52 protein-coding genes and 1 riboswitch (1 of these 53 running past the window's edge) are annotated in these 57,017 nt (G+C 68.6%); of the genes, 28 read left to right on the forward strand and 24 right to left on the reverse strand.

Annotated features, from left to right (window positions below; translation table 11 throughout):
- The coding region (locus E3T49_RS10080; protein WP_241972761.1) for an ABC transporter ATP-binding protein at positions 1-1,431 on the reverse strand (1,431 nt) is incomplete at its 3' end.
- Positions 1,432-1,588: 157 nt separating this feature from the next.
- Here E3T49_RS10080 and E3T49_RS10085 point away from each other — a divergent pair.
- From E3T49_RS10085 to E3T49_RS10095, 3 genes are read left to right on the forward strand one after another with little or no spacing between them, the layout of a single operon-like run.
- Positions 1,589-2,515, forward strand: coding sequence for an ABC transporter ATP-binding protein (locus tag E3T49_RS10085; RefSeq protein ID WP_134424784.1), 927 nt, complete (start codon positions 1,589-1,591; stop codon positions 2,513-2,515).
- 56 nt (positions 2,516-2,571) lie between these two features.
- Positions 2,572-3,417, forward strand: a complete 846-nt coding sequence (locus E3T49_RS10090) for an ABC transporter permease (protein WP_134424873.1) — start codon at positions 2,572-2,574, stop codon at positions 3,415-3,417.
- A complete protein-coding gene (locus tag E3T49_RS10095; RefSeq protein WP_134424785.1) occupies positions 3,414-4,238 on the forward strand; it encodes an ABC transporter permease in 825 nt (274 codons plus the stop codon). Before E3T49_RS10090 ends, E3T49_RS10095 begins: the two co-directional genes overlap by 4 nt.
- A 72-nt stretch (positions 4,239-4,310) precedes the next feature.
- Here E3T49_RS10095 and E3T49_RS10100 read toward each other — a convergent pair whose 3' ends face one another.
- From E3T49_RS10100 to ribD, 5 genes are all read right to left on the reverse strand, one after another.
- Positions 4,311-5,666: an MFS transporter gene (locus tag E3T49_RS10100; RefSeq protein WP_134424786.1), complete on the reverse strand. Its 1,356-nt coding sequence runs from the start codon at positions 5,664-5,666 to the stop codon at positions 4,311-4,313.
- A 257-nt stretch (positions 5,667-5,923) separates the two neighbouring features.
- A complete protein-coding gene (ribH, locus tag E3T49_RS10105) occupies positions 5,924-6,406 on the reverse strand; it encodes a 6,7-dimethyl-8-ribityllumazine synthase (protein WP_134424787.1) in 483 nt (160 codons plus the stop codon).
- A complete protein-coding gene (gene ribA, locus E3T49_RS10110; protein WP_134424788.1) occupies positions 6,403-7,665 on the reverse strand; it encodes a GTP cyclohydrolase II in 1,263 nt (420 codons plus the stop codon). The genes ribH and ribA overlap by 4 nt, the downstream gene beginning before the upstream one ends.
- Positions 7,662-8,294 carry a riboflavin synthase gene (locus E3T49_RS10115; protein WP_134424789.1) on the reverse strand — a complete coding sequence of 211 codons (633 nt, stop codon included), beginning with the start codon at positions 8,292-8,294 and terminating at the stop codon, positions 7,662-7,664. Before E3T49_RS10115 ends, ribA begins: the two co-directional genes overlap by 4 nt.
- 9 nt (positions 8,295-8,303) lie before the next feature.
- The gene (gene ribD / locus E3T49_RS10120) at positions 8,304-9,320 is read right to left on the reverse strand and encodes a bifunctional diaminohydroxyphosphoribosylaminopyrimidine deaminase/5-amino-6-(5-phosphoribosylamino)uracil reductase RibD (RefSeq protein WP_134424790.1); all 1,017 of its coding nucleotides are present in this window, start codon (positions 9,318-9,320) and stop codon (positions 8,304-8,306) included.
- A gap of 108 nt (positions 9,321-9,428) precedes the next feature.
- Positions 9,429-9,560, reverse strand: a riboswitch (FMN riboswitch).
- A 140-nt stretch (positions 9,561-9,700) separates the two neighbouring features.
- On the opposite strand from ribD, the gene E3T49_RS10125 reads away from it, so the two are divergent.
- Complete coding sequence (locus E3T49_RS10125) at positions 9,701-10,846, forward strand: glycerol dehydrogenase (RefSeq protein WP_134424791.1); 1,146 nt, start codon at positions 9,701-9,703, stop codon at positions 10,844-10,846.
- 19 nt (positions 10,847-10,865) lie between these two features.
- On the opposite strand, the gene E3T49_RS10130 is transcribed toward E3T49_RS10125, so the two are convergent.
- Entirely contained in the window at positions 10,866-11,834 is a 969-nt protein-coding gene (locus tag E3T49_RS10130) for a sugar-binding transcriptional regulator (RefSeq protein ID WP_134424792.1), read from the reverse strand.
- A gap of 151 nt (positions 11,835-11,985) precedes the next feature.
- Between E3T49_RS10130 and E3T49_RS10135 the strand changes: the two genes are divergently transcribed.
- The 4 genes from E3T49_RS10135 (at position 11,986) to E3T49_RS10150 (ending at position 17,500) form a co-directional block, all read left to right on the forward strand.
- Positions 11,986-13,743: a glycerol-3-phosphate dehydrogenase/oxidase gene (locus tag E3T49_RS10135; RefSeq protein ID WP_420898542.1), complete on the forward strand. Its 1,758-nt coding sequence runs from the start codon at positions 11,986-11,988 to the stop codon at positions 13,741-13,743.
- 57 nt (positions 13,744-13,800) lie between these two features.
- The gene (locus tag E3T49_RS10140) at positions 13,801-14,565 is read left to right on the forward strand and encodes an MIP/aquaporin family protein (RefSeq protein ID WP_134424793.1); all 765 of its coding nucleotides are present in this window, start codon (positions 13,801-13,803) and stop codon (positions 14,563-14,565) included.
- An 86-nt stretch (positions 14,566-14,651) separates the two neighbouring features.
- Positions 14,652-16,166, forward strand: a complete 1,515-nt coding sequence (glpK, locus tag E3T49_RS10145) for a glycerol kinase GlpK (RefSeq protein WP_134424794.1) — start codon at positions 14,652-14,654, stop codon at positions 16,164-16,166.
- Between the two features lie 446 nt (positions 16,167-16,612).
- On the forward strand, positions 16,613-17,500 hold the full coding sequence (locus E3T49_RS10150) for an endonuclease domain-containing protein (RefSeq protein ID WP_134424795.1): 888 nt from the start codon (positions 16,613-16,615) through the stop codon (positions 17,498-17,500).
- A 271-nt stretch (positions 17,501-17,771) separates the two neighbouring features.
- Here the strand turns inward: E3T49_RS10150 and E3T49_RS10155 are convergent, their stop codons facing one another.
- From E3T49_RS10155 to E3T49_RS10195, 9 genes are all read right to left on the reverse strand, one after another.
- Positions 17,772-18,506 carry an HAD family hydrolase gene (locus E3T49_RS10155; RefSeq protein WP_241972757.1) on the reverse strand — a complete coding sequence of 245 codons (735 nt, stop codon included), beginning with the start codon at positions 18,504-18,506 and terminating at the stop codon, positions 17,772-17,774.
- Between the two features lie 112 nt (positions 18,507-18,618).
- Positions 18,619-19,623, reverse strand: a complete 1,005-nt coding sequence (trpS, locus tag E3T49_RS10160; protein WP_134424797.1) for a tryptophan--tRNA ligase — start codon at positions 19,621-19,623, stop codon at positions 18,619-18,621.
- A 64-nt stretch (positions 19,624-19,687) separates the two neighbouring features.
- The gene (locus tag E3T49_RS10165) at positions 19,688-20,572 is read right to left on the reverse strand and encodes an exodeoxyribonuclease III (RefSeq protein ID WP_134424798.1); all 885 of its coding nucleotides are present in this window, start codon (positions 20,570-20,572) and stop codon (positions 19,688-19,690) included.
- A gap of 20 nt (positions 20,573-20,592) precedes the next feature.
- Complete coding sequence (locus tag E3T49_RS10170) at positions 20,593-21,681, reverse strand: YihY/virulence factor BrkB family protein (RefSeq protein ID WP_134424799.1); 1,089 nt, start codon at positions 21,679-21,681, stop codon at positions 20,593-20,595.
- Positions 21,682-21,778: 97 nt separating this feature from the next.
- Entirely contained in the window at positions 21,779-22,522 is a 744-nt protein-coding gene (locus E3T49_RS10175; RefSeq protein ID WP_134424875.1) for a succinate dehydrogenase iron-sulfur subunit, read from the reverse strand.
- 16 nt (positions 22,523-22,538) lie between these two features.
- A complete protein-coding gene (sdhA, locus tag E3T49_RS10180; RefSeq protein WP_134424800.1) occupies positions 22,539-24,353 on the reverse strand; it encodes a succinate dehydrogenase flavoprotein subunit in 1,815 nt (604 codons plus the stop codon).
- Between the two features lie 17 nt (positions 24,354-24,370).
- On the reverse strand, positions 24,371-24,823 hold the full coding sequence (locus E3T49_RS10185; RefSeq protein ID WP_134362637.1) for a succinate dehydrogenase hydrophobic membrane anchor subunit: 453 nt from the start codon (positions 24,821-24,823) through the stop codon (positions 24,371-24,373).
- Positions 24,824-24,835: 12 nt separating this feature from the next.
- The gene (gene sdhC / locus E3T49_RS10190; protein WP_134424801.1) at positions 24,836-25,249 is read right to left on the reverse strand and encodes a succinate dehydrogenase, cytochrome b556 subunit; all 414 of its coding nucleotides are present in this window, start codon (positions 25,247-25,249) and stop codon (positions 24,836-24,838) included.
- Positions 25,250-25,360: 111 nt separating this feature from the next.
- A complete protein-coding gene (locus E3T49_RS10195; RefSeq protein ID WP_134424802.1) occupies positions 25,361-26,515 on the reverse strand; it encodes a glycosyltransferase family 4 protein in 1,155 nt (384 codons plus the stop codon).
- A gap of 78 nt (positions 26,516-26,593) precedes the next feature.
- Here E3T49_RS10195 and E3T49_RS10200 point away from each other — a divergent pair, with 78 nt between their 5' ends.
- The 10 genes from E3T49_RS10200 (at position 26,594) to E3T49_RS10245 (ending at position 36,969) form a co-directional block, all read left to right on the forward strand.
- Positions 26,594-27,715 carry a mannose-1-phosphate guanylyltransferase gene (locus E3T49_RS10200; protein ID WP_134424803.1) on the forward strand — a complete coding sequence of 374 codons (1,122 nt, stop codon included), beginning with the start codon at positions 26,594-26,596 and terminating at the stop codon, positions 27,713-27,715.
- Between the two features lie 210 nt (positions 27,716-27,925).
- Entirely contained in the window at positions 27,926-29,017 is a 1,092-nt protein-coding gene (locus E3T49_RS10205) for a BMP family lipoprotein (RefSeq protein ID WP_134424876.1), read from the forward strand.
- A 125-nt stretch (positions 29,018-29,142) separates the two neighbouring features.
- Positions 29,143-30,663, forward strand: a complete 1,521-nt coding sequence (locus E3T49_RS10210; protein WP_134424804.1) for an ABC transporter ATP-binding protein — start codon at positions 29,143-29,145, stop codon at positions 30,661-30,663.
- A complete protein-coding gene (locus tag E3T49_RS10215; protein ID WP_174722414.1) occupies positions 30,660-31,928 on the forward strand; it encodes an ABC transporter permease in 1,269 nt (422 codons plus the stop codon). Before E3T49_RS10210 ends, E3T49_RS10215 begins: the two co-directional genes overlap by 4 nt.
- Entirely contained in the window at positions 31,925-33,220 is a 1,296-nt protein-coding gene (locus E3T49_RS10220; protein ID WP_134424805.1) for an ABC transporter permease, read from the forward strand. The genes E3T49_RS10215 and E3T49_RS10220 overlap by 4 nt, the downstream gene beginning before the upstream one ends.
- A gap of 5 nt (positions 33,221-33,225) precedes the next feature.
- Positions 33,226-33,654, forward strand: a complete 429-nt coding sequence (locus E3T49_RS10225; protein WP_134424806.1) for a cytidine deaminase — start codon at positions 33,226-33,228, stop codon at positions 33,652-33,654.
- A gap of 2 nt (positions 33,655-33,656) precedes the next feature.
- Entirely contained in the window at positions 33,657-34,970 is a 1,314-nt protein-coding gene (locus tag E3T49_RS10230) for a thymidine phosphorylase (protein WP_134424807.1), read from the forward strand.
- A gap of 103 nt (positions 34,971-35,073) precedes the next feature.
- A complete protein-coding gene (locus tag E3T49_RS10235) occupies positions 35,074-36,189 on the forward strand; it encodes an adenosine deaminase (RefSeq protein ID WP_134424878.1) in 1,116 nt (371 codons plus the stop codon).
- 43 nt (positions 36,190-36,232) lie between these two features.
- Complete coding sequence (locus E3T49_RS10240; protein ID WP_134424808.1) at positions 36,233-36,700, forward strand: PTS sugar transporter subunit IIA; 468 nt, start codon at positions 36,233-36,235, stop codon at positions 36,698-36,700.
- On the forward strand, positions 36,697-36,969 hold the full coding sequence (locus tag E3T49_RS10245) for a PTS sugar transporter subunit IIB (protein ID WP_134424809.1): 273 nt from the start codon (positions 36,697-36,699) through the stop codon (positions 36,967-36,969). Before E3T49_RS10240 ends, E3T49_RS10245 begins: the two co-directional genes overlap by 4 nt.
- Before the next feature lie 165 nt (positions 36,970-37,134).
- On the opposite strand, the gene E3T49_RS10250 is transcribed toward E3T49_RS10245, so the two are convergent.
- Together E3T49_RS10250 and E3T49_RS10255 are read right to left on the reverse strand one after the other, a co-directional pair.
- On the reverse strand, positions 37,135-39,078 hold the full coding sequence (locus E3T49_RS10250; protein ID WP_134424810.1) for a phospho-sugar mutase: 1,944 nt from the start codon (positions 39,076-39,078) through the stop codon (positions 37,135-37,137).
- Positions 39,075-39,908, reverse strand: coding sequence for a purine-nucleoside phosphorylase (locus E3T49_RS10255; RefSeq protein WP_134424811.1), 834 nt, complete (start codon positions 39,906-39,908; stop codon positions 39,075-39,077). Before E3T49_RS10255 ends, E3T49_RS10250 begins: the two co-directional genes overlap by 4 nt.
- A gap of 190 nt (positions 39,909-40,098) precedes the next feature.
- Here E3T49_RS10255 and E3T49_RS10260 point away from each other — a divergent pair, with 190 nt between their 5' ends.
- Positions 40,099-41,535: an NAD(P)H-quinone dehydrogenase gene (locus E3T49_RS10260; protein WP_134424812.1), complete on the forward strand. Its 1,437-nt coding sequence runs from the start codon at positions 40,099-40,101 to the stop codon at positions 41,533-41,535.
- Positions 41,536-41,557: 22 nt separating this feature from the next.
- Here the strand turns inward: E3T49_RS10260 and E3T49_RS10265 are convergent, their stop codons facing one another.
- Both E3T49_RS10265 and E3T49_RS10270 read right to left on the reverse strand, forming a co-directional pair.
- Complete coding sequence (locus E3T49_RS10265) at positions 41,558-43,345, reverse strand: acetyl/propionyl/methylcrotonyl-CoA carboxylase subunit alpha (RefSeq protein WP_134424813.1); 1,788 nt, start codon at positions 43,343-43,345, stop codon at positions 41,558-41,560.
- Between the two features lie 109 nt (positions 43,346-43,454).
- Positions 43,455-44,108: a Maf family protein gene (locus tag E3T49_RS10270; RefSeq protein ID WP_134424814.1), complete on the reverse strand. Its 654-nt coding sequence runs from the start codon at positions 44,106-44,108 to the stop codon at positions 43,455-43,457.
- A 45-nt stretch (positions 44,109-44,153) separates the two neighbouring features.
- On the opposite strand from E3T49_RS10270, the gene E3T49_RS10275 reads away from it, so the two are divergent.
- The 4 genes from E3T49_RS10275 to E3T49_RS10290 all read left to right on the forward strand — a co-directional run bounded on the left by E3T49_RS10275 (position 44,154) and on the right by E3T49_RS10290 (position 48,552).
- Entirely contained in the window at positions 44,154-45,467 is a 1,314-nt protein-coding gene (locus tag E3T49_RS10275) for a class I SAM-dependent RNA methyltransferase (RefSeq protein WP_134424815.1), read from the forward strand.
- A gap of 61 nt (positions 45,468-45,528) precedes the next feature.
- Positions 45,529-46,233, forward strand: a complete 705-nt coding sequence (locus E3T49_RS10280) for a response regulator transcription factor (protein ID WP_134424879.1) — start codon at positions 45,529-45,531, stop codon at positions 46,231-46,233.
- Entirely contained in the window at positions 46,220-47,515 is a 1,296-nt protein-coding gene (locus E3T49_RS10285) for a sensor histidine kinase (protein ID WP_134424816.1), read from the forward strand. Before E3T49_RS10280 ends, E3T49_RS10285 begins: the two co-directional genes overlap by 14 nt.
- The gene (locus E3T49_RS10290) at positions 47,512-48,552 is read left to right on the forward strand and encodes a hypothetical protein (RefSeq protein WP_134424817.1); all 1,041 of its coding nucleotides are present in this window, start codon (positions 47,512-47,514) and stop codon (positions 48,550-48,552) included. Before E3T49_RS10285 ends, E3T49_RS10290 begins: the two co-directional genes overlap by 4 nt.
- A 301-nt stretch (positions 48,553-48,853) precedes the next feature.
- On the opposite strand, the gene E3T49_RS10295 is transcribed toward E3T49_RS10290, so the two are convergent.
- Positions 48,854-49,153, reverse strand: coding sequence for a hypothetical protein (locus E3T49_RS10295; protein WP_241972758.1), 300 nt, complete (start codon positions 49,151-49,153; stop codon positions 48,854-48,856).
- 8 nt (positions 49,154-49,161) lie between these two features.
- On the reverse strand, positions 49,162-50,775 hold the full coding sequence (locus tag E3T49_RS10300) for an acyl-CoA carboxylase subunit beta (RefSeq protein ID WP_420898541.1): 1,614 nt from the start codon (positions 50,773-50,775) through the stop codon (positions 49,162-49,164).
- A gap of 182 nt (positions 50,776-50,957) precedes the next feature.
- Between E3T49_RS10300 and E3T49_RS10305 the strand changes: the two genes are divergently transcribed.
- Both E3T49_RS10305 and E3T49_RS10310 read left to right on the forward strand, forming a co-directional pair.
- Positions 50,958-51,800: a biotin--[acetyl-CoA-carboxylase] ligase gene (locus E3T49_RS10305; protein ID WP_134424819.1), complete on the forward strand. Its 843-nt coding sequence runs from the start codon at positions 50,958-50,960 to the stop codon at positions 51,798-51,800.
- Positions 51,801-51,826: 26 nt separating this feature from the next.
- Positions 51,827-52,384 carry a PH domain-containing protein gene (locus tag E3T49_RS10310; protein ID WP_241972759.1) on the forward strand — a complete coding sequence of 186 codons (558 nt, stop codon included), beginning with the start codon at positions 51,827-51,829 and terminating at the stop codon, positions 52,382-52,384.
- On the opposite strand, the gene E3T49_RS10315 is transcribed toward E3T49_RS10310, so the two are convergent.
- Positions 52,381-52,917 carry a GtrA family protein gene (locus E3T49_RS10315; RefSeq protein ID WP_134424820.1) on the reverse strand — a complete coding sequence of 179 codons (537 nt, stop codon included), beginning with the start codon at positions 52,915-52,917 and terminating at the stop codon, positions 52,381-52,383. The two genes, E3T49_RS10310 and E3T49_RS10315, sit on opposite strands and share 4 nt — an antisense overlap.
- 122 nt (positions 52,918-53,039) lie before the next feature.
- Here E3T49_RS10315 and E3T49_RS10320 point away from each other — a divergent pair, with 122 nt between their 5' ends.
- The 3 genes from E3T49_RS10320 to E3T49_RS10330 all read left to right on the forward strand — a co-directional run bounded on the left by E3T49_RS10320 (position 53,040) and on the right by E3T49_RS10330 (position 56,089).
- Positions 53,040-54,176 (forward strand): 5-(carboxyamino)imidazole ribonucleotide synthase, encoded by a 1,137-nt coding sequence (locus E3T49_RS10320; protein WP_134424821.1) that lies wholly within the window; start codon positions 53,040-53,042, stop codon positions 54,174-54,176.
- 87 nt (positions 54,177-54,263) lie between these two features.
- Entirely contained in the window at positions 54,264-54,731 is a 468-nt protein-coding gene (gene purE, locus E3T49_RS10325; RefSeq protein ID WP_134424882.1) for a 5-(carboxyamino)imidazole ribonucleotide mutase, read from the forward strand.
- Positions 54,728-56,089 (forward strand): LCP family glycopolymer transferase, encoded by a 1,362-nt coding sequence (locus E3T49_RS10330; RefSeq protein ID WP_241972760.1) that lies wholly within the window; start codon positions 54,728-54,730, stop codon positions 56,087-56,089. Before purE ends, E3T49_RS10330 begins: the two co-directional genes overlap by 4 nt.
- A gap of 59 nt (positions 56,090-56,148) precedes the next feature.
- Here the strand turns inward: E3T49_RS10330 and E3T49_RS10335 are convergent, their stop codons facing one another.
- Positions 56,149-57,017: the 3' portion of a glycosyltransferase family 4 protein gene (locus E3T49_RS10335; protein ID WP_134424822.1), read on the reverse strand. It continues 277 nt past the right edge of the window; 869 of the gene's 1,146 nt are visible here — the last part of the coding sequence; the start codon falls outside the window, past its right edge; its stop codon occupies positions 56,149-56,151.

Here is a 57,017-nt window from a genome sequence, read left to right on the forward strand (position 1 = left end):
GGCATCGGCGGCGGCCTGGGCGGCCTCCCGCGTCGCGGCGTCCGCCGCGGCCCGTTCGGCGGCTGCGCGCTCCGCTGCCGCGAGATCGGCCGCGGCGAGGTCCGGTTCGGCCAGCACTGCCTCCAGCACGGCCGGCACCACGATGGCGGTCTCCAACACGAACGGAACGTCGACGGCGGACTCGATCATGGCGTTCTCGGCGGCGACGAGCTCGGCGTCGGTCGCCGTGTGAGCGGAGCGACCGGCGACGGGCGGGGCCGAAGCGTCCGGGGCTGAAGCGGCCGGGACCGAGCCGGGGCCGGTGTCACCGGCAGCCGCGGCATCCGTCGCCACCGGGGCGACCAGGTAACCGAACTGCACGTTCTCGAACGAGATCGCCGGGGCATCCGGCCGCACCGATTCGTTGGCGGCGCCGACCGTGATGGCCAGCGGGGCGATGTCGCGGTCGAACTGGTCCTCGGAGGGCAGGTCGATGATCTCCTGGATGCGGCCGAGAGCGCCGAGCGCGGCGTTCACCGAGGTGATCGCGCCGAACGCCTGACCCAGCGGCACGATCATCAGGAAGAGGAACAGGATGAACGCGATCAGGTCCGCGATCGAGATGGTGCCGCTGGCCACGCGGAAGCCGCCCACGCCCAGCACCACCAGGAACGACACCTGCATGGCGATGCCGGCGATCGGCACGACGAGGGCCGAGATCCTCGCGACCTGGATGCCCATCCGCCAGGCACCCTTGGCGTCTTCTTCGACGGCGGCGATCTCCCGGTCGGTGGCGTTCGAAGCGCGCACGGTGCGCACCGCGCTGATGGCGCGCTCGACGCTGGCGGCGAGGTCACCCACCTTTTCCTGCGCGGCGAGGCTGGCGGTACGGATGCGCTGCGACAGCAGCGTGACGGTGACCACCGACACGGCGATCACCAGCACCGTCAGCCCGAGCAGCACCGGATCGATCACGAGCATGGCGATGAGCGCGCCGACGAACGTGAGCGACCCGCCGATCGCCTCGACGAGACCCTGGGTGAGCACGGCCCGCAGCAGCGTGGTGTCCGACCCCACCCGGGAGACCAGGTCGCCCGTGCGCCGGGTGTCGAACTCGCTGATCGGGAGGCGCAGCATCCGGCCGATGAGTTTGCGCCGGCTGGACAGCACGACGCCCTCACCGGTGCGCTGCAACAGGTAGTGCTGGTAGCCGCTGATCAGGGCGGAGACGACGACGAGCGCGACGAGCGCCCAGACGAGGCCGCCGAGCGCGTCGCCCTCCTGCACGATGGTGATGACCTGGCTGACCAGGAGCGGCTGGGCGAGGCTGGCGAGCGCGCCGAGCACGCTGAGCACGACGACGAAGCCGAGCACCTTCTTGTGCTCGAGCAGGTACGGGACCAGCTGGCTGAACGTGGCGCGGGGCCCGCCGGCATCGGCGCGCCGTCCCATCCAGCCGAGGCGGCCGCGACCGGCCGGGCGACCGGCGGGTCGGGAGGTCGGTTCGGCGGTGGGGCGGGCGGCGGAACGGGGGCTGCTGGGGGTACTCACCAGATGAGCTTAACCGCATCCCCCGGGGGATTGCCCCGGCGGTCTACAGTAAGGAACTGTGCCGGAGCCAGTCATTGTTGCCCAGAATCTTGTCAAGAAGTACAAGGATTTCGCCGCCGTCGACGGCGTCTGCTTCGAGGTGGCACCCGGGGAATCGTTCGGTCTCCTCGGCCCGAACGGGGCCGGCAAGTCGACCACCATGCGCATGGTGGGCGCCGTCTCCACCCGCACGAGCGGAGACCTGCGCATCCTGGGCCTCGACCCGAACCGGCACGGCCCGGAGATCCGCTCGAGGCTCGGCGTTGTGCCGCAGGCCGACAACCTCGACACCGAGCTGCGGGTGCGGGAGAACCTGCTCGTCTACGGCCGCTACTTCGGCCTGCCACGGGCTCAGGTGGCCCGCCGCGCCGACGAGCTGCTGGCTTTCGCCCAGCTGGAGGACAAGGCGAAGGCGAAGGTCGACATGCTCTCCGGGGGCATGAAGCGACGCCTCACGATCGCCCGGGCCCTGATCAACGACCCGAGCATCCTGCTGCTCGACGAACCGACCACGGGCCTCGACCCGCAGGCCCGGCACATCCTCTGGGACCGCCTGTTCCGGCTCAAGGAGCAGGGCACCACCCTGCTGCTCACCACCCACTACATGGACGAGGCCGAGCAGCTCTGCGACCGCCTGGTCGTGATCGACAAGGGTGTGATCATGGCGGAGGGTGCCCCCGCGCAGCTGATCCGCACCTATTCCTCCCGGGAGGTGCTCGAGGTGCGGTTCGGCTCCGACCTGAACGCCGACGTCGCCGCGCAGATCGCGGGGATGGGCGACCGCATCGAGGTGCTGCCCGACCGCATCCTGATCTACAGCGAGAACGGCGAGTCCGAGCTGGTGCGCATCGTGGAGGCCGGCCTCACGCCGATCACCAGCCTGGTGCGGCGCTCCAGCCTGGAAGACGTGTTCCTGCGCCTGACCGGACGGACCCTGATCGAATGAGCGCCGATCGAATGAGCGCCGATCCGGGTGGCGGGGCCCAGCGGCACGCTGACCCGATGGAGACGGTCCCGGCGCCCGGCTCGGTCGGCGACCGGGCCATCCGTTCCACCCGCCGGGCCCGGCGCTGGGGCTCGTGGTACGTGGCCGAGCACCGGTTCCGGGTGATGCGCTCCTACGCGCAGACGGTGACCGTGACCGCCATCGGCAACCCGATCATCTACCTCTATGCGATGGGGGTCGGCCTGGCCACGCTCGTCGACGCCAACCTGGGCGCGGATGCCGTGAACGGGGTCAGCTACCTCGCGTTCGTCGCTCCCGCCCTGCTCTGCAGCGCCGCGATCGCCGTGGCCGGTGAGGAGTTCACCTACCCGATCATGCTCGGTTTCAAGTGGAACCCGGTGTTCTTCGGCATGAACTCGTCCCCGATCCAGCCGGGACAGATCATCAACGGCATGGTCATCTCGGTCTTCGTGCGCATGTTCCTGACCTGCGCCGTCTATTTCGCGTTCATGCTCGTCTTCGGGGCGGTCCCGTCGGCGGCCGGGTTCCTGGCCGTCTTCGTGGCAGTGCTCACGGGCCTCGGCTTCGGCGCCCTGTTGATGGCGTACACGGCCACCCTCACCGAGGACACCGGCCAGCTGGCCATGGTGATGCGGTTCATCGTGCTGCCGATGACGCTGTTCTCCGGCACGTTCTTCCCGCTCAGCGTGCTGCCGGTCTGGCTGCAGTGGATCGGCTGGATCTCGCCGCTCTGGCACGGCACCGAACTGGCCCGGGTGTTCTCCTACGGCGCGAGCGAACCGATCTGGCTGAGCGTGCTGCACGTGCTCTACCTGAGCGTGCTGCTCGCCCTCGGCTGGACCTGGGCGCGGCGCATCACAGCGAGGCGACTGAACAAATGACCGACACCGATCGTCGAACGGATGCCGCAACATCCCGCCCGCTTGGCGCGCTCTACGCCGGCAACGCGCGCAGCGTCATGCTCCGGGGCTGGCAGGCGACCCGGAGCACCAACTGGCTGGTCGTGGTCAGCGGCTTCTTCGAGCCGATCTTCTACCTGCTCTCGATGGGCCTCGGCCTGGGCGCGCTGGTGGGCACGATCACGACCGAGTCGGGCCAGGAGGTGCCGTACGCGGCGTTCATCGCGCCGGCCCTGCTCGCGGTGGCCGCCATGAACGGCGCCATCTACGACTCCACCTGGAACGTTTTCTTCAAGATGCAATTCGCGAAACTCTACGAGGGGATGCTGTCCACATCGCTCGGCCCGCTGGATGTCGCGCTCGGCGAGATCTCGCTGGCGCTGCTCCGCGGGGCGCTGTACGCCACCGGCTTCCTGGTCGTGATGCAGGCGCTCGGGCTGAACCTGTCCTGGTGGGCGCTGCTGGCCCTGCCGGCCGTGTTGCTGATCGCGTTCGGCTTCGCGAGCGTGGGGATGGCCGTGACGAGCTTCATGAAGACGTTCCAACAGATGGACTGGATCACCTTCCTGCTGCTGCCGATGTTCCTCTTCTCGGCCACGTTCTATCCGCTGAGTGTCTACCCGCAGCCGATCCAGTACGTGATCCAGGCGTTGCCGCTCTGGCACGGGGTCGAGCTGGTGCGGGGCCTGACCACCGGCCAGGTCGAACCGGCCCTGCTCTGGCACGTGCTCTACTACCTCGTGATGATCCTGCTCGGGCTGATCGTCACGACCCGCCGCCTGCGCACGCTGTTCCTGGACTGACCTGGGTCTCGACAGGCTCGACCACCGGTGGTCGAGCCTGTCGAGACCGTCGAGCCTGTCGAGACCGTCGGCTCAGTGCTCGATGTCGATGTCGCGGGTCTCGCGGCTCAGCAGCAGGGCGATCAGGGTGACCACGGCCATCACGGACAGGTAGACGCCGACCCAGAACGGGCTGCCCTCGCCGAGGGTCCACAGCCAGATCGCGATGAACGGTGCCACGGCGGCGCCGAGGATCGAGCTCATGTTGTAGGCGAAGGCCGAACCGGTGTAGCGCACGCTGGTCGGGAACAGCTCGGGCAGCAGCGCGCCCATCGGACCGAAGGTCATCCCCATCAGCGAGAAGCCCAGGATCAGGAAGAACATCACACCGACGAACCCGGCGCCCAGCAGCGGCACGAAGAGCAGGCCGAATCCGATGATCGCCAGGGTCACGAAGATCAGGGTCTTGCGGCGGCCGTGCTTGTCGGCCCAGGGACCGGACGCCAGCGTGAACACGCCGAAGAACAGCACGCCGACGATCATCATCAGGATGAAGTTGTTGTAGCTGTATCCAAGACCGGGCACCGGGGCATCCGTCGCGCCGCGGCCGTAGCCGAGCGTGAACGTGGTCATCAGGTAGAACAGCACGTAGGTGGCCAACATGATGAAGGTGCCGAGGATCAGCTGACGCCAGTGCGACTTGAACACGGCCGCGAGCGGCAGCTTCTCCACGCGCTTGGTGGCGACCACCTTCGTGAACGCATCGGACTCGACCAGGCGCAGGCGCACCCAGAGACCCACGACGACCATCACGGCGGAGAAGAGGAACGGGATGCGCCAGGCCCACTCGAGGAACGCGTCCGAGGGGCGCGTCGGGTCGGTGGAGGGCAGGGCCAGGGCGATGGCCAGGAACAGCCCGTTCGCGATGATGAAGCCGAGCGGGGCGCCGACCTGCGGGAACGTGCCGTACCAGGCGCGCTTGCCGACCGGGGCGTTCTCGGTGGCGACGAGCGCGGCGCCGGACCATTCCCCGCCGAGCGCGAAGCCCTGGGCGAGGCGCAGCACCACGAGCAGGGCCGGTGCGACCCAGCCGATCATGGCGTACGTGGGCAGCAGCCCGATCAGGAAGGTCGCGATGCCCATGGTCAACAGGGCGCCGACCAGGGTGGCCTTCCGGCCCCGTTTGTCGCCGAAGTGCCCGAAGACGAGAGCGCCGATGGGGCGGGCCACCATCGCCGCGCCGAAGACGGCGAACGACGCCAGAAGCGCCGTGGTCTCGTTACCGGTGGGGAAGAAAAGGTGCGGGAAGACAAGAACGGCGGCCGTCGCGTAGACGTAGAAGTCGTAGAACTCGATCGTCGTGCCGATGAGGCTGGCGAGGATCACGCGACTGCGCGGGTTCGTGGGTGCTGCGGCGACGGGAGTGGCCGACGTGGTGGGTGCTGACATGGAGAATTGCTCCGGAACGTGACGCGGAAGCGGACCATCGGGGCCGGGAACCGACGTCGATCAGGCGTCAGCGGCTGCCCCCCCTGGGCCGCGCGAATAGGGCGGCCGTTTGTGACAGCCGCCCTTGCACCCTACGGGGGGAGCCGGCGAGGGGCCAATCCTCGGCTAACGCTCAGATAACGATCCGGATGCCGCCACGCAGTGCCCGTTCCGGTCGAGAGTGCCCCGTGGAACGGGCGCGCTCGACCGGAACGGGATCAGTCGACGCCGAACTCGCGCAGGCGCTGCAGCAGCTGCGCGGTCGCGATGGCCGCCGACGCGGCCTCCGCGCCCTTGTCCTCCTTCGAACCAGGCAGACCGGCCCGGTCCAGACCCTGCTGCTCGTCGTCGAGGGTCAGGACGCCGAAACCGACCGGCTTGCCGGCGTCCAGCGCCACCCGGGTGAGGCCATCCGTCGCCGCCGCCGACACGTACTCGAAGTGCGGCGTTCCGCCACGGATGATCACGCCGAGCGCGACGACCGCGTCGGCGCCGTTGTCCAGGGCCACCTTGCAGGTCACCGGCAGCTCGAAGCTGCCGGGCACCCGCACCAGCGAGAAACGAGCGCCGGATGCCTCGAGCACCCGGGTCGCTCCGGCGATCAGCCCGTCGGTGATCACGTCATGCCACCGGCCGGCGACGATCACGATGTCCAGACCGGTTCCGTCGATCTCGATCTCGGGGGAGCCTGCTCCGCTCATAGTGTGATTCCTTTCAGCATGTCTGTTTCGGCGATGTGGTGGCCCATCCGGTCGCGCTTGACCGCCAGATAGGCCTGGTTGTGCGTGCCGACACCCACGACCAGTGGCACGCGCTCGGTCACGGTCACACCGTGAGCCTCGAGTTGGCGCATCTTCTCCGGGTTGTTGGTCAGCAGCCGCACCGAGGTGAGGCCCATCTCGTGCAGGATGGCCGTGGCCGCGCCGTAGTCGCGGGCGTCGGCGGGCAGGCCGAGGGCCAGATTGGCGTCGAACGTGTCCAGGCCGTCTTCCTGCAGCTTGTACGCGCGCAGCTTGTTGATCAGGCCGATACCACGGCCCTCCTGCCCGCGCAGGTAGACGACGACTCCGCCCTGCTCCTGGATGGTCTCGAGGGCGGCATCCAACTGCGGACCGCACTCGCATTTGAGGGAGCCGAACGCCTCGCCGGTGAGGCACTCGGAGTGCACCCGCACGAGGGCGCCGTCGGCGGGGGTGCCGGAGACGATGGCGACATGGTCGGCGCCGGTCATCCGGTCGCGGTAGGCGCGGATCTGGAAGTCGCCGTGCCGGGTGGGGACGGTGGTCTCCACCTCGAAGTCGACCCGCGGCGATTCGAGGATCGGGCTGACCGTGGGCAGCTCGGTGTCGGTGTGGAACTCCTGCAGGTAGGCGATCAGGTCCTTGATCGTGATCACCAGCACGCCCTCGCGCTCGCCGAGGGCGAGCAGCCCGGGCAGGCGCATCATCTCGCCGTCTTCGGCCACGATCTCGGAGATGCCGGCGACCGGGGCGAGACCGGCCAGCTTCATCAGGTCGACGGCCGCCTCGGTGTGGCCGTCCCGCTCGCGCACACCGCCGTCCATCGCGCGCAGGGGCATGATGTGGCCGGGCCGGTGCAGGCTGGAGGGCGTGGACGTCGGATCGGCCAGCACGCGCAGGGTGTGCGCACGGTCGGCGGCGCTGATCCCGGTGCTGAGCCGGTCGGCCGCGTCGACCGACACGGTGTAGTTCGTGCCGCGGGGGTCCTCGTTGTTCAGCACCATCACCGGCAGGTCGAGCTTGTCGGCCAGGTCGTTCGTCATCGGCGCGCAGATGAAACCGGAGGAGTACCGCACCGTCCAGGCGAGCCACTCCTGCGTGGCCAGCTGGGCGGAGATGATCACGTCGCCCTCGTTCTCGCGACCCTCATCGTCGGCGACGATGACCGGTTTCCCCAGCCGGAGGGCATCCAGCGCGGTGGGAATGTCGGCGAGGCTCATGAGTGGCTCCTTTTCGATCCCGCGTCCGCCACGGCGAGCATGCGCTCCACGTGGCGGGCCAGGATGTCTGTTTCGATATTGACGTGATCATCGGCCACGCGCTGTCCCAGCGTCGTGGCGGTGAGGGTTTCGGGGATGAGCGAGACTTCGAACCACTGCTCCGGTTCGCTCGCCGGGCTGATGTTGCTGACGGTCAGTGAGACGCCGTCGACGGCGATGGAACCCTTGCCCACCACGAGCGGCGCGAGTTCGGGGGAGAGGCTGAATCGCAGCACTCGCCAGGCCTCGCCGGGGGTGACGAGAAGCAGGGTGCCGGTGCCGTCGATGTGGCCCTGCACGATGTGACCGCCCAGCCGGTCGCCCACCAGGGCGGCGCGTTCGAGGTTCACCGGGCTGCCCGGCCGCAGCGAGCCCAACGTGGACATGAACAGGGTCTGTGCCATCACATCGGCCGTGAACGTGTCGCCGGTCTGCTCGACCACGGTGAGGCACACGCCGTTGACCGAGATCGAGTCGCCGTGGCGGGCGTCGGCAACGACCCGCGGCCCACGGATGGTGAGGCGCGCGGCATCCGCGGATCGCTCCACCTTCTCGACCTGGCCGAGTTCCTCGATGATTCCGGTGAACATGTCTGTGTCCTATCTCGGCCGGGCGACGACGAGGAGGTCGTCGCCGAGGCGGTCGTAGTGGTCGATGGCCAGATGGCGCTGCTCGGTGATGCTTGCCACGCCGATGTCGCCGAGGGCGAGCCGCCCGCCGCCGAGCAGTGTGGGGGCCAGGTAGACGAGGTACTCGTCGATCAGCCCGGCCGCCACGAAGGCGCTGGCGAGGGTGGGCCCACCCTCGATGAATGCCCGACGGATGCCGCGCTCGTGCAGATCGCGCAGCACCTCAGCCAGGTCGTGGGTGGGAAAGAACAGCGGCGTCTGCGGGTGGGAGTGCAGTGCCGCATCGGCCGGGATGCTGCGGGTGCCGATCACGACGGGCACCGGCTGACCGGGCAGAAGCTGTCCGTCGGCGCCCCGGGCGGTCAGCGCGGGGTCGTCGGCGAGTACCGTGCCGGTGCCCACAAGGATGGCTCCGCATGCCCCGCGGCGCCGATGAACGTCCAGCCGGGCCTCGGGACCGGTGATCCAGCGGCTCGTCCCGTCGGCGGCGGCGGCGCGCCCGTCGAGACTCGACGCCCACTTCAGCGTCACGAACGGCCGCCCGAGGCGGGCGGCGGTCAGCCAGTCGGCGAGGAACGGTTCGACCGCGTCGGCGAGCACTCCGGCCGCCACGTCGACGCCGGCGGCGCGGAGCCGCTCGGCCCCGCCGGAGGAGGAGACGCCGGGATCGGAGACGGCATAGACGACCCGGGCGACGCCGGCGTCGATCAGGGCGAGGGCGCAGGGTCCCGTGCGGCCGGTGTGGTTGCACGGTTCCAGGGTGACCACCGCGGTGGCGCCGCGGGCCGCACCGGGGGTGAGCCGGGCCAGGGCGTCGACCTCGGCGTGGGGGGTGCCGGCACCGCGGTGCCAGCCCTCGGCGAGGACCTCGCCGGACGCGCTCAGGAGGACGCAGCCGACCTGCGGGTTGGGCCCGGTGGCCGGACCGTTCGCCGCCAGGGCGAGGGCGCGCCGCATGGTGGCCTCGAGCGCCGTCTGGTCGGTCATGTCCGGGTCCTGTCCGTTTGTCAACGAACTCCGGGTTTTTCGGTGCGGCGAACACCAGGTGGGTCGCGCAAACGCGAAACCCGCCGACCGACCGGGACGGCCAATCGACTCGTGCGCCTCTCATCCGGACTTTAACCGTCGGTGCTGGAATTTCACCAGCTCAACCGTGTCGCTCCAGGAGCGGCACGGGTCGCGGACTTTCACCGCCGGTTCGGAATTACACCGACCCCGGAGCACTTACTACTAGTTATATCTCAACGCATCCCGTGCGAAAGAATTCCCCGCCGAGAGGGTGGCCCGGCACCGGCCGAATCAGCGGCGTAGTGTGACCACCGACGCACGACGATCCAGCCGCAATCCACTCAGGAAGAAGGTCTTTGATGAGCACTCCAATCCGCACGGTTATGAGCCCCGGACGGTACGTGCAGGGCAAGGGGGCCATTGATCGCCTCGGCGAATTCGTGTCCCAGATCGGGTCCGCACCCCTGATCATTGCCGATGACGTCGTGTGGGGTTTCGCCGGGGAGCAGGTGTCGGCGAGTTTCGCCGCTGCCGGCCTCCGCGTGGAACGGGTCGGATTCGGCCGGTTCGCGACCAAGTCCGCGGTCGACGCGCTGGTCGAGACGATCCGCTCCACCGCGTCCGATGTCGTCCTCGGCGTGGGCGGCGGCAGCACGATCGATGTGGCCAAGGCTGCCGGGTTCCTGGCTGGTATCCGCTGGGTCAGCGTGCCCACCGTGGCCTCGACGGATGCCCCCACCTCCGCACTCTCGGTGATCTACACCGACGAGGGCGAATTCGTCGAATACCGATTTTTCCCTCGCAACCCCGATCTGGTTCTCATCGACACCCAGATGGTGGCCAATGCACCGGTCGAGTTCCTGATCGCCGGGGTCGGCGATGCGCTGGCGACCTGGCTCGAGGCCCGGGCCACGGCGGCCGCCCATGCGACCACGATGGCCGGCGGGCTACCCACCCAGACCGGCACCGCGCTCGCCCGGTTGTCGTGGGATGTCATCTGGGAGAACGCCCTTCCCGCCCTCGATGCCGCGCGTGACAACCTGGTCACTCCCGCCCTCGAGAAACTCGTGGAGGCGAACACGCTGCTGTCCGGGCTCGGTTTCGAGTCGGGCGGCCTGGCGGCGGCCCACGCCATCCACAACGGTCTGACCGCGGCCCCGCAGACCCACGGTCTCACTCACGGGCAGAAGGTGAACATCGGCTCGCTGACCCAGCTGGTGCTCGAGGGAGCACCGCAGGCCGAGGTGGAGGACTTCATCGAGTTCACCACTCGCGTCGGCCTCCCCACCACGCTGACCGAGATCGGTCTCGGCATTGACGACGAGGAGGAACTGAGGGCCGTCGCCGCAGCGGCAACCCTGCCGGGGGAGACCATCCACAACATGCCGTTCGTGGTGACGGCGGACGACGTTCTCGACGCCCTCAAATCGATCGAGCGGCTCTCGCGTTCCGTGCGTGTGGCACGCGGACTGCCGGCCCCCGTCAAATACGTGTCGACGCACTGACGTCGGGCCGCCGCCGACCTCACTCGCAGAGCGCCCGGGCCGTGCTCTCATCGATGAAGAGGTCGGTGATCAGGTCCGCGGCGAGCGCACCGCGCAGACTGTCCACCTTGGATCTGCCGGACACGACGCAGATGCGACGGGGGGTGCGGCGCAGCACCGATAGTTCCGGCCCGGTTCCGCGGTCGTTGAGCGGGATGCCGTCGGTCGAGCCGTCCGCACGGTAGAAGACCGTCGCGACGTCTCCGACGACGCCGGCGTTGCTCAGCGCCTCGAACTCGTCGTCATCGAGGTAACCGCCGACGTACACGTGGCTGGGAACCGTGGAGAACGGCGAGCCCACGCTGAACAGGGCGACGTCCATGTTCCCCTGCATCTCGAGCAGGCGGCGCAGTCCACGTTCCCGCCAATAGGCCCTGCGCGTGGCCGGGTCGTCGAAGAAGGTGGGAACCGGGAACTGTTCCAGGCGGGCATCGAACGCGGTGCTGAACCGTTGCAGGATCTCGCTGGCGTAGTCGAGTCCGGTGCTGCGCGTGTTGCCCGCGCCGTTCAGCTGCACGATCTGCGCGTTGTGGGTGCGTTTGGGCGTCACGTGGCGGCTGACCGCGTTCATGGTCGAGCCCCAGGCGATGCCCATGATCATGTTCGAGTCGAAGTACTCACCGAGAATTCGTGCAACCGAGAGGGCCACGCGCTCCAGCCGGTCCGCGTCGCTGGCATGGTCGGGCACCGGCACGACGTGCGCGGTGACCTGGAAACGGTCCAGGATCAGCTGCTCCACCCGGCTCGGAGCGTCCAGCGGGGACCGGATCTGGATGTCGACGAGCCCGCTGGCCCTGGCCTGGCTGAGCAGGCGGGACACTGAGGAACGGGAGGTGTGCAGCTCTGTCGCAATGGCTTCCATGGTCAGGTCCTGCATGTAATACAGGTGCGCCGCCGTGAGGGCGTCGTTCGTGCGGTCGGACAGTGACGGATCGTCCAGATGGCCCATTTCGACTCCTTGCACATATGTTCACACGGCTTGACCGTTTGTGTCGAACCTAGCAGGGTGGAAGTTCCCCACTCCGCGCCACGCGTTCGAGGGGGGCCGACTGTGACAGACCCTCACGGTTTCCACCCACAGAGAAGTGAGCGTATCCGTGCTGTCAACACCCGAGTCATCCTCTGCCCAGCCTCGCTCGAGCGCCGCCGCCCAGGCCGCCCTTCAGGATCGCCCACGGGCCCAGGTGCTGATCATCGGGGCCGGCATCAACGGTATCGCCACCTTCCGTGACCTCGCCCTGCAAGGCGTGGACGTCGCCATCGTCGACAAGGGCGACTACGTGTCCGGCGCCTCCGCGGCCTCATCGCACATGATCCACGGCGGGGTGCGCTACCTCGAGAACGGTGAGTTCCGCCTGGTCAAGGAATCGGTCGAGGAGCGCAACAGCCTGCTCAAGATCGCCCCGCACTACGTCAAGCCGCTCAAGACGACCATCCCCATCTACTCCACCTTCTCCGGGGTCCTGTCCGCGCCGATGCGTTTCCTCACCCACAAGCAGGGTGCCGCGCAGGAGCGCGGGGCGCTGCTGATCAAGATCGGCATGATGCTCTACGACTCCTTCTCGCGCGACGGCGGCACCGTGCCCCGGCACGAGTTCCTCGGCAGGAAGGCATCACTCAAGCTGCTGCCGAAGATCAACCCGAGCCTCAAGTACACGGCGACCTACTACGACGCCTCCATGCACGACCCGGAGCGGCTCGCGCTCGACGTGCTTGCCGACGGCCTGGCCGCGGGCGACCACGCGCGCAGCGCCAACTACGTCGAGGCCGTCGGAATGGATGCCGCGGGCGTGCGCCTGCGCAACGCCGTCACCGGTGCCGAGTTCAGCTTCGCGGCCGACATCGTGGTCAACACGTCCGGACCCTGGACCGACCTCACCAACACCGCCCTCGGCCAGGCCAGCACCTTCATGGGCGGCACCAAGGGGTCGCACATCGTGCTCGACAACCCGGATCTGCTCGCCGCCACCGGTGGACGGGAGATCTTCTTCGAGCACGAAGACGGCCGCATCGTGCTGATCTACCCGCTTGCGGGCCGTGTCCTCGTGGGCACGACCGACCTCGAGCACGACATGTCCCAGCCGGCCCGCTGCACCGAGGCGGAGGTGGACTACTTCTTCGAACTGGTCAACCACGTCTTCCCGACCGTGGTCGTCGACCGGTCGCAGATCGTCTTCCGGTTCGCCGGGGTGCGCCCGCTGCCCCGCCATGACGACGAGGCACCCGGGTTCGTCTCCCGCGACTACCGCATCGAGTCCCGCCCGCTCGGCGCCCGGCCCGGCACCCTGCTCAGCCTGGTCGGCGGCAAGTGGACCACCTTCCGAGCCCTGGCGGAGCACCTGAGCGGCGACATCCTGACCCTGCTCGGCCTGCCGCGCATCGTCTCGACGGTCGGTCTCCCCATCGGCGGTGGCCGCAACTTTCCGGTGACGGATGCCGCGCGCCGGGTCTGGGTGGTCGCCAACGGTGACGAGGTGGGCGTGCCGCGTGCCGACGTGCTCCTGACCCGCTACGGCACCCGCGCCGCCGAGGTGATCTCCTGGCTCACCGCCGAACCCGACGCGGCACTCGAGCAGCACCCGGGGTACACCCGGCGCGAGATCGAGCTGATCGCCCGGGAGGAATCCGTCGTGCACCTGATCGACCTGCTGCTGCGGCGCACCAGCATCGCTTTCCGCGGCGAGGTGACCCTGCCGTTGCTCGTCGAGCTGGCCGAGGTGCTCGCGCCGGTCCTCGGCTGGGATGCCGCCCGCAGCGCCAACGAGGTCGACAGTGCGGCGCACACGCTGCGCGACCTTTACGGCGTGCAGCTGGACCGGGCGGAATCGCCGGCCGTGCCGGTCCTCCCCGCGGCCTAGGAGCCGCCCGCCGCTTTTATCGTTTCATCAACTCACTGATCAACAAAGGATGTCAACGTGGACAATCTCGGTATCGTCTTCCTCTCGGAAGTCGTGGGCACCGCCCTGCTCGTGTTACTCGGCTGCGGCGTGGTCGCCAACGTCGCCCTCGCCCGCAACAAGGGGTTCGGCGCCGGGTTCCTGATGGTCACCGTCGGCTGGGGCCTCGGGGTCTACGCCGGCGTGATCGTCGCCTATAACTCGGGCGCCCACCTCAACCCCGCCGTGACCCTGGGTCTGGTGGCGTCGGGGGCAACCGAGTTCGGCTCGGGCGTTCCGGTCAACACCGTGTCCGTAGCGTCGTACATCGCGGCCCAGATGATCGGCGCCATCCTGGGCGCGACCCTCGTCTGGCTCGCCTACAAGCAGCACTTCGACCAGGAACCGGATCCGGCCAGCAAGCTCGGTGTGTTCTCGACCGGCCCGGCCATCCGTTCGTACGGCTGGAACCTGGTCACCGAGATCATCGGCACGTTCGTACTCGTCTTCGTCGTCATCGCGTTCGGCGGCGGCCGACAGGGCGAGAGCGGTGGCCTCGCCGCCCTCGGCGCCCTGCCGGTGGCCCTGCTCGTGATCGTGATCGGCACCTCACTCGGCGGGCCGACCGGCTACGCGATCAATCCCGCCCGTGACCTCGGCCCGCGGATCGCGCACTTCCTGCTGCCCATCAAGGGCAAAGGCTCCTCAGACTGGGCCTACTCCTGGGTGCCCGTCGTCGGCCCCGTCATCGGTGGCCTGCTGGCGGGCTGGAGCTCCGCGTTCCTCCTGCCGATCCTGACCTAGGCGCCGCGCGGCATCCGTCTCTTCTTTTCTCTTCTCGTCTCTCATTTCGCTTAACCTTGATCCCAGCTGTGACAAAGGAGTTAACAATGGCAAAGTACGTCATCTCAATCGACCAGGGCACGACCAGTACGCGTGCGATCATCTTCGACAAGGCCGGGTCGATCATCTCGACCGGGCAGCTCGAGCACGAGCAGATCTTCCCGCGCGCCGGCTGGGTCGAGCACGACCCGATGGAAATCTGGAACAACACCCGTGAGGTCATCGGTTCGGCTCTGGCCCGAGCCAACCTGACCCGTCACGACATCGCGGCCGTGGGCATCACCAACCAGCGCGAGACCGCCGTGGTCTGGGACCGCCACACCGGCATCCCCGTCTACAACGCCATCGTCTGGCAGGACACCCGCACCCAGCCCATCGTTGACCGGCTCGCCGCCGACGGAGGCGCCGACCGCTTCAAGGCCACGGTGGGCCTGCCGCTGGCGACGTACTTCTCCGGCACGAAAATCGTCTGGATCCTCGAGAACGTCGACGGGGCCCGGGAGAAGGCAGAGGCCGGCGATCTGATGTTCGGCACGACCGACACGTGGGTGCTGTGGAACCTCACCGGCGGCCTGGAGGACGGTGTGCACGCGACCGACGTCACCAACGCCAGCCGCACCCTGTTCATGGACCTGGAAACCCTGCAGTGGGACGACGAGATCCTCGCCGCATTCAACGTGCCGAAGTCGATGCTGCCCGAGATCCGCTCCTCCTCCGAGGTCTACGGCATCGCCAGCGGCCACAGCCTGCTGCGCGAGACCCCGATCAGCGGCATCCTCGGTGACCAGCAGGCCGCCACCTTCGGCCAAGCCGCCTTCGATCAGGGCGAGGCCAAGAACACGTACGGCACCGGAAACTTCCTGATCTTCAACACCGGCACCGAGATCATCCACTCCCGGAACGGCTTGCTCACGACGGTCGGCTACAAGCTCGGCGAGGGCGAAACGCACTACGCCCTGGAGGGGTCGATCGCGGTCACCGGCTCACTCGTGCAGTGGCTGCGTGACAACCTCGGCATCATTCACACGGCCGAGGAGATCGAGTCCCTGGCCCTCTCGGTCGAGGACAACGGCGGCGCCTACTTCGTGCCGGCTTTCTCCGGGCTGTTCGCGCCGTACTGGCGGGCGGATGCCCGGGGTGCCCTGGTCGGCCTCACCCGCTACGTGAACAAGGGCCACATCGCCCGCGCCGCGCTCGAGGCGATCGCGTACCAGAGCCGCGAGGTGCTGGACGCGGTGAACGCCGACTCCGGCGTGCCGCTCACGGAACTCAAGGTCGACGGCGGGGCCTCGGCCAACGACCTGCTGATGCAGTTCCAGGCGGACATCCTCGGCGTGTCGGTCGTGCGCCCGGTGGTGGCGGAGACCACGGCGCTGGGCGCCGCCTACGCCGCCGGCCTGGCCGTCGGCTTCTGGAGCGACCTCGGCGAGTTGCGGGCCAACTGGCAGGAAGACGCCCGCTGGGAGCCGAGCATGGACGTCGCCGAGCGCGACCGCCTGCTGCGCAACTGGAAGAAGGCCGTCACCAAGTCCCTCGACTGGGTCGACGCCGACGTCGTCTAGCCCGCGCTGTCGCGCGTGGCGCACCATCCCGGAACCCGGCGGCCCTTCCTGGCCGCCGGGTTCCGGCATCCGTGCCCTCTCAGCTCCGCCCTTCCCTGCCCTCTCCTGGCCCGCCCTCCCCAGCCCTTCCCCGCCCTTCCCTTCCCTTCCCTTCCCTTCCCTTCCCTTCCCTTCCCTTCCCTTCCCTTCCCTTCCCTGGCCCGCCCGCCCCAGCCCTCCCCACCCTTCCTACACATCCACCCGTATTGACGCGGGTGTCGTGCCGTCTTTTCGCATAACTCCTGCAAATTCGGCGCTGAGAAAATGCGAAGCCCGGTTTTCCGCGGCAGTCATGAGTACACGAACACGATTTGCAGGAGTTATGCACAATTGTGCGCGGCGAGGTGCTCTCCCCAGATCACTGGGATGGTGTCGGAACGGTCCTCGCGAGCCGACACCATCACGGCATGACTTCCTTCACGAGCCTGGACTTCGGACCGAGACGAATCGTCCATCGTCATGAACTTCTCAGCGGGGGTATGACTGGGGCCCAGATCACCCTTGCTGTCCGCACCGGGGCACTTCTGCGCGTGCGCCGCGATCACTACGCCCGGCCGGGGACCGACCGGCACACGATAGAAGCGGTCTGTGTCGGTGGCAGGCTGGCCTGTGTGTCCGCGGCGAACGAACTGAAGATCTTCGCCTTCGACGCGCAGTTCACCCATCTCCACGTCGACCGGTACGGGTCGCGGCTGCGCGCCCCACACAGCCGTTTCGTTCGATTGGCGGATGCCCCGCGCGATGGCGTCGAATTGCACTGGGGTCCCCTTCTTGATGCTGGAGACGGCACGGAGTACTGCGTCGGCGCTCGGGATGCCCTGGTCCAGATCATCCAATGCCAACCGCGCAATTTTGCCCTTGCCGCTCTCGATACGGCTTTGCATGAGGGACAAATCAACTCGGGCGATGTTCCGGAGATCTTTGCGCATGTGCCGGCCAAGTATCGGGACCTGCAATCCCGAATCGATGCGCGGTCCGACGCGGGGCAGGAAACGGTGCTCCGGCAGCTCATCCTCGACGCTGGTCTGCGCTGCGATATCCAGGTGAAGATTCATGGCGTGGGCCGCGTGGACCTGCTCGTAGAGGGGTGCGTCGTCGTCGAGGCTGACAGCAACCAGTTTCACAAATCCTGGAATGACCATATCCGGGACCGAACCAGGGACCGTCGGCTCGCCGAGCTCGGGTATCCGTCGTTACGCGTGCTTTATCAGGACATCATGTTCGATCCTGCGGGCGTGGTCAGAGCCATCCGGAAACTCGTGGACCTGTGCAACTTCGGCAGCGCTCACGCCTGACCGAGTGCTCGGCACCCACCGCACCGCCCGCCGCCCCGACCATTCTGACCGTCAATGTCGTGCATAACTCCTGCAAATTGCAGTACACGGAACCTGACACCCGCAGAACGACAGGCGTCTTGGCGAGAGCGCCGTCAATTTGCAGGAGTTATGCCAAGGACAACGGCGCGAGGGTGAGGTGCGCGTGACGGGGGCGGAGCGGGGTAGGCGGGCGGGGTAGGCGGGCGGGGTAGGCGGAGCAGGGTAGGCGGAGCGGGGTAGGCGGAGCTGGCTAGGCGAGGCGGGCGCCGAGAGCGGCGGGCAGGGCGGCCAGGCCGGTGATCCGGAGGACGCCCAGCCGAGCGGCCTCGGCCGCGTCGGGGCCGCCCGGCGCACCGGTGCGGTCCAGCCACACCCCGGTCAATCCGGCCGCCGCGGCTCCGATCGCGTCGGTGCGCAGCCGGTCGCCCACGTAGACGGTCTGCTCCGGCGCCGCCCCGAACACGGCGCAGGCGTGGTGGAAGATGCGGGGGTCCGGCTTGGCGAAGCCCAGATCACCGGAAGCGATCACATGCTCCAGCCGCCCGGAGAGCCCCGTGTCAGCCAGCTTCAGACCCTGAGGCGTGGACTCGCCGTTGGTGATCAGCCCGATGCGCACGCCCGGGAAGTCGGCGGCGATGGTGTCGAGGCAGGGGAGCGCATCCGGGTGGAGGCGCCAGCTCGCCCGATAGTGCAGGAAGTACGCGTCGAACCAGGCCGTCGCCGCCGGCCCGGACAGGGTGACGCCGTGGGCCGCCGCGAAATCCCGGGCCCGCGCCTGTCGCTGTCCGGCGAAGTCGAGGCTGCCGGCGAGATACGCGTGGTAATGCCGCTCCTCGAGGTCGTCCCAGAGCGCGAGTGCCACACCGGGGTCAAGGGGGGCGTAGGCGCCGCCCAGGGTTCCCAGATGGGCACGGATGCCGTCGGTGACGGCCCCGCGATGAGCGAACAGGGTGTCATCGAGGTCGAAGAGAACGACGGCGGGCACGGGCATCCGTTACCCGGCGAACCCGGCGAACCCGGCGAACCCGGCCGACCCGGCCGACCCGGCGAACCCGGCGAGCCCGGCCGACAAGGACACGGCGACGGCGACCACCACGCTAGCGGCGCGGCAGCAGGCCGACGCGGTCGTAGGCGCGTGCCAGCGTCTCGTTGGCCACCCCCGCGGCCCGGTCGGCGTTCTGGGCGAGGAGGCGGTCGAGTTCGGCGGGGTCGTCGAGCAGTTCGAGCACGCGCGCCCGGATCGGCCCGAACGTGCCGGTGACCACCTCGGCGAGCCCCTTCTTCAGGTCGCCGTAGCCCTTGCCCGCGTACTCGTCCTCGAGCGACTGGATGCTGCGCGACGCGAGCACCGAGTAGATGGTCAGCAGGTTGGCCACGCCGGGCTTGTTCTCGCGGTCGAAGACCACGCCGCCCTCGGCATCCGTGACGGCGCGCATGATCTTCTTCGCCGTCACCGCCGGCTCGTCCAGCAACCAGATCACGCCGGCGTGCGACTCCGCCGACTTTGACATCTTCGAGGTCGGGTTCTGCAGGTCGTAGATCTTGGCGGTCTCCTTGACGATGGCGACCTCCGGCACGGTGAACGTCTGCCCGAACCGGGCGTTGAAGCGGGCCGCGATGTCCCGGGTCAGTTCGACGTGCTGGCGCTGGTCCTCGCCGACCGGCACGATCTCGGTGTCGTACAGCAGGATGTCCGCGGCCATCAGCATCGGGTAGGCGAACAGTCCCACGGTGGTCGCGTCCGATCCCTGCCGGGCGGACTTGTCCTTGAACTGGGTCATCCGGCTGGCCTCGCCGAACCCGGTGATGGTGTTCAGCACCCAGGCCAGCTGGGCGTGCGCGGGGACATGCGACTGCACGTACAGCGTCGACACCGACGGGTCGATGCCGCTGGCGATGTACTGCGCGGCGGTGCGGCGGGTGTTCTCCCGCAGCTTCACCGGGTCCTGCGCCACGGTCAGGGCGTGCAGGTCGACGATGGAGAAGTACGCGTCGTGGGTCTGCTGCAGCGCCTTCCAGTTCAGGAGGGCGCCGATGTAGTTGCCGATCTGCAGGGAATCGGCGCTCGGCTGCATGCCCGAGTAGAGGCGGGGCTTGTTCATGGGATCAGATCTTTTCGTGGCGTGGGGCCGCCGGGCAACCGGCGGCGCGAACTGGTGGGGGAGGTCAGATGGCGTAGTCGACGACCACGGGAGTGTGGTCGGACCAGCGCTGGTCGTAGGCGGCCGCGCGGTCCACGGCGTAGTCGGTGACGGATGCCGCGAGCGCCGGCGTCGCCAGTTGGTAGTCGATCCGCCAGCCGGTGTCGTTGTCGAACGCCTGGCCGCGCCACGACCACCAGGTGAACGGTCCGTCCACTTCGCCGGCCCATTTGCGTCCCACGTCGACCCAGCCGAGGCCGGCTCCGGCGTTGTAGCCGGGTTCGTCTTCGGCACCGACGATGCGGTCGAAGTAGGCGCGCTCCTCGGGCAGGAACCCGGCGCGCTTCACATTGCCGCGCCAGTTCTTGATGTCGATCGTACGGTGGCCGACGTTCAGGTCGCCGAGCACGACGGCCCGGTCGCTGTGCGCGGCGAGTTCGGGCAGGCGCTCGAGCATGGCGTCGAGGAACTTGTACTTCTCGACCTGCTTGGGGGTGTCGACCGTGCCGGAATGCACGTAGGTGCTCACGACCGTGATCAGCTTGCCGTTGACCTCGTAGTCGGCTTCGAGCCAGCGGCCGGCGCTGTCGAATTCCGTGGCGCCGAGTTCCACCCGGTGGATGCTCGCGGTCGACCGGCTGGCCAGGGCAACCCCGGCGCGGCCCTTCGCGGTGGCGGCGTCGTGCAGGATGCTCCACTCCGGTCCGAGGAGGCCCTCGAGGTCTTCCGTCGACGCCCGCACCTCCTGGATGGCGAGGATGTCCACGTCACGGTCGGCGAGCCACTCGCCCATGCCCTTGCGGTACGCGGCCCGTACGCCGTTCACGTTGACGCTGGCGATCCGCAGCCGCGTGGTGGCGGGAGCGACGGACGAGACAGGTTCGGATGCGGCAGTCGAGTCGGAAGGCATTCCCCAACTCTACTTTGGCTCTAGCCGGGGCCGTCGGCGTCGAGGGCCGCGGCCCGCTTCTCGGCGGCGCGGAGGCGACGCGCGGTCAGCAGTCGCTGGGGCCAGTGCGCGGTGTCGTGCGCGAGGCGGGCGTCCCGCAGCTCGGCCGTCACGACCACGCGGAACGCCTCCTCTTCCTGCCGGCGCTTCTCGGTGGCGACCTCGTCGGCGCTGATCCGTCTGGGGGACAGTCCGGCGTCGTCCATGCCGACGGCGATCCAGGATGCCGCGAGCAGGGTGAGCGTGCTGGTCAGGTTGAACCAGATCAGGAGCCCGATGATCACGGCGAATGCCGCGAGCAGCGGGTTCCGGCCGGCGCCGGCGAGCAGCGTGCTGCCGAGGATCTTGAGCACTCCGAGCCCCACCGCGCCCAGAACGGAGCCGGTGATCAGCTGGCGCAACGGGATCCGCACCCGGGAGAGCACTCGGAACAGCGCGGCGAGGGTGACGGTGTCGATCAGGAGCACGAGGATCAGGCCGATCGCGCGGGCGGCACTGTTGAACCAGAACGAGTCCCGCGAGATCCCGAACACGCCGAACAGGGCGCCGAGCGCCTCCGTACTGGCGAGCGAGATCAGGGCGGAGGTCACGAGCACCACCGCGAACAGCAGGCCGAGGCCGAGTTCCCGCAGCTTCACCCAGAGGATGAAGGTCGTGTCGCGCGGCATCCGGAAGATGGTGCGCACCGCCTGGGCCATCGTCGAGAGCCAACCGAGCACGGTCGCAAGCAAGCCGACCAGGGCGATCACTCCGGACCAGCCGAAGACCCGGGCATTGGCGAGGACGCTCGGGTCGATCACGCCTTCCTCGCCGATCAGCCCGGGAATGGACTGGTTGATGAAGGAGTAGAGCGTCAACTCGAGGTCGGGGTTCGACGTGATCCACAGCCCGGCGACGGAGAAGGTCAACCAGAGGGCGGCGAAGGTGGCGAAGATGGCCTGGTAGGAGATTCCGCCGGCGAGGATGGGACCGCCGCTTTCACTGAACCGGTTGAAGACGCGCACGGGGCGCGAGCGCATGATCCGCGCAGCGAGGGTCTTGGTCCGGTCGATCACCGCGGGAGTATTCACCTGCCCAGCCTAAACGGCAGCCCGGCGGCCGAGAATGCGAAAGGCCGGCCTCCCGCGACGAATCGTCGCGGGAGGCCGGCCTCGGAGCGCCGGCCGGCTACGCGGTGCCGCGCAGCATGGCCTGCTTGACCTCGGAGATGGCCTGCGTGACCTGGATCCCGCGGGGGCACGCCTCGGTGCAGTTGAAGGTGGTGCGGCAACGCCACACGCCTTCCTTGTCGTTCAGGATGTCGAGGCGCACGGCGGCGTTGTCGTCGCGCGAGTCGAAGATGAACCGGTGCGCGTTGACGATCGCGGCCGGGCCGAAGTACTGTCCGTCGGTCCAGAACACCGGGCAGCTCGACGTGCACGCGGCGCAGAGGATGCACTTGGTGGTGTCGTCGAAGCGCTCACGCTGCGCGACGGTCTGGATGCGCTCCTTGCCGTCGGTGGGGGCGTTGTTGGCCACCAGGAACGGCTGCACGGCACGGAACGATTCGAAGAACGGTTCCATGTCCACGATCAGGTCCTTCTCCAGCGGGAGACCCTTGATGGCCTCGACGTACACCGGCTTGGTGATGTCGAGGTCCTTGATCAGGGTCTTGCAGGCCAGCCGGTTGCGGCCGTTGATGCGCATCGCATCCGAACCGCAGATGCCGTGCGCGCAGGAGCGGCGGAAGCTCAGGCTGCCGTCCTGCTCCCACTTGATCTTGTGCAGGGCGTCGAGCACCCGGTCGGTCGGGTACATCTGCACGTCGTAGTCGTCCCAGTGCGGTTCGTCGTCGACTTCCGGGTTGTACCGGCGGATGATCAGGGTCACGGTGAAGGATGCGATCTCCTCCGGTACGACGGGCGCGCCCATGGTTGCGGTACTCAACTCAGTACTTCCTTTCCATCGGCTGGTAGCGCGTGATGGTGACTGGCTTCCAGTCGAGCGCGATGTGGTCGGCGGCATCGGCGGAGAGCGGGTCGCCGGTCAGGTACGCCATGGTGTGCACGAGGTAGTTCTCGTCGTCGCGCAGGGGGAAGTCGTCGCGCATGTGCCCGCCGCGGCTTTCCTTGCGGTTGCGGGCGGAATACACCACGACCTCGGCCAGGTCGAGCAGGAAGCCGAGTTCGACGGCCTCGAGCAGGTCGGTGTTGAACCGGCGGCCCTTGTCCTGCACGCCGATGTTCTTGTACCGCTCGCGGAGCCCGTGAATCACATTGGTGACGTCGGAGAGTGACTCATCGGTGCGGAACACCTGTGCCTTGGCGTCCATCGTCTCCTGCAGCTCCTTGCGGAGCACGGCGATGCGCTCGGTGCCGGTGGAGGAGCGGATGCCCTCCAGCAGTTCGCGCACGCCCTGGGCCGGGTCGGCCGGCAGCGGTGTGAACTCGGCGGTCTTGACGTACGCGACGGCGTTGTTGCCGGCGCGCTTGCCGAACACGTTGATGTCCAGCAGGGAGTTGGTGCCGAGCCGGTTGGAGCCGTGCACGGAGACGCAGGCGCACTCGCCGGCCGCATACAGGCCGGGGACGACGGTCGTGTTGTTGCGCAGCACTTCCGCGTTCACGTTGGTCGGGATGCCGCCCATCGCGTAGTGCGCGGTGGGCATGACCGGCACCGGCTCGGTGACCGGGTCGACGCCGAGGTAGGTGCGGGCGAACTCGGTGATGTCGGGCAGCTTGGTCTCGAGCACCTCGGCGCCGAGGTGGGTGCAGTCCAGGTACAGGTAGTCCTTGTTCGGACCGGCGCCGCGGCCTTCCGCGACCTCCTTGACCATGCAGCGGGCGATGATGTCACGCGGGGCGAGGTCCTTGATGGTGGGGGCGTAGCGCTCCATGAACCGTTCGCCGGCCGCGTTGCGGAGGATGGCTCCCTCACCGCGCGCACCTTCGGTGAGCAGGATGCCGAGGCCCGCCAGGCCGGTCGGGTGGAACTGGAAGAACTCCATGTCCTCGAGCGGCAGGCCCTTGCGCCACACGATTCCCACGCCGTCGCCGGTGAGGGTGTGGGCGTTCGAGGTGGTCTTGTAGATCTTGCCGAAGCCGCCGGTGGCGAAGATGAACGCCTTCGCCTGGAAGACGTGCAGCTCTCCGGTGGACAGGTCGTAGGCGACGACGGCCGACGGCTGGTCGACCCCGTCGACCGGCGTCATGACCAGGTCGAGCACGTAGAACTCGTTGAAGAAGTTGATGCCGCGCTTGACGCAGTTCTGGTACAGGGTCTGCAGGATCATGTGGCCGGTGCGGTCGGCGGCGTAGCAGGCCCGGCGAACGGGCGCCTTGCCGTGGTCGCTGGTGTGGCCGCCGAACCGGCGCTGGTCGATCTTGCCCTCCGGCGTGCGGTTGAAGGGCAGGCCCATGTTCTCGAGGTCGATGACCGCGTCGATGGCTTCCTTGGCGAGGATCTCGGCCGCGTCCTGGTCCACCAGGTAGTCGCCGCCCTTGACCGTGTCGAAGGTGTGCCACTCCCAGTTGTCTTCCTCGACGTTGGCGAGGGCCGCGGCCATCCCGCCCTGCGCCGCACCGGTGTGTGAACGCGTGGGGTAGAGCTTGGAGATCACGGCCGTGCTGGCGCCGGAGCCGGCTTCGATGGCGGCACGCATGCCGGCACCGCCGGCTCCCACGATGACGATGTCGAACTGGTGGTAGTGCACACCGTCTACGACGGTGGACTCGGTGGGCGCGGTGAAAGCATCCGTTGACATATGAGTGTTTGCAGCTCCTAGATGGCCGAGCAGAACGAGGGGAGGAGATCGGCGGGCGAGCCGGCCGGGCAGGGGTCGAATGTGAAGACCACGAGGGTGCCCAGGACGATCAGGATCACGACGGCCGCCAGGATGGCGGACTTCAGGATGCCGCGGGTGAGGCGCTGGGTGGCGTAGTCGTTGACGAGCGTGCGCATGCCGTTGCCGCCGTGGATCAGGGCGAGCCAGAGCATCAGCACGTCCCAGACCATCCAGAACGGGGTGGTCAGCTTGCCGGCGACGAAGGCGAAGTTGAGGGCGCTGACCCCTTCACCCACCATCAGGTTGACGAACAGGTGGCCGAAAATGAGTACGACCAGCACGACGCCGGAGACACGCATGTAGATCCAGCCCCATTTTTCCCAGTTGACGCCGCGTTTCTTCGGCGAGCGGGCGTACGGGCTGCGGGGAGCTTCGATTGTGGTTGTCATGGCTCTTCCCGCCTAGTGGCTGAACACGTTGATCAGGTGGCGCGGCACGAAGGCGAGCATCGTTACCACCCACAGGGCGATCACGACGTAGAACATGGCCTTCTGGTACTTGGCGTTCCAGAAGTCGATCAGGATGATCCGCAGCCCGTTGAAGGCGTGGAACACGATGGCCCCGACGAGTGCGACCTCGCCCAGCCCCATGATCGGCGTCTGGTAGCTGGCGATGACCGCGTTGTAGGCCTCCGGGCTGACGCGCACCAGCGCGGTGTCCAAAATGTGAACCAGCAAGAAGAAGAAGATCGCTACACCGGTGATGCGGTGGAGGACCCACGACCACATGCCCTCGCGGCCCCTGTACAGGGTTCCGGCGGGGCGACGTGACGTCGTCTTCTGCTGGGATGTCAGTGTCGCTGCCTGCTCTGGCATGAACCCTCCCTGGCTAAGTAGCGGCCTCGACGAATCAGGCCGGCAATGCGCCGTGCGCACGTAGATCCAGTCTAAGTGTCTCTGCGCCGAGATAAAACGCGATTGTCCCGGCTAACGCTGCATTGACAGCGGAACCGCAACCATGGCGTTCACGGCGGCGCGTTCGTCGATGACCTGCTGGTAGTGATCGAGCAGTGTGCCGCAGACGTTTTCCCAGGTTCGGCCGAGCACGCTCCGGCGCCCGGCCTCGCCCATCCGTCGCCGCAGGGCCGCATCGGACACCAGGCGGGTGACGCAGCGGCGCAGGTCGGCTTCGTCGTCCGGGGTGAAGAGGAAGCCGTTCACACCATGGTCGATCAGGTCGATCGGGCCTCCGGCGCGCGGGGCCACCACCGGGAGCCCGGCGGAGTGGGCCTCCTGCAGGGTCTGGCCGAAGGTCTCCTCGGTGCCCGCGTGCAGGAACAGGTCGAAGCTCGCGTAGGCGCGGGAGAGGTCCACCCCGTCCAGCCGGCCGAGCCAGGTCACCGGCAGTCCGGCGAGTTCCTTCTCGAGGGCCGGTCGGGACGGGCCGTCGCCGACGAGGGCGAGACGGATGCCGGGCACGCCCCGCAGACAACGGAACCGCTCCACCTGCTTCTCGGGGGCCATCCGGCCGACGTAGCCCACGACGACTTCGCCGTTCGGCGCCAGCCGGCGTCGGAGGGCGGACACTTCCGGGTCGGACCTCCGATTGGGGTGGTAGCCGACCAGGTCGACGCCGCGGCTCCAGTGGGCGAGTCGGTGGAGGCCGATCCGGCGCAGGTCCGCCATCGAGGCGGTGGACGGGACCAGGGTGAGGTCGGCTCCTTCGTGCACCCACTTGACGAAGCGCCAGGCCGACTGCGCGGCGGGGCCGAGCCGGTTGCGGCGGGCGTAGCCGGCGACATCCGTTTGGAAGACGGCGACGCTGGGCACACCCTGCCGGTTCGCCGCCGCGATGCCCTGCGCGCCGAGCAGGAACGGCGAGGCGGCGTGCAGCACGTCGGGCGCGAAGTCGGCCAGCAGCCGATGAACCTGCGGGCTGGGCAGGCCCACCGGGAACTGCCGGTAACGGGCGGCCGGCACGCTGTGCACCGGGAACCCGGCGTACCGGTCCGGAGCCCCGGCCGGGGCGATGACCATGGCGTCGTAGCCGGTGGCGGCGAGGTGCTCGAGCACCCGGCACACGCTCGTGGTGACTCCGCTGACGGTGGGCAGGAAACTTTCGGTGATGAGTGCAACCCTCATGCTCGGAGCGTAGGCAACGCCTCCGGCGTGCAGGTGAACGCACCGTGAACAGCGCGGACCGGGCGGTAGTCTGGCCGAATGCTGCATTCCACGGAACCCCTCGACCGTTTCTACAGCGTGATCCCGGCCGGTGGAATCGGGTCCCGGCTGTGGCCGTTGTCCCGCGCCGACGCCCCCAAATTCCTGCACGACCTGACCGGCTCCGGCCAGACGCTGCTCCGCTCCACGTGGGAGCGTCTCGCCCCGCTGTCCGGCGAGCAGCGCATCATGGTCGTCACGGGCCGGGCGCACCGTGCCGCCGTCGAGGAGCAGCTTCCCGAGCTGGCCGACCTGAATGTGGTGCTCGAAAGCGAGCCGCGGGAGTCCACCGCCGCGATCGGCCTGGCCGCGGCGATCCTGGAGAGGCGGGAGCCGGGCGTCATCATCGGCTCCTTCGCCGCCGACCACGTGATCAAGGGCGCCGCCCAGTTCCGCCAGGCCGTGGCGGAGGCGGTCACCGCGGCCGACGCCGGCTACATCGTGACCATCGGCATCCAGCCCACGGAGCCGGCCGTCGGCTTCGGCTACATCAAGGCCGCCGGCCCGCTGAACATCAGCGGCGCCGCCAGCGCCCTGTCGGTCGACTCCTTCGTGGAGAAGCCGGACGAGGCCACCGCCCAGGACTACCTGGCGAACGGCAATTACTTCTGGAACGCCGGCATGTTCATCGCCCGCGCCGATCGTCTGCTGGAGGAGATCGGCGCCGCCGAGCCTGCGCTCCTCGCCGGGCTGCTGGAACTGGCCGAGGCCTGGGACACCCCTCGCCGCGGCGCCGTGGTCGACCGGGTCTGGCCGCGCCTGAAGAAGATCGCGATCGACTATTCCGTCGCCGAACCGGTGGCCGCGCGCGGCAAGCTCGCCGTGATCCCCGGCCAGTTCGACTGGGACGACGTGGGAGACTTCGCGTCGATCGCGAAGATCCATGCCAACGGCCGCAAGCGCGACCTCGCCATTCTGGGTGAGGGTGCCCGGGTCCTGGCCGACTCGTCGAGCGGAATCGTGGTCAGCCACACGGGCCGCATGATCGCGCTGATCGGGGTTGAGGACATCGTCGTGGTGGACACTCCGGATGCGCTGCTGATCACCACCAGCGCCAACGCGCAGAAAGTGAAGGCCGTCGTCGACGCGCTCAAGCTGTCCGGCAGCAGCGACGTGCTCTGACGCGCCTGAACCCCCCGATCGGGGTGCTTTTCGGTCGGGGGCCGCGGTCACGGAGGCCGGAGCGGGCTCGGCCAGTGTCGCGTCTTGATAACCTTTCGCGAACAGTCGCTGTTTGCTCCTCTGAGCAGAGAATCATTCGGTAGCGTGGAAACCAATTAAGCCCCCTGCGAACCCCGCGCCGGGCGACCATTGGAGGTCATTTTGACAATCATGAAACGACGGGTCGCATTCAGCGGCCTCGCCACGCTCGGCGTAGTGGCACTTCTCGCAGCGTGTGCCCCGGCGCCGACCGATGAGGGAACCTCGGGTGGCACCGCCTCCGACTACGTGCCCTGCATCGTCTCCGACTTCGGTGGCTTCGACGACAAGTCCTTCAACCAGTCCAGCTTCGAGGGCATTACGAAGGCGTCCAAGGACCTGGGGGTCGACTTCAAGCAGGCCGAGTCCAAGTCGGAAGACCAGTACGGCCCGAACGTCTCCAGCATGGTCGACCAGGGTTGCGACTTCGTCCTCACGGTCGGCTTCGCCCTGGCCAACGCCACCCGCGACGCCGCTCAGGCCGCGCCCGAGACCAACTTCGCGCTGATCGACTCCGCGCTCTCCAATGACGACTTCAGCCCGCTCGAGCTGGACAACGTGAAGCCGGTCCTCTACGACACCGCGCAGGCGGCGTTCCTGGCCGGCTACCTGGCCGCCGGAACCAGCAAGACCGGTGTGGTCGGCACCTACGGCGGACTCCAGTTCCCGTCGGTCACCATCTTCATGGACGGTTTCGTCGACGGCGTCGCGTACCACAACGAGAAGAAGGGCACCAACGTCACCGTCAGCGGCTGGGACAAGGCCGCCCAGACCGGCCTGTTCGCCGGTGGCTTCGACGACATCAACCAGGGCAAGGCGCTCAGCACCACCCTGATCGATGCCGGTGCAGACGTCATCCTCCCGGTTGCCGGTCCGCTCTTCCAGGGCACCGCGCAGGCCATTCAGGACTCCGGCAAGGACGTCGCCATCATCGGTGTCGACAGCGACCTGTTCGAGACCACTCCCGAGTTCGCTTCGCTGTACCTCACCTCGGTGCTCAAGCAGATGACGGATGCCACGGAGAAGATCATCGTCGACGACGCTGAGGGCGACTTCTCGTCGACCCCCTACGTCGGAACGCTCGAGAACGGCGGCGTCGACATCGCCCCGCTGCACGACTGGGAGTCCAAGGTCGACCCCGCGGTCATGACCGAGATCGAGGCCATCAAGGCCGACATCATCAGTGGCGCTCTCAAGGTGGAGTCGCCCGCGACCCCGAAGTAGCATCACCCGACGTCGGGGAGGCACGCATTCTGCGGGCCTCCCCGACTGCGTTAACGGTCTGACCAGCCCACCAACATATGAGCAAGAGCGTCAACTTTCGCTCGTCACTGCATAGAATCGACCTCATGAAGCTCGAACTTCGAGGCATTACGAAGAGATTCGGTGCCCTGGTCGCAAACGACCATATTGACCTCACCGTCGAGGCCGGAGAAATCCACGCGCTGCTGGGCGAAAACGGCGCAGGCAAATCCACCTTGATGAACGTCCTCTACGGCCTGTACCGGGCCGAGGAAGGCGAGATCCTGCTCGACGACGTCGTGCAGCACTTCAACGGTCCCGGTGACGCCATGGCGGCAGGTATCGGCATGGTGCACCAGCACTTCATGCTCATCCCGGTGTTCACGGTGGCCGAGAACGTCATGCTCGGGCATGAGGAGACCAAGGCCGGCGGGCGCCTCGACCTTCCCGCGGCCCGCAAGCATGTGCGGGAGATCTCCCAGCGCTTCGGGTTCGACGTCGATCCGGACGCGCTCGTCGAGGACCTCCCCGTGGGTGTGCAGCAGCGGGTCGAAATCATCAAGGCGCTCTCCCGTGACGCGAAGGTGCTCGTCTTCGACGAGCCCACCGCCGTGCTCACACCGGCGGAAACCGATGAGTTGATGGTCATCATGCGCCAGCTCAAGGCGAGCGGAACCTCCATCGTCTTCATCACGCACAAGCTGCGCGAGGTGCGCGAAGTCGCCGACCGGATCACCGTCATCCGTCTCGGCAAGGTCGTCGGCGAGGCGTCCCCGACCGCGTCCAACGTCGAGCTGGCCACCCAGATGGTGGGCCGCGCGGTCGACCTCACGGTGGACAAGGCGCCAGCCGTGCCGGGTGCTGCGGCACTGGCCGTTCGTGGCCTCACGGTGCTCGACCAGTTCGGCCAGATCCTGGTGAACAACGTCAGCTTCGAGGTGCATACGGGCGAGATCCTCGCCATCGCCGGAGTGCAGGGCAACGGCCAGACCGCCCTGACCGAAGCGTTGATGGGCCTGCAGACCCGGGTCACCGGCGAAATCACCCTGGACGGCAAGTCACTGCGCGGACACTCGGTACGCCAGGTGCTCGACGCCGGCGTCGGATTCGTGCCTGAGGACCGCAACGAAGACGGTCTGGTCGGAGAGTTCACCATCGCGGAGAACCTCATGCTCGACCGCTCGAATGCGGAGCCCTTCGTCAAGCGCTGGAACGTGCAGCGTGCCTTCCTCTCCGCGTTCGCGGAGAAGAAGGTGAAGGAGTTCGACGTGCGGGCCCAGGGCATCGAGACCCCGGTCGGCAAGCTCTCCGGCGGCAACCAGCAGAAGGTTGTGCTGGCGCGCGAACTCGGCCGCGACCTGCGCCTGTTCATCGCAGCCCAGCCCACCCGCGGGCTCGACGTCGGCTCGGTGGAATTCGTGCACGAACGCATCGTGGCCACCCGGGATGCCGGCACACCCGTGATCGTCATCTCGACTGAGCTTGACGAGGTGGCCGCCCTCGCGGACCGGATCATGGTCATGTACCGCGGCCGCATCGTGGGCATCGTTCCCGGCGACACGCCGCGTGCCGTTCTTGGTTTGATGATGGCCGGCGAAACGCCCGCCGGAGAAGGAGCTGCCGCGTGAGCGCGACACAGGGTCCCCCCACCGCGACGGGAACGCCGGCCACGCCGGTCCCCGAGCAACCGTCCCGCTGGAACCAGGCGTTCCGCGAGATCACCACCGGCAACGCGATCATCTCCGTGCTCGCCGTCGTGCTCGCGCTGTTCGTCGGCGGCATCATGATCGCCTTCACCAACGACGGCGTGCAGGAAGCGGCGGGTTACTTCTTCTCCCGGCCGGGCGACCTGCTGCGCGAAGTCTGGTATTCCGTGTCCGGCGCCTACTCCGCGCTGTTTCAGGGCTCGGTCTACAACTTCCGCCGGGACTCGTTCGCTGCCGGCATCAAGCCGCTGACCGAGACGCTCACCTTCGCGACCCCGCTGATCATGGCCGGGCTCGGCGTGGCGCTGGGCTTCCGGGTGGGCATGTTCAACATCGGCGGCCGCGGCCAGATGCTGATCGCAGCCGCCCTCGGCGGCTGGGTCGGCTTCGCGGTCGACCTGCCCTACGGCCTGCACATGGTCGCCGCACTCGTGGCGGGTGTGCTCGGCGGCGCCCTCTGGGGCGGCATCGTTGGCCTGCTCAAGGCTCGCACCGGCGCCCACGAGGTGATCACCACGATCATGCTCAACTATGTGGCGTTCTACCTGGTCAGCTACCTGCTGCGTGAAGGCTTCCTGAAGACGCCCGGATCGAACAACCCGAAGAGCCCGGCCACGAAGGTCACCGCGGTCTTCCCTGACCTCCTCGGCCCGACGTACACCCTGCACTTCGGCTTCATCCTCGCCATCGCGGCCACGATCTTCACCTGGTGGCTGCTGTCCCGCTCGAACCTGGGCTTCCAGTTCCGGGCCGTGGGCCTGAACCCCCATGCCGCTCGCGTCGCGGGCATCAGCGTCAAGCGCATCTACGTCTACGCGATGCTGTTCTCCGGCGGCCTGATCGGCCTGGCCGGCATCAACCAGGTGCTGGGCACCACGACCAGCGGGTTCGGCGCCGGGCTCGACTCCGGCATCGGCTTCGACGCGATCACGGTCGCCCTGCTGGGCCGTTCCAAGCCCTGGGGCGTGTTCGCGGCCGGCATCCTCTTCGGCGCGTTCAAGGCCGGCGGCTTCTCGATGCAGGCGGCCGAGGGTGTGCCGATCGACATCGTTCTTGTCGTGCAGTCCCTGATCGTGCTCTTCATCGCGGCCCCGCCGCTCGTGCGGGCCATCTTCCGCCTGCCTGCCCCGGGTTCCGCGCCCCGCCGTGCACTGCCCAACGTTACCCAGGAGGTGGCTGCAAAGTGAGCACCGTTGCTCCGGCCGTCCAGCCCGCATCACCCGCCGCCGACCACCGGCCCGAGTTCGAGGTCGTGACGAGCTGGAAGGCTCCCATCGCCCTCGGCATCTTCACCGTCGTCGCGTTCCTGCTGTTCGTGGCCTTCGGCCGCGAGGGCATCAGCACGCTGCGGCTCTCCACCTCGAGCGACCTGATCCAGCTCCCCGACCTGGAACTGCCCACCCTGGTGACCGGCATCGTGATCAGCGTGCTGCTGCTCCTGATCACGGGTGTGAGCGTCTGGATGGTGCGCTCCAAGCGCCGGGTGCCGATCTGGCTCATCTCCGTCTTCGCGGTGCTGTTCCTGATCGGCTTCCTGGTCTGGGCCGCCGCGGGCGAGACCATCCCGGTTCCCGGGCTGCTCTTCGGTTCGCTCAGCCTGGCCGTTCCCCTGATCTTCGGTGCCCTCGGCGGTGTCATCTCCGAGCGGGTCGGCGTGGTCAACATCGCGATCGAGGGCCAGCTGCTCGCCGGTGCGTTCACCTCCGCCATGGTGGCGTCCCTCACGAACCAGCCCCTCCTCGGCCTGGTCGCGGCCATGTTCGCCGGTGTCCTCGTCTCCATGGTGCTCGCGTCGTTCTCGATCAAGTACTTCGTCGACCAGGTCATCGTCGGTGTCGTCCTCAACGTGCTCGTGATCGGCGTCACCGGCTTCCTCTACTCCCAGGTGATGGCGCCCAACGCGGAACTGCTCAACCAGCCGCCGCGGTTCGAGCGCATCAACATCCCGCTGCTGAGCGAGATCCCGATCATCGGCCCGGTTCTGTTCCGGCAGACCCTGATCGTCTACATCATGTACGTGGCCGTCGCCGTGGTCTACTACGGCCTCTTCCACACCCGGTGGGGCCTGCGCCTGCGCAGCGTGGGCGAGCACCCCCAGGCCGCCGACACGGTGGGCATCAACGTCGCCCGCACCCGCTTCTGGAACGTGTCGCTCGCCGGCGCGATCGTCGGACTCGGCGGCGCCTACTTCACCCTCGGCTCGGTGGGCGCATTCGGCAAGGAGATGACCGCCGGAGCCGGCTTCATCGCCCTGGCCGCCGTGATCTTCGGCCGCTGGGATCCGATCCGGGCCACGCTGGCCGCACTGCTGTTCGGGTTCGCGAGCAACCTGCAGAACGTGCTCAGCGTCATCGGCTCACCCGTGCCGAGCGAATTCATGCTCATGCTGCCGTACGTGATCACCATCGCCGCCGTGGCCGGGTTCGTCGGAACGTCCCGGGGACCCGCGGCATCCGGCAAGCCCTACATCAAATCGTGAGCATCATGACACCGGATACCCTGCCCCAGCCTGCCGCCATCGACTGGTCCGAGCTGCGCGAAGCGGCCACGGCAGCGATGGGCAAGGCCTACGTGCCGTACTCGAAGTTCCCAGTCGGCGCGGCCGCGCTGGTGAGCGACGGGCGTGTGATCAGCGGATGCAACGTGGAGAACGCCTCCTACGGGCTCACCCTCTGCGCCGAGTGCGCCCTCGTCTCCGTGCTGCACCTCACCGGCGGGGGCCGGCTCGTCGCGTTCACCTGCGTCGACGGGAACGGCCGCACGCTGATGCCCTGCGGCCGCTGCCGCCAGCTGTTGTACGAACACTCCGCGCCCGGCATGTTGCTGGAGACCGTGTCGGGTGTGCGCACCATCGATGAAGTGCTGCCGGACGCCTTCGGGCCCCGGCAGCTCGCCGAATACCAGGAAGAGTAGCTGTGAGCACCAACCAGAACCGTATCGAAGCCTTCGACGCCGTGGACCTGATCCACGCCAAGCGCGATCGGGGTGAGCTCAGCACGCCGCAGATCGACTGGCTGATCGACGCCTACACGCGCGGCTATGTCGGTGACGAGCAGATGGCCGCCATGACCATGGCGATCTTCCTGAACGGCATGAACCGCCGGGAGATCAAGGACCTCACCATGGCCATGCTCAACAGCGGCGAGCGGATGAGCTTCGCCGGCCTGGGCAAGCCGACCACCGACAAGCACTCCACCGGTGGTGTCGGCGACAAGATCACCCTGCCGCTGATGCCCCTCGTGGCCGTCTTCGGCGCGGCCGTGCCGCAGCTGTCCGGCCGCGGCCTCGGCCACACCGGCGGCACCCTCGACAAGCTCGAGTCCATCCCCGGCTGGCGCGCGCACCTCACCAATGAGGAGATGTTCGCCCAGCTGCAGGAATTCGGCGGCGTCATCTGTGCCGCCGGCGGCGGACTCGCCCCGGCCGACGGCAAGCTCTACGCGCTGCGCGACATCACCGGCACCGTCGAGGCGATCCCCCTGATCGCGTCGTCGATCATGTCGAAGAAGATCGCCGAAGGCACCGGAGCCCTCGTCCTGGACGTGAAGTTCGGGTCGGGCGCCTTCCTGAAAGACATCGACCGCTCACGCGAGCTGGCCCGCACCATGGTCGCGCTCGGCGAGGATGCCGGGGTGGCGACATCCGCCCTGCTCACCAACATGAACGTTCCGCTCGGACGCGCCATCGGCAATGCCAACGAGGTGCGCGAATCGGTCGAGGTTCTCGCCGGCGGCGGACCGGCGGATGTCGTCGAACTCACCGTGGCCCTCGCCCAGGAGATGCTCGCGCTGGTGGGCATCGTCGACGTCGATGTCGCATCCGCCCTCACCGACGGTCGTGCCATGGACAAGTGGCGCGAGGTGATCCGGGCTCAGGGCGGCGACCCCGACGCCCCACTGCCCGTGGCCCGCGAAACCCATGTCGTCACGGCCGAACGCGATGGCGTGCTGGTCGAGCAGCAGGCGCTGCCGTTCGGCATCGGCGCCTGGCGCCTCGGCGCCGGCCGGGCCCGCAAGCAGGACCCGGTGCAGCACGCGGCCGGCATCGACCTGCACGCCAAGCCCGGCGACACCGTGCGCGCCGGCCAACCCCTGTTCACCCTCAGCGCCGACGAGCCCGAGCGCTTCGCGCGGGCCCTGGAAGCGGTGGAGGGTGCCTACCGCATCGGCGACCCCGGCGAGCCCGTGCTCGACGGCGGCCCGCTGATCGCCGAGCGTATCGGGCGCTGACCCGACGGTTACCCCGGCCCGTATATCCCGAACGGATGTGCGGGCCGGGGTTGGCCAATCAGCGTGACTCCCAGCACCCAGCCGGTAGATTAGGGGGGTGAACATGATCCCTGAGGATTACCTGCTGCCTGGTGCCGGCACGAGCATCAACGCCCTGCCGAAGATCTCCCTGCATGACCACCTCGACGGCGGCCTGCGCCCGCAGACGATCATCGAACTGGCCGACTCGGTCGGGCTGGCGCTGCCGTCGACGGATGCCCAGGCGCTGGGCGCCTGGTTCAGCACCCAGGCCGATTCCGGCAGCCTGGTCGACTACCTCAAGACCTTCGAGCTGACCTGCGGTGTCATGCAGACGCGCGAGGGTCTGGTGCGGGTGGCCCGCGAATTCGTGGAGGACCTCGCCGCCGACGGCGTGATCTACGGCGAGATCCGCTGGGCTCCCGAGCAGCACCTCACCCGCGGCCTCACCCTCGACCAGACCGTCGAGGCCGTGCAGGAAGGCCTCGAGGCCGGCGTCGCCCTCGTCGCGGCGGGCGGGTCCCGCATCCGGGTCAGTCAGCTGATCACGGCCATGCGGCACGCCGACCGCAGCCTGGAGATCGCGGAGCTCGCCGTTCGCCACCGTTCCACCGGGGTCGTCGGCTTCGACATCGCCGGCGCCGAACTGGGGTTCCCGGCGCACAACCACAGGGATGCGTTCGACTTCCTCGCCAAGGCCTTCCTGCCCGTCACCGTGCACGCCGGCGAGGCAGACGGCCTGGAGAGCATCCGCGGCGCGCTCTACGACGGCCGGGCGCTGCGCCTGGGCCACGGTGTGCGCCTGGCCGAAGACGTGCTCATCGGCCGGGAAGACGAGGAGAACACCTACGTCACGCTCGGTCCGGTGGCGCAATGGGTGCGCGACCGCGAGATCGCCCTCGAGCTCAGCCCGTCCTCCAACCTGCAGACCGGTGCGATCGCGGCTTGGGGCGATGACTTGCTCGACCACCCCTTCGACCTGCTCTACCAGCTCGGCTTCCGGGTCACCGTGAACACCGACAACCGGTTGATGAGCAACACCACCCTGACCAAGGAGCTGGCGCTGCTCAGCGACGCGTTCGGCTACGACATCGACGACCTCGAAGTGTTCCAGCTCAACGCGGCACAGTCGGCGTTCCTGCCGTTGGACGACCGCGAAGAGCTGGCGGACGCCATCGTCGCCGGCTTCGAAAGCGCCTGAGCGTCTCGCCCAGGCTGACCTCCCCAACCCCGTGAAAGTACCCATGCCCCTTCCGCCACTGCCCGCCGAAGCCATCGCGATCGGCATCCACGTCGATGATTGGCGCGGCGCGGTGACCGCCGCCGGTGACGCCCTCGAGCGCTCCGGCGCCACGGCTCCCGAATACACCCAGCGCATGATCGCGGTCATCGAAGAGTTCGGCGCCTACGTGGTCATCGCCCCCGGGCTGGCCCTCGCGCACGCGCGGCCCGGCCCCGATGTGCACTCCGAGGGTCTGAGCATCGTGACCCTGGCCGACCCGGTCGCGTTCGGGCATCCGCACAACGACCCGGTCAGTGTCGTGCTCGGGCTCGCGGTGACCAGCTCCGACGAGCACGTGCTGCTCGTCGCCGAACTCGCGAACGTGTTCAACGACCCTCACGTCATCCCGTCGCTCGCCGCGGCAACGGATGTCGACGCCATCCGATCCCTGCTGGGCGTGCAGGCCGCAACCACCGAGGAGCCCTCATGAAGATCGTCGCCCTCTGCGGAGTGGGAGTGGGAACCTCCGCCATCCTCAAGATCAACGCCGAGCGCGCACTGGCGCGCCTCGACATCGAGGCCGAAGTGACGGCCACCGACATCGCCGGCGTGAGCACCGTCGGCGCGGATGCCCAGGTCATCCTGACCTCGTCCGAACTGGTCGGGTCGATCGGCAAGACCAACGCTGACATCGTCGTGATCGACAACTACTTCGACGTGGACGAGCTCGCAGCCAAGCTCGAAACCGCCCTGGGCTGACGCCCCTGCGGCCAAGCTCGAAACCGCTCTGGCGCAGCTCCGCCTCACCCGCGCCGGGCCCGTGACTCACACGCGAAAGTGCCCGTTCCGGTCGAGAGTGCCCGCTCTAGCGGGCACTCTCGACCGGAACGGGCACGGTGACGGCGGTGGGAATCGACCGCGGGGCTACTTGATCAGGTCGCGCATGCCCCGGTCGAGTTCCGCAAGGGTGGCCTCGGCGGCGGCCCGGCGCTCGGCGACCGTGCCGACGGTGCTGCTCGTGTCCAGGTACACCTTGAGCTTGGGCTCGGTACCGCTCGGGCGCACCATCACGCGCGAGCCGTCAGCCAGCCGGATCCGCAGCACGTCGCTGGGCGGGAGACCGTTGAACCCGGCCGAGAGGTCGTCGATGTGATCGACGGCCAGAGTGCCGACGAAGGCCGGCGGAGTCGCGCGCAGCCGTGCCATCACGCGTTCGATCTCGGTCAGGTCGGTCACCCGCACGGAGATCTGACCCGACGCGAAGTGGCCGAACCGGGCGCTGAACCGGTCGAGGTGCTCGGCCAGCGTGACACCCTCGGACTTCAGGTCGCTGACCAGGGAGAGCAGGGCAACGGCGGCGGAGATGCCGTCCTTGTCGCGCACCGTGACGGGGTTCACGAGATAGCCGAGGGCCTCCTCGAAACCGAAGATCAGGCCGGGCGCGCGCGACACCCACTTGAAGCCGGTCAGGGTGTCGGTGAACCGGAGCCCGTAGGCCTTCGCCACGGCCTCCAGGGCGGGGGTGGAGACGATGGAGCAGGCGAGGGTGCCCGTCGCGCCGCCGTCACCGCTGACCTGCGCGGCGAGCTCCGCAGCGCGCCAGCCGAGGATGGCGCCGACCTCGTTGCCGGAGAGGCGTCGGTACCCGCTGGGTGAACCCTCGTCGGGGATCGCGATCGCGAGGCGATCGGCGTCGGGGTCGTTGGCGATGATCAGCTCGGCGCCGGCCTCCCGGGCCGTCTCGTAGGAGAGGTCCATCGCGCCGGGTTCCTCGGGGTTGGGGAAGGAGACCGTCGGGAACGCGGCATCCGGTGCGATCTGGGCGTCGACGAGCGTGGGCAGGTCGAAGCCGGCGGACTCCAGAACGCGGCGGGTGGTGTCCCAGCCCACGCCGTGCAGGGCCGTGTAGACGGTGGTGACCTGCGCGCGGGGGCGATGGGCCAGGCTCGCGGTCTCGTCGATGTAGGCCTGCACGACCGACTCGGGGGCGGTCTCGTAGGCAGCCCGCGGCAGGTCGGGTACGCGCTCCTCCGCGGCGACGCGCAGGATCTCCGCCGCGATGGAGGCATCGTCGGGGGAGACGATCTGCGAACCCTGGTTGGCTCCGCCCAGATAGACCTTGTAACCGTTGTCGTTGGGCGGGTTGTGCGACGCGGTGACCATGATGCCGGCGCCGACGTCGAGGTGGCGCACGGCGAACGCGAGTACGGGAGTCGGCAGCAGGCGGGGGAGCAGGATGGCGCGCACGCCGGCTCCGGCCATGATCGTGGCGGAGTCCGTGGCGAAGACGTGTGAGTTCTTCCGACCGTCGTAGCCGATGACGACCGACGGGACGCGGCCCGGTGCGGTGTTTTTGATCAGGAACGCGGCGAGCCCGGCGGCAGCCTGGCTGACGAGGACCCGGTTCATCCGGTTGGAGCCGGCGGCGATGGCGCCGCGCAGTCCGGCCGTGCCGAAGGCAAGACGTTCGTCGAACCGGGCGTGCAGCTCCGCGAGCGCCGCGGCATCGTTGTCGGCGGCCCCGCGCAGCAGCAGGCGCAGTTCGGCCTGCGTTTCGGGGTCCGGGTCCTGGCTCAGCCAGGCGTTGGCCACGGCGATCACGGGCGCGGCCGCATCCGTGGCCGGGGCGTCTGCCTGCGGGTCCACGGTCACGGTGTCGATCACCATGGTGTCGGAAAGAACGTCGGGGAGGACGTCCGTGACGGGGGGCGAGTCTTCGGCGGACGAGTGCCGGCCGCGTGCGGGGGCGGCATCCGTGCCGGTGTTCTCCGTGCCCGTGTTCTCCGTGCCGGTGTTCTCCGTGCCCGTGTTCTCCGTGCCGGTGTTCTCCGTGCCCGTGTTCTCCGGGCCGGTGCTGTCGAGGCTCACAGTACGGCCACGATCCGGGCCAGCAGTGCGCTGATGACGGGCTCGGCGAGCTTGCCGGCCTCGAGCACCTCCGAGTGGCTGAGCGGCTCCTGCTGGATGCCGGCTGCGAGGTTGGTGATCAGCGACAGGCCGAGGACCTCCATGCCGGACTGGCGGGCGGCGATCGCCTCGAGCGCCGTCGACATGCCCACGATGTGGCCGCCGATGACCTTGGCCATCTGCACCTCGGCGGGCGTCTCGTAGTGCGGGCCGCGGAACTGGCAGTACACGCCCTCGTCGAGCGACGGGTCGATGGTGCGCGCCAGGTCGCGCAGGCGGCGCGAGTACAGGTCGGTCAGGTCGACGAACGTGGCACCCTCGAGAGGAGAGTCGGCCGTCAGGTTGAGGTGGTCGCTGATCAGCACGGGGGTGCCGGGCGTCCAGGTCTCACGGATGCCGCCGGCACCGTTGGTGAGGATCATGGCCGTCGCGCCGGTGGCGGCGGCGGTGCGCACGCTGTGCACGACCCGGCGAACGCCGTGGCCCTCGTAATAATGTGTGCGGGCGCCGATCACAAGTGCGCGCTTGCCGCTGGGCAGCAGCACCGAGCGCAGCGTTCCGGCATGGCCGGCCAGGGCGGGCGCGCTGAAACCGGTGATGTACTGCGCGTCGAGGGTGTGCGTGGTCTCGCCGATCAAATCGGCGGCCTTGCCCCATCCGCTGCCCAGAGTGAGGGCGATATCGTGGCGGGCTACGCCCGTGGCCTCGGCGATCTCAGCAGCGGCGGTCCGTGCAACTTCGAACGGGTCCGTTTCTGGCGCGTCGAGCGGGTTAATGTCGGTCTTCAGCATGCAACCACTCTAATTGCCCACCCATTTCGGAGACGTTCCGTTGATCAATTCGACGGAGAATCTGCAAACGAGCAGCCGAAAAGGGGTGCGAACGTCAATTTTCGGCAGAATCTCCGTCGAATTGGTGCGCTGGAGGCAGGCGGGGCGCTCGGGGTTTGGCGGCGGGTGCGCGGGGCGGGAGAATGTCACCATGGCCTACGACTTCGAACGCAAGCAGCGCATCGCTATCCTCGGCGGAGGTCCCGGCGGTTACGAGGCGGCCCTGGCCGGCGCCCAGCAGGGCGCCGAGGTCACCCTGGTCGAGCGCGTCGGCGTCGGCGGCTCCGCCGTGATCACGGATGTCGTCCCCTCCAAGTCCCTGATCGCCACGGCTGAAGCCACCAACTCGATCCACGACGCCACCGAGCTGGGCGTGCAGCTGTTCGTGCGCGGGGAGAAGGGCAAGCCCGCCCGGCCCGAGGTGGCCATCAACCTGGCCGCGGTCAACAAGCGGCTCCTGGCCCTGGCCCGGCAGCAGTCCGAGGACATGAAAGCCACCCTGATGCGCGCGGGTGTGAACCTCGTGCACGGTCACGGCCGGCTCGACGGCGCGAACGGTGTGATCGTGGCCACCGCCGAGGACGGCTCCGGCATCGACTTCGACCGGATCGAGGCCGACACGATCGTGATCTCCGTCGGGGCGACCCCGCGCATCCTGCCCACCGCCATCCCCGACGGCGAGCGCATCCTCAGCTGGACCGAGCTGTACAACCTGCGCGCGGTGCCCGAACACCTCATCGTCGTCGGCTCCGGTGTGACCGGGGCCGAGTTCGCCTCCGCCTACCGGGCGCTCGGCGCCAAGGTCACGCTGATCTCCAGCCGCGACCAGGTGCTGCCCGGCGAGGACGCCGACGCCGCCGCCGTGATCGAGAACGTCTTCAAACGCAACGGCATGGTCGTGCTCAGCAAGTCCCGTGCCCAGTCCGTCGTGCGCACGGACACCGGCGTGCTCGCCACCCTGTCCGACGGTCGCACGGTCGAGGGCAGCCACTGCCTGATCGCGGTAGGGTCGGTGCCCAACACCACGGGGCTCGGTCTCGAGGAGGCCGGCGTGCAGCTGACCGAATCCGGCCACATCCGGGTCAACCGGGTGGCGCGCACGTCGATGCCGAGCATCTACGCGGCCGGGGACTGCACGACCGAGCTGCCGCTGGCATCCGTCGCCTCGATGATGGGGCGCACCGCCGTGTTCCACGCCATGGGCGACGCCGTCAACCCGATCGAGATCCGCAACGTGGCGGCGAACATCTTCACACAGCCGGAGATCGCCACGGTCGGTTGGAGCCAGAAGCAGATCGAAGACGGCCTCACCCGCGGCAGCATCTACAAGCTGCCGCTCGCCTCGAACCCGCGCGCCAAGATGATGGGCATCAAGGACGGCTTCGTGAAGCTGTTCGCGACCACCACCACCGGCACCGTCATCGGCGGCGTGATCGTGGCCCCGAAGGCCAGCGAGCTGGTCTTCCCGCTCGCCCTGGCCGTGGAGCACCGCCTCACGGTCGACGAGGTCGCGCGGGCGTTCCCGGTCTACCCGTCACTGACGCATTCGATCACGGATGCCGCGCGCGCCATGCACATCGTGCTCTGACCCTGCAACGCGGGGTCAGGCGTCAGGCAGTGACGACGACGTCGGCGTCGACGACGGCCATCAGCACGAAACCGGACGCCACGGTCGCACCGATGATCGCGCCGATGTTGCCGACCACGCCGTCTTTGTGAGCGGTCAGCGGCTGCTCCATCTTCATGGCCTCGAGCACCAGCAGCAGATCGCCCTTGACGACCAGGTCGCCCTCGGCTACGGCCAGTTTCACGATCGTCGCCTGCATGGGGGCGTGCACGGCATCACCGGTGGCCGCGCTGACGGCGTGCGAGCCGGTGCGGCGCCGCGGTGCGGGGCCGGCCGTGTTCTCACCGGCCGTGCCGGGCAGCAGCCGAACCGGCAGGCTGACCTCGATCCGGCGTCCCTCCACCTCGACGATGACGTTGTGGCGCTTGGCCGGGCCGGTCAACTCTTCCGGTGACCCGTTCCAGGGCTCGATGTCGTTGACGAACTCGGTTTCGATCCACCGGGTGTAAATGGAGAACGGCTCGCCGTTCGCCGGCGCGAACGCGGGGTCGCGCACAATCCGGCGGTGGAAGGGGAGCACGGTGGGCAGCCCCGCGACCTCGAACTCGTCCAGGGCCCGGCGGGAACGCTCCAGCGCCTCCTCGCGGGTGGCACCGGTCACGATGAGCTTCGCGAGCAGGGAGTCGAAGGAGCCGGAGATGACGTCGCCGGCGGTGACGCCGCTGTCCACGCGCACGCCGGGGCCGCCGGCGGGCTTGAAGACGTGCACGGGCCCGGGGGCCGGCATGAAGCCGCGGCCGGCGTCCTCGCCGTTGATGCGGAACTCGAAGGAGTGCCCGATGGGCTCCGGGTCGTCGTAGTCGAGGCGGCCGCCTTCGGCCAGGCGGAACTGCTCGCGCACCAGGTCGATGCCGGTCACTTCCTCCGACACCGGATGTTCGACCTGCAGCCGGGTGTTCACCTCCAGGAACGAGACGGTGCCGTCCTGGCCGATCAGGAATTCGCAGGTGCCGGCGCCGACGTAGCCGACCTCCGCCAGGATCGCCTTGGAGGCGCGGTACATCTCACTGCGCTGCGCGTCGGTGAGGAACGGCGCGGGGGCCTCCTCGACCAGCTTCTGGTGGCGGCGCTGCAGCGAGCAGTCGCGGGTGGAGACCACCACCACGGTGCCGTCGGCGTCCGCGAGGCACTGGGTCTCGACGTGACGCGGCTTGTCCAGGTACTTCTCCACGAAGCACTCGCCGCGACCGAACGCGGCGACGGCCTCCCGGGTCGCGGAGTCGAAGAGCTCGGGAACCTCCTCGCGGGTGCGGGCGACCTTGAGGCCGCGTCCGCCGCCGCCGAAGGCCGCCTTGATCGCGACCGGCAGACCGTGGAGGTCGACGAAGTCGAGCACCTCCGCGGCATCCGCGACGGGGTTGAGGGTGCCGGGCGCCATCGGCGCGTTCACCTTCTCGGCCACGTGCCGGGCGGACACCTTGTCGCCCAGTTTTTCGATGGCGTCGGGGGAGGGGCCGATCCAGATCAGGCCGGCGCCGATCACGGCGCGGGCGAAGTCGGCGTTCTCGGCGAGGAACCCGTAGCCGGGGTGCACGGCATCGGCGCCGGACCGTCGGGCCACGGAAAGCAGCTTCTCGATGACGAGGTAGGTGTCCGCGCTCGTCGTTCCGTCCAGGCCGTAGGCCTCGTCGGCCAGATGCGAATGCATCGAGTCGCGGTCCTGGTCGGCGTAGACGGCAACCGAGAGGATGCCGCTGTCTTTTGCGGCTCGGATCACCCGGACGGCGATTTCGCCCCGGTTTGCGATGAGGACCTTCGTTATTGGGGGCACAGTGCCCTAGCTTATGGGTCAGAGCCGCAGGCTTTTTGGTTCTGTCCCACAAAAACGCGGGCGAGAAAGGTGCGGATGCCTACAATCGGGCTCGAAAACCGGCGGTCGATCAGTCGTTGCCGCGGTTCCACAGGCTCGGCCACGCGTGACCGAGCCCGGTCACGAGCCGGCGCAACGTCGGCAGCGACAGGCCGACCACGGTCGACGGATCCCCGCTGATATGCGTGATGAACGGCGCGCCGAGGCTGTCGATGGTGAAGGCACCAGCCACGAACAGGGGCTCGCCGGTGGCGATATAGGCGTCGAGTTCCTCGTCGTCGATGTCGTCGGCGAAGGTGACGTCGGCCACGGCCACGGCGCCGACAGAGCGCCCGACGACACCGTCGGCGTGGTCGATCAGCCAGTGGCCGGAATAGAGCTGTCCGGTGCGACCGCGCTGCAGCTGCCAACGCTCGCGGGCCTTGGCGCTGGTGTGCGGCTTGCCGTAGATGACATCGTCGATCACGAAGACCGAATCGCCGCCGAGCACCAGGCCGTCGACGATGTCGCCGCTGCCGGTCAGTGCGCGGGACACGGCCTCGGCCTTGGCCCGCGCGAGCAGTTCCACAACCCGGTGCGGTGTGAGCGGTGCTCCGGCGGCCCGGGCGGCCTCGCCCGCGACGGCGTCCTCGTCGACGTCCGGGGCGACCGTGACGGGCTCGATCCCGGCCGTGCGCAGCAGCATCAGCCGGGCCGGAGACGTGGACGCCAGGTACAAGCGCATGGGTTTCCTTCGCTGGGGGTGGAAGCGGTGTGGGATCATCGAAGGATGGGCACCAGCAATGACATTCAGGCAGATTCGAGCGGACACTCCGCAGAAGTAGGCGCAGAGCTCGAACTCGACGTCACCAACGTAGCTCACGGCGGCATCTTCATCGCGAGACACGAGGGCCGCGTGGTCTTCGTGAGCGACACTCTCCCGGGGGAGCGCGTGCGCGCCCGCCTGACCTCGGCCAGCCACAAGAGCTTCTGGCGCGCGGAGACCGTGGAGGTGCTCACCCCGGCACCCGAGCGCCAACCGCACATCTGGGCATCCGCCGCCCTCGACCGCGACCCCGTGGACCGCGCCGGCGGCGCCGAGTTCGGTCACATCGAACTCGGCTACCAGCGCGAGCTGAAACGCCAGGTTCTGGCCGACGCCCTGAAACGGATGGCCGGCGTCGACTCCCCGGTCACGGTCGAGCCGGTCCCGGTCGGCCGCAACGCATCGCCCGGCGACGCCGCCGACGGCACCGGCTGGCGCACCCGCGTTCGGCTGCACGTCGACGAGGACGGTTCGGTGGGCCCGTACGCCGCCCGGTCGCACCGTGTCATCCCGGTCGGCGATCTGCCGCTGGCCGATCGCCTGCTGGAGGCGGCCGCGCCCCTGGACAAGATGTTCCCCGGCGCCGCATCCGTTGACATCGTCGCACCGAGCCTGGGCACCGTGCAGATCCTCGTGGCGGAGCAGGACGACAAGGGTCGTCGCCGGCACACCCCGAAGACCCTGATCCGCGAGGTCGTCGGCGAGCGCGAATTCCGCCTCGACGCCGCCGGGTTCTGGCAGGTGCACACCAGCGCCGCTGAGACCCTCTACCGTGCGGTGCAGGACACCATCGACGCGGATGCGTTCGACCCGCGGGCCGCGAACCTGGACCTCTACGGCGGAGTGGGCCTGCTCGCCGCCGCCGTGGGCGACCGGTTCGGCAGCACCGTGCGCATGACCAGCGTCGAGAGCGACCCGCAGGCCACCGACTTCGCGGCCGAGAACCTCGCCGAATGGGTCGGCGCCAGTGTGCAGACCTCCCGCGTCGACCGGTTCCTGAACGCCCTCGTGCGCGACTCGAGCGCCGCCGACCGGGCCCGCCAGGCGGCCGCGACGGTCATCCTGGACCCGCCGCGCTCCGGTGCAGGCAAGGAGGTCATCGACCTGCTCGGTGCCGTCGGACCGGCCCAGATCGTCTACGTGGCGTGCGACCCGGTGGCTCTGGCCCGCGATATCGCCCTGCTCGCCGGGCACGGCTACGAGCTGCGCCGGCTCCGCGCCTTCGACCTGTTCCCGAATACGCACCATGTCGAAGCCGTCGCACTCCTGTCCCGCTAGCTATCGTTGATCCGTAGACACCGCGAGAATGTAGGAAACCGTGAATCACCCGCTAGCACCTCTGCCTTCGCCCACTGATCCCGTCGACACCGCCGTGCTGGGTCATCCCGTGCGCGTCGGCATCGCCGACGATCACGAGTCGGTGCGCCTGGGCATCAAGGCGGCGTGCGAGAACGTGGGCTACGAGGTCATCTTCACCGCCCCCACGGTGCAGGAACTCGTGGACGGCATCGCCGGTCGCGCCGTCGACGTCATCGTGCTCGACCTCTCATTGGGTGACGGGTCCCGCGTCACCGACAACGTGCACCGCGCCCAGAGCACGGGAGCGTCGGTGCTGGTGCACAGCATCGCCGACCGGGTCGCCCTGGTGCGCGAGGCGCTCGCCGCGGGAGCGTCCGGCGTCATCCCGAAATCGTCACCCACCACAACCGTCATGGCCGCCGTCGCATCCGTGGCCCGCGGCGACGTGCTCAACAACCTCGAGTGGGCCACGGCGATCGACGCCGACCGCGATTTCGCCAAGGCGCAGCTGGGCCGGCGCGAACGCGATGTGCTGCACCTGTACGCGTCGGGTCTGCCGCTGAAGATGGTCGCGATGCAGCTCGGCATCGCCCACTCGACCGCCCGCGAGTACCTCGACCGGATCCGGGTGAAGTACGTGGAGGTCGGCCGTCCTGCCCCCACGAAGGTGGACCTGCTTCGGCGTGCCGTCGAAGACGGGATCCTGCCGGGCCTCGACCCGGATGGCGGAGATGGCCGCGGCTGAGTCCGCGGTTGCCGGCGCGCCGGGGCTCACCGGGAAGAACCCGGACGGTGAACCGCTGGACGTCGATCTGATCGGTGGGCCCAAACAGCCGCGCAACCCGATCAGCCGCACCCGGATCGAAGTTGTGGCCTCGCGGTCGGTTGCCGGCGTCGGCGTGGTCTTCGCCCTTCAGGCGCTGCCGATCATGCTCGCACAGGCCCCGGTCCGGTTGCCGGTGATGGGCTTTCTCGCACCGGTGCTGCTCGGGCTGTCCCTGGTGGCCGTCGTGGTGGCCGCGGTGAGCAAGGTCGGCGTGCGCACGGCCGCCGGCGCCGTGGCACTGGTCTACCTGGCGGCACTGCTGGCCTGGCCGCTGCTGATGCGGGACCCGGCGGCCGTACTCGACGGCAAACCGTGGCTCTGGTACATGTGCACGATCGCGACCGCCTGCGCGGCCCTCGCGTTCCCCGTGCTCTGGGCCGCGATCTACACCTTCGCCGCTCCGATCATCTACGGTGTGGTGCGGTCGACGCCGTCCGGCGGCGACGCGGACCTGCTGCTCTCGGGCCTCGACGCGGTCTACGCGATCCTCCTGGGCCAGGTCATCCTGATCATCATCTTCATGCTCCGGCAGACGGCGGCCGCAGTCGACAGCGCTCAGACCAACGCGCTGCACCAGTACGGAAACGCCGTGCGCCAGCACGCCACCGAGGTTGAGCGGGTGCAGGTCGACTCGATCGTGCACGACAGCGTGCTGGCCACCTTCCTCGCCGCGGCCGCGGCGGGCAGCCCGAAGGCGGCCGAGCTGGCATCCGGCATGGCGGCGGATGCCCTGACCCGCCTCAACGACGCCGCCATCGTGCCGGCCGGCGACGACAGCACGGTTCCCTTCAGCGAGCTCAGCCGGCAGATCCGTGCCGCCGCGGCCCGCCTGTCGGTGCCCTTCACCATCGTCGAGTGCGAGATCGACGGACTCCGGCTGCCGGCCCATGCGCGGGACGCGATCCTCGCCGCGAGCGGGCAGGCCATGGTGAACAGCGCCCAGCACGCGGGCACGTCAGACCTGGAGCCCGAACGCACCCTGACCATGAGCGCGAACCCGCAGGGCGGCTGCACCATCGTGATCGCCGACTCCGGGGTGGGTTTCGACCCCGAAGCGGTGCCGGCCGAACGGCTGGGGCTGCGCATCTCGATAAAGGACCGGGTGGCCAGCGCCGGCGGTTCCGTCACAGTGTGCGCCGCCATCGGCCGCGGCACGACCATCACGATCAACTGGCCCACCGACGGGGGAGCGCGCGCATGATCTCCGTACCGCGCGGGCTGGTGCTGTCCCTGGCAGCCATGTTCTCGGCCTATCACGTTGTGCTCGGGTTCTACTCGCTGGGGCAGCCGCAAACGCCGCTGCCGGCCATCCTCGCCATCATCGTCTACGCCGTGGCCACCGTGGTCAGCCTGTGGCCGACCAGCCCGACGCGGATGCCGGTGTGGCTGGCGTACTTCAACGTGGCCGTGTGCGCGATACTGCCGCTGTTGGTGGGGAGCCAGCTCGACGGTTCCGTCGACAACGGCTACGCCACCTGGTACGTCGCCGCGGTGGGCACCCTGATGACGGTCACCGCCACCCGGCGCCGTTCGGGGCTGGCCTGGATCGGAGCCGCGATTCTGGTCGTGCACACGATCTTCTGGGCCGGGCCGGCGGCCCTGGTCTCGATGGGCGTCATCGGCAGCGTCGTCTGGGTTGCCGTCGCGGTGATCCTGGCGCGGGCCCTGGCGAAGGCGGGCCGTGACGCGCGACAGTACGCACTGGCCGAGCAGGAGGCCACCGAGTGGCAGGCCGCCCAGGAGGCGCACCTGTATGAGCGGCAGGTGCGGCTGGCCCAGACCATCCGGCTGGCGGCACCCATGCTGCGCCGGATCATCGACCAGCACGGCGAGTTGAACGCCGAGCAGCGTCAGGAGTCCCGGTACCTCGAGGCCGCTGTGCGGGATGAGATCCGCGGCCGCAAGCTGCTCAACGACGCCGTGCGCGACGCGGTCATGGCCGCCCGGCGTCGCGGTGCGATCGTGACCCTGCTCGACGAGGGCAGCATCGACGACATCCGTGGGGCTGAGCTGGAATCGGTGCTCAACGCGCTGGCGGTGGCCATCGACGGCACGATGGCCGACACGATCATCGCCCGAACCGCCGGAGACGGGTCCGCGACGGCCGTCACAGTGGTCGGGCTCAGCAGCGCGGATGCAAAGCTGAGCGCTTTCGGCCAGGAATCGCCCGAGCCGGAGGTCGACCTCTGGCTGGAGATCCCGCGCGACCCGGCTCTGGTGTCCGCGCCGCCGGAGTGAACGCCGCCGGAGTGAACGCTGCCGGAGTGGACGCTGCCGGACTGGGCGGGCCGGTGCAGCCTCTCCGCTGAATGCGGGGGAAATGCGAAAGGGACCAACCGTGAGGTTGGTCCCTTTCAACTTCGTGCCAGGGCGACAACCCGAATGTCACCCTGACGCGCCCCCACAACCCGACTGCTTACCCTAGTCGACGGGCCATGGTCGTGAATCTCAGAGAGATTCACCCGGCACAAGTAATACTCCTCTCACCGGGCCACCGTGAAAAGTCGGCATTTAGGGGGACCGGATCAGTCGGGTGGCGTCAGCCCGGGAACCCGCGCCAGCGGCCGGTGCCGGGAGTGACAGGCGAACGGATGGCGCGCTGGCTGCGCTGCCACGCGCTCTGGCCGCGCGCCGGGGCCAGCAGAAGGCTGTCGGACTCCTCGCGGACCAGGCCGTGCAGCACGGCCGACACGGCCGCCGCCTCGGTGGGAGTGACGCCGCGGGTGACGAAGCGCAGCCCGGGCACGGCCTGCTCGGAGGCATCCGCGGGAGCGCTCACATCCGTGCCCGGGTTCGCTTCCGCTGCGGTATTCGAGGGAGTAATCGTTGAGTCGGTCATGGCGCCGCCTACAGCGGAATGTTCCCATGCTTCTTGGGCGGCAGGCTGGCCCGTTTGGTGCGCAGGGCGCGGAGCGCCTTGGTGACCGCCACCCGGGTCGTCGCCGGCTCGATGATGCCGTCGAGCTCGCCGCGCTCGGCCGCCAGGAAGGGGCTGGCCACGTTGTACGTGTATTCGTTGGCCAGGCGGGTGCGCACGGCGGCGACATCCTCGTCGGCTGCTTCGGCCTTCTTGATCTCGGCGCGGTACAGGATGTTCACGGCGCCCTGACCGCCCATGACGGCGATCTCCGCCGTCGGCCAGGCGAGGTTGATGTCCGCACCGAGCTGCTTGGAGCCCATCACGATGTACGCGCCGCCGTAGGCCTTGCGCAGGATGACCGTGACCAGGGGAACGGTCGCCTCGGCGTAGGCGTAGAGCAGCTTGGCGCCGCGCCGGATGATTCCGGTCCACTCCTGGTCGGTGCCGGGCAGGAAGCCGGGCACGTCGACCAGCGTGAGGATGGGAATCGAGAACGCGTCGCAGAAGCGCACGAACCGGGCGGCCTTCTCGCCGGCCGGGATGTTGAGCGTGCCGGCCATGGCGCTGGGCTGGTTGGCGACGATGCCGATCGAGCGTCCCTCGACCCGGGCGAAGCCGACCACGATGTTCGGCGCGAACAGCGGCTGCGTCTCGAGGAAGTCGCCGTGGTCGACGATGTGCTCGATCACGGTCTTCACGTCGTAGGGCTGGTTCGGGGAATCGGGGATGATCGTGTTCAACTTGAGGTCGGCATCCGTCGTCTCCAGCTCGATATCGCTGTCGAAGACGGGCAGATCGGCCAGGTTGTTGTCCGGCAGGAAGCTGAGCAGCGTGCGGGCGTAGTCGAGGGCGTCGGGTTCATCGCTCGCGAGGTAGTGCGCCACCCCGGAGACCGCGTTGTGGGTGTACGCGCCGCCGAGCTCCTCCATGCCGACGTCTTCACCCGTGACGGTCTTGATCACGTCGGGTCCGGTGACGAACATCTGGCTGGTCTTGTCGACCATGATCACGAAGTCGGTCAGTGCGGGGGAGTAGACCGCGCCGCCGGCGGCCGGGCCGCAGATGATCGAAATCTGCGGGATGACACCGGAGGCGGCCGTGTTGCGGCGGAAGATCTCGCCGTACTTGCCGAGAGCGACGACGCCCTCCTGAATGCGCGCTCCGCCGGAGTCGAGGATGCCGATGATGGGCACCCCGGTCTTCAGGGCGAGGTCCATCACCTTGATGATCTTCTCGCCGGCGACCTCGCCGAGCGAACCGCCGAAGATGGTGAAGTCCTGCGAGTACACGGCCACCTGGCGGCCGTGGATGGTGCCGGTCCCGGTGACGACGGCGTCGCCGTAGGGCCGCTTCTTCTCCATGCCGAACGCGTGGGTGCGGTGCCGCACGAACTCGTCGAGTTCGACGAACGAACCCTGGTCGAGCAGCAGATCGATACGCTCCCGGGCCGTCATCTTGCCCTTGGCGTGCTGTTTCTCGATCGCCGCCTCGCCGCTCGCGGTCACGGCTTCGTGATAGCGCAGCTTGAGGTCGGCGAGCTTTCCAGCCGTCGTGTACAGGTCGGGGCCCGCGAGGGGCGAGTTCTCAGTCACGCGGTTCACTCTACCGGCCAGCCCCTGCCCCCGATCGTTGACGATTCTCTACAAAAACCGGCCGGTTTGCTGGTCGGGTACCCCCGCTCCCCACGCATAACTCCTGCAAATTCTCGGATTCGGGCCGGAATTGTGCCTTTTCGGCCCGGTTTCGGCAGAATTGCAGGAGTTATGCAAGGGGAGAGAGTCACATGGAGTTTCCGCTCAGCCGCGAGGTCGTGCCGCGTTTCGAGTACCTGGCCGAGACCGGGTCGACGAACGACGCTCTGGTCGCCCACGCGACGGGCGAGGATGCCGCCGCCTGGCCCGACCTGTCGACGGTCGTCACCGACAACCAGACCCGCGGCCGCGGCCGAATGGGTCGCACCTGGCTCGCCCCCACCGGTAAGTCCCTCGCGATCTCGGTGCTGCTGCGGCCGGTGTCCGGTGCGGTGCCGCTGCCGACCTCGCACTTCGGCTGGTTCCCCCTGCTCGCCGGGGCGGCGATGACCCGCGCCGTGCGCGAGGTCGTCGAGGCGAGCCTGGCTGCCCGGGTGGTCGGGCCGGGTGAGGACGCACCGCGGCACGAGGTCACCCTGAAGTGGCCCAATGACGTTCTGATCGACGGCTACAAGGTGTCCGGCGTGCTGTCGGAGCTGCTGCCCGACGCGCGCGGGCTGGTGATCGGCACCGGGCTGAACGTGTCCCTCGACGAGCACGACCTGCCCACCCTCACCTCCACGTCGCTGATGCTCGTGACCGGCTCGCTCCCCGATGCTGACGCCGTGCTCGCCCGGTACCTCACCGAACTGCGAAACCTCACCGGGGACTTCCTCGCGGCCGGGGGCGATCCGGTGAGAAGCGGGCTGCTGCAGACGGTGACCGAGCTGTGCGGCACGCTCGGCGGGGTTGTGCGGGTGGAACTGCCCGGCGGCACCGATCTGGTGGGCACCGCGATCGCCCTCGATGACAGCGGCCGGCTGATCGTCGAGGACCAGACGAACGGCGACCTGCAGGCGGTCGCCGCCGGGGATGTCACCCACCTGCGGTATTAATGGGTTATGACAAAAACAGTTGGGTTATGACAAAGACAGCGGGCTTCGGTACTGCCGAGGTGCTTCCCCCGGCCGAATCGGTCGTGGCCGGGCTCCGGCCGCACGCCCGGGTGCTGTTCTGGCCCAGCCTGGCACTGCTGGCGATCGTCGGCGCCACCGCATACTTCTTCGGTTCCCTGCCGGAGCCGTGGCAGAACACGGCGCTGCTGGTCGCCGCTGTCGTGCTGGTGCTGCTGCTCTGGCTGCTGCCGCTCGCGTCGTGGCTGAACAACCGCTACACGATCACCACCCGGCGCATCATCTTCCGGCACGGGTTCTTCGTGCGCACCCGTCAGGAACTGCTGCACAGCCGCGGCTACGACGTGACCGTGCGTAAGAACTGGCTGCAGTCGATCGCCCACTCGGGGGATGTGCTGATCAACGCCGGGCTGGAGCAGCCGCTCGTGTTGAAGGATGTGCCGAACGCCGACCTGGTGCAGCAGGTGCTGCACGATCTGATGGAGTCCTCCCGCACCCTGATGGGCTCGCGGCGGCAGGAACAGGCGGCAAGCACCGGGGAGACCACGCGCTGGGGTTCCCGCTAAGCGCGTTGCGGATCCCGCTTTGCGCGCTGGGGTTCCCGCTCCGCGCGCTGGGGTTCCCGCTCCGAGGCGGCCGCGGCCTTGCGCTTCGGGGAGAAGACCCAGTGCCGGTAGAGCACGAAGCGGAAGGCTGAGCCGAGGAACAGGCCGATCACGTTCGAGGAAATGTTGTCGGCCAGCAGGCTGGTGTAGCCGAGCAGGTAGTGGCTGACCCAGAGGCAGGCCAGGCCGATACCCATTCCGACCAGGCTGACGGCGAAGAACTCGACCCCCTCGCGCAGCGTGTGCGACTGACGGTTCGCGCCGAAGGTCCAGTACCGGTTGCCGAGCCAATTCACCAGGATGGCCAGCGTGGTCGACACGACTTTGGCGTAGATCGGTCCGGCGTGCACCAGTTCCGGGTCGAAGACCGTCGTGCGCAGCAGGTTGAAGACGGCGAAGTCCACGACGAAGCCGACCAGGCCGACGGCGCCGAACTTGCCGAGCTGGCTGGCGAAGGCCAACAGCCGTGCGGACGTGCGCGGTGTACTCGGCATGCATCCCTCCGGATGATGGGCAAAGATAGAAGTCGAGAACCCGAGTCTACGGCGAGGCCCAGCCTGCCGCCTGAGAGAACCCGTACCGGAGAATGACCGGTCGCAAGGATTGTGGTGGAGCGATGAAGACGACTGTGGGCGTGATCGGCGGCGGCCAGCTGGCCAGGATGATGATTCCGGCGGCGGTGAATCTGGGGATCGACATCCGGGTGCTCGCCGAGGACGAGGGCATGTCGGCCGATCTGGCGGCGGTGCAGGTCGGCGACTACCGCGACCGCGACGTGGTGCTGGCCTTCGCCGCCACGGTCGACGTCGTCACGTTCGACCACGAGCACGTTCCGCAGGAGATCCTGCGCGAGCTCGTGGCCCGGGGCGTGGCGGTGCATCCGGGGCCCGACGCCTTGCTGTACGCGCAGGACAAACTGCTGATGCGGCAGCGCCTGACCGAACTGGGCCTGCCCGTGCCCGACTGGGCGCGCGTGGAGAACGCCGCCGAACTGGGCGTGTTCCTCGCCGCCCACAACAACCGGGCGGTCGTCAAGACGGCCCGCGGCGGCTACGACGGCAAGGGGGTGCGCCTGGTCACCCACGACCACGAGGTGGACGACTGGTTCGCCGCGCTCGCCGAAGACGGCAACGGCGGTGCCCTCCTGGTGGAGGAGCTCGTCGAGTTCCGCCGCGAGCTGGCCCAGCTGGTCGCGCGCCGCCCGTCCGGGCAGATCGCCGTGTGGCCCGTGGTGGAGACCGTGCAGCAGGGCGGCGTCTGCGCCGAGGTCATCGCGCCCGCTCCGTCGTCCGAGGGCCGTCTGGCCCAGGCCGCGGCCGACATCGCCGTGCGCATCGCCGAGGGCATCGGTGCCACGGGCATGCTGGCCGTCGAACTGTTCGAGACGACGGATGAGCGCATCCTGGTCAATGAGCTGGCGATGCGCCCGCATAACAGCGGTCACTGGTCGATCGAAGGGTCGACGACGAGCCAGTTCGAGCAGCACCTCCGCGCCGTGCTCGACCTTCCGCTCGGCGCGACCGACACCCGGGACCCGTGGACCGTCATGGTCAACATCCTCGGGGGACCGGCCGAGGGTGCCCTCTCGGCGCGGTACCCGGCCGTGTTCGAGGCCTATCCGGCAGCCAAGGTGCACACCTACGGCAAGGATCCGCGGCCGGGCCGGAAGGTCGGTCATGTGACCGTCGGCGGCGACGATCTTGACCTCGCCGCCTACCAGGCGCGCGCCGCAGCGGCAATCTTTCAGGACTGACCAAATAGGATCGAACCCGTGACAGACAACCCTGTGCCCGATTCCGCCCCGCTGGAGGCCGCTCTGACGCCGCTTGTGGGCGTCGTGATGGGCTCCGATTCCGACTGGCCCGTGATGAGTGACGCCGCTCAGCTGCTGCGGGACTTCGGTGTGCCCTTCGAGGTGCAGGTCGTCTCGGCGCATCGCACCCCGCAGAAGATGATCGCCTACGGTCAGAGCGCCCACGCGCGCGGACTCCGCGTGATCATCGCCGGGGCCGGCGGCGCCGCCCACCTGCCCGGGATGCTCGCGGCCGTGACGACGCTGCCGGTGGTGGGTGTTCCCGTTCCGCTGGGCCGGCTCGACGGCCTGGACTCGCTGCTGTCCATCGTGCAGATGCCGGCCGGAGTGCCCGTGGCCACCGTCTCCATCGGGGGCGCGCGCAACGCCGGCCTGATCGCCGTCAAGGCCCTGGCCATCGCCGACGACTCCCTGCGGATCAAGCTGCTCGGCTATATGGAAATGCTCGCCGCCCAGGTCGAGCAGAAGAACCTGGACCTCCAAGACAAATTATGAGTAGTGCACGCACGCCGATCCGGCATCCGGATGTCGGGTCCGCCTCGGTCATGACCCGCCGGGCCTGGTGGCTTGTGGTGCTCAATTTCGTGCTGCCCGGCTCCGCCCAGGTGCTGGCGGGCAACCGCCGGCTCGGCCGGTTCGGCCTGCGGACGACCTTCGCGCTGATCGCCTTCGCGGTCGTCGTCGGTGTCGCCTTCACGCTCTGGCCGGCGGTTGTGCTCACGGTCTTCACGAACTCGATCGGGCTGTGGGTGGCGGCGGCGCTGCTCGTTTTCCTCGGCGTCGTGTGGTCGATCCTCACCCTCGACACCCTCCGACTCGTGCGACTCGTGCGGGCCGGTCCCCGGGCCCGGCCCGTGATCGCCGCCTTCACGACCGTGCTCATGGTCGGAGTGGTCGGCGCCGCCGGTTACGGCGCCTACCTGGCAACCACGACCAGCGGACTCCTGTCGTCGGTCTTCGTGGCCGGCCCGACCGAACCGCCCGTCGACGGCCGGTACAACATCCTGCTGCTCGGCGGCGACGCCGGCCCGGACCGTGACGGCCTGCGCCCGGACAGCATCTCCGTGGTCAGCATCGACGCCGACACCGGTCAGGCCAGCATGATCGGGCTGCCCCGCAACCTGGAGGACGTGCCGTTCTCGCCGGGTCCGCTCGCCGACCTGTACCCGGAGGGGTACGGCGCCATCGACGGCTGCGAGGTCTCCGCCTGCATGCTCAACTCGATCTACACCGAGGTCGAGCTGAAGAGCCCGGAGATGTACCCGGATGCGGTGGCCGACGGCAGCGAGCCGGGCATCGAGGGTATGCGTGACGCCGCCCAGGGCGTCACCGGCCTGACGATCCAGTACTACGTTCTGATCGACATGCAGGGTTTCTCCGACCTGGTGGATGCCCTCGGCGGCGTCGACATCAACGTCGACCACCGTGTGCCCGTGCACACCGACGAGACGTTCACCGAGGTGGCCTTCTGGTTCGAGCCCGGCATGCAGCACATGGACGGTTTCCACGCACTCTGGTACGCCCGCTCACGCCACGACACCAGCGACTACGACCGGATGGTGCGGCAGCGGCAGGTGCAGGAGGCGATCCTGGCCCAGGCGAGCCCCGCGAACGTGCTGACCAAGTTCCAGGCCGTGGCGTCCGCCGGAACCGAGGTCGTCAAGACTGACATCCCCCAGGGCATGCTCGGTCACTTCACGCACCTCGCATCGAAGACGAAGGCGCTGCCGATCCAGTCGGTCGAACTGATCCCGGAGAACGACGTCGACCCGGAGGATCCCGACTACGACGTCATCCGCAGCCTGATCGATGCCGCCCTGGCACCGCCCGCCACGGAGGAACCGGCCCCGTAAGGCCGTGTCCTCGGCCCGCGCACTCGGCAGAGGGCACGGCTCCGGGGCACGGACTGTCGCTACAGGTCGGCGTGCAGGTGCCAGACCCGCTCGGCGGAATCCCGCCAGGTGAAGGCACGCGCGCGGTCGTCCCCGACGATGCGCAGCCTTTTCGCCAGTGCAGTGTCGGTCAGCACCCGGTTCACGGCCGCGGCCAGTCGCTCGGGGTACCCGGCGGCATCCTTTCGTTCCACGGCCAGGCCGGCGTCGCCGGCGGCCTCGACCAGGGCCGGGGCGTCCGAGTGCACCACTGGGGTGCCCAGGTGGAACGCCTGGATCATCGGGCCCGCGAAACCCTCTTCCAGGCTCGGGTAGACGAACACGGCCGCCCGTGCGATGACCACGGCCAGTTCCTCGTCGGTCAGTCCGTTCAGGGCGCGAACCCGGCCCCAGGGGAGGCCGGCCTCGTCGGCCACGGAGGCCAGATCGAGTTCACCCCAGGCGGAAGGCCCGAGCACGATCAGCGGCAGCTCCGGGCCCTCCGGCAGGCCGAGCGCCGTGATCAGGGCCGTGATGGCCTTGCGCGGCTCGAGCGTGCCGACAGCGACGATGTAGTCGGTCGGCAGCCCCAGTCGTTCCGCGATGATCTCCGTGGCGGACGAGTTCGACGGCAGACGCAGGCCGGTTCCGATGCCGCCGCCGATCACGCGCACGCGGTCTCCGAGGTCGATGATGTCCGCGAGCTGGTGGGCCACGGCGTGGCTGGGCACCACGATCGCATCCGCGTGTTTGTGCGCACGTTTGACCATGGCCTTGGTCCAGGCGACGGTGGTGGGGGTGAGTGCCTCCGGATGCGTCCAGGCCAGCACGTCGTGGATGGTCACGGCCACCTGGCTGCCGTCCTTGACGATGTCGTGCCGACGGAGCGGCGCCAGCAGCGACGGGGCGT

It is taken from the genome of Cryobacterium cryoconiti, from assembly GCF_004403065.1.
Taxonomy (GTDB): Bacteria; Actinomycetota; Actinomycetes; order Actinomycetales; family Microbacteriaceae; genus Cryobacterium; species Cryobacterium cryoconiti.

Bases quoted from the DNA above. Each gene is read 5' to 3' on its own strand.
- E3T49_RS10305 (WP_134424819.1), top strand. From the start codon at position 50,958: ATGGAGTTTCCGCTCAGCCGCGAGGTCGTGCCGCGTTTCGAGTACCTG.
- E3T49_RS10270 (WP_134424814.1), bottom strand. From the start codon at position 44,108: ATGCGCTTGTACCTGGCGTCCACGTCTCCGGCCCGGCTGATGCTGCTG.
- E3T49_RS10310 (WP_241972759.1), top strand. From the start codon at position 51,827: ATGACAAAGACAGCGGGCTTCGGTACTGCCGAGGTGCTTCCCCCGGCC.
- E3T49_RS10245 (WP_134424809.1), top strand. From the start codon at position 36,697: ATGAAGATCGTCGCCCTCTGCGGAGTGGGAGTGGGAACCTCCGCCATC.
- E3T49_RS10315 (WP_134424820.1), bottom strand. From the start codon at position 52,917: ATGCCGAGTACACCGCGCACGTCCGCACGGCTGTTGGCCTTCGCCAGC.
- E3T49_RS10090 (WP_134424873.1), top strand. From the start codon at position 2,572: ATGGAGACGGTCCCGGCGCCCGGCTCGGTCGGCGACCGGGCCATCCGT.
- E3T49_RS10275 (WP_134424815.1), top strand. From the start codon at position 44,154: ATGGGCACCAGCAATGACATTCAGGCAGATTCGAGCGGACACTCCGCA.
- E3T49_RS10320 (WP_134424821.1), top strand. From the start codon at position 53,040: ATGAAGACGACTGTGGGCGTGATCGGCGGCGGCCAGCTGGCCAGGATG.
- E3T49_RS10235 (WP_134424878.1), top strand. From the start codon at position 35,074: ATGATCCCTGAGGATTACCTGCTGCCTGGTGCCGGCACGAGCATCAAC.
- E3T49_RS10210 (WP_134424804.1), top strand. From the start codon at position 29,143: ATGAAGCTCGAACTTCGAGGCATTACGAAGAGATTCGGTGCCCTGGTC.
- E3T49_RS10260 (WP_134424812.1), top strand. From the start codon at position 40,099: ATGGCCTACGACTTCGAACGCAAGCAGCGCATCGCTATCCTCGGCGGA.
- E3T49_RS10150 (WP_134424795.1), top strand. From the start codon at position 16,613: ATGACTTCCTTCACGAGCCTGGACTTCGGACCGAGACGAATCGTCCAT.
- E3T49_RS10195 (WP_134424802.1), bottom strand. From the start codon at position 26,515: ATGAGGGTTGCACTCATCACCGAAAGTTTCCTGCCCACCGTCAGCGGA.
- E3T49_RS10205 (WP_134424876.1), top strand. From the start codon at position 27,926: ATGAAACGACGGGTCGCATTCAGCGGCCTCGCCACGCTCGGCGTAGTG.
- E3T49_RS10330 (WP_241972760.1), top strand. From the start codon at position 54,728: ATGAGTAGTGCACGCACGCCGATCCGGCATCCGGATGTCGGGTCCGCC.
- E3T49_RS10295 (WP_241972758.1), bottom strand. From the start codon at position 49,153: ATGACCGACTCAACGATTACTCCCTCGAATACCGCAGCGGAAGCGAAC.
- E3T49_RS10100 (WP_134424786.1), bottom strand. From the start codon at position 5,666: ATGTCAGCACCCACCACGTCGGCCACTCCCGTCGCCGCAGCACCCACG.
- E3T49_RS10130 (WP_134424792.1), bottom strand. From the start codon at position 11,834: ATGGGCCATCTGGACGATCCGTCACTGTCCGACCGCACGAACGACGCC.
- ribA (WP_134424788.1), bottom strand. From the start codon at position 7,665: ATGAGCCTCGCCGACATTCCCACCGCGCTGGATGCCCTCCGGCTGGGG.
- sdhA (WP_134424800.1), bottom strand. From the start codon at position 24,353: ATGTCAACGGATGCTTTCACCGCGCCCACCGAGTCCACCGTCGTAGAC.
- ribH (WP_134424787.1), bottom strand. From the start codon at position 6,406: ATGAGCGGAGCAGGCTCCCCCGAGATCGAGATCGACGGAACCGGTCTG.
- E3T49_RS10200 (WP_134424803.1), top strand. From the start codon at position 26,594: ATGCTGCATTCCACGGAACCCCTCGACCGTTTCTACAGCGTGATCCCG.
- E3T49_RS10115 (WP_134424789.1), bottom strand. From the start codon at position 8,294: ATGTTCACCGGAATCATCGAGGAACTCGGCCAGGTCGAGAAGGTGGAG.
- E3T49_RS10240 (WP_134424808.1), top strand. From the start codon at position 36,233: ATGCCCCTTCCGCCACTGCCCGCCGAAGCCATCGCGATCGGCATCCAC.
- E3T49_RS10225 (WP_134424806.1), top strand. From the start codon at position 33,226: ATGACACCGGATACCCTGCCCCAGCCTGCCGCCATCGACTGGTCCGAG.
- E3T49_RS10255 (WP_134424811.1), bottom strand. From the start codon at position 39,908: ATGCTGAAGACCGACATTAACCCGCTCGACGCGCCAGAAACGGACCCG.
- E3T49_RS10175 (WP_134424875.1), bottom strand. From the start codon at position 22,522: ATGGGCGCGCCCGTCGTACCGGAGGAGATCGCATCCTTCACCGTGACC.
- trpS (WP_134424797.1), bottom strand. From the start codon at position 19,623: ATGAACAAGCCCCGCCTCTACTCGGGCATGCAGCCGAGCGCCGATTCC.
- sdhC (WP_134424801.1), bottom strand. From the start codon at position 25,249: ATGCCAGAGCAGGCAGCGACACTGACATCCCAGCAGAAGACGACGTCA.
- E3T49_RS10285 (WP_134424816.1), top strand. From the start codon at position 46,220: ATGGCCGCGGCTGAGTCCGCGGTTGCCGGCGCGCCGGGGCTCACCGGG.
- glpK (WP_134424794.1), top strand. From the start codon at position 14,652: ATGGCAAAGTACGTCATCTCAATCGACCAGGGCACGACCAGTACGCGT.
- E3T49_RS10165 (WP_134424798.1), bottom strand. From the start codon at position 20,572: ATGCCTTCCGACTCGACTGCCGCATCCGAACCTGTCTCGTCCGTCGCT.
- purE (WP_134424882.1), top strand. From the start codon at position 54,264: ATGGGCTCCGATTCCGACTGGCCCGTGATGAGTGACGCCGCTCAGCTG.
- E3T49_RS10290 (WP_134424817.1), top strand. From the start codon at position 47,512: ATGATCTCCGTACCGCGCGGGCTGGTGCTGTCCCTGGCAGCCATGTTC.
- E3T49_RS10125 (WP_134424791.1), top strand. From the start codon at position 9,701: ATGAGCACTCCAATCCGCACGGTTATGAGCCCCGGACGGTACGTGCAG.
- E3T49_RS10185 (WP_134362637.1), bottom strand. From the start codon at position 24,823: ATGACAACCACAATCGAAGCTCCCCGCAGCCCGTACGCCCGCTCGCCG.
- E3T49_RS10095 (WP_134424785.1), top strand. From the start codon at position 3,414: ATGACCGACACCGATCGTCGAACGGATGCCGCAACATCCCGCCCGCTT.
- ribD (WP_134424790.1), bottom strand. From the start codon at position 9,320: ATGACCGACCAGACGGCGCTCGAGGCCACCATGCGGCGCGCCCTCGCC.